At 37.9% G+C, this 57,671-nt stretch carries 43 protein-coding genes and 2 pseudogenes (1 of these 45 running past the window's edge); 26 read left to right on the top strand and 19 right to left on the bottom strand.

Features of this window, described 5'->3' with window-relative positions; translation table 11 throughout:
- From mfd to cmoB, 3 genes are all read left to right on the top strand, one after another.
- Positions 1 to 2,747, top strand: partial view of a transcription-repair coupling factor gene (mfd, locus tag QV04_RS09030; RefSeq protein WP_065233400.1) — the 3' portion only. It extends 685 nt beyond the left edge of the window; the window shows 2,747 of its 3,432 coding nt (coding positions 686-3,432); its start codon lies beyond the left edge, outside the window; the stop codon is at positions 2,745 to 2,747.
- Positions 2,748 to 2,844: 97 nt separating this feature from the next.
- Positions 2,845 to 4,131: a serine--tRNA ligase gene (serS, locus tag QV04_RS09025; RefSeq protein ID WP_039136624.1), complete on the top strand. Its 1,287-nt coding sequence runs from the start codon at positions 2,845 to 2,847 to the stop codon at positions 4,129 to 4,131.
- 18 nt (positions 4,132 to 4,149) lie between these two features.
- Positions 4,150 to 5,115, top strand: a complete 966-nt coding sequence (cmoB, locus tag QV04_RS09020; RefSeq protein WP_039170783.1) for a tRNA 5-methoxyuridine(34)/uridine 5-oxyacetic acid(34) synthase CmoB — start codon at positions 4,150 to 4,152, stop codon at positions 5,113 to 5,115.
- A 205-nt stretch (positions 5,116 to 5,320) separates the two neighbouring features.
- On the opposite strand, the gene QV04_RS09015 is transcribed toward cmoB, so the two are convergent.
- The 5 genes from QV04_RS09015 to QV04_RS08995 form a co-directional block, all read right to left on the bottom strand.
- A complete protein-coding gene (locus tag QV04_RS09015; protein WP_231924181.1) occupies positions 5,321 to 5,560 on the bottom strand; it encodes a hypothetical protein in 240 nt (79 codons plus the stop codon).
- A gap of 62 nt (positions 5,561 to 5,622) precedes the next feature.
- On the bottom strand, positions 5,623 to 7,140 hold the full coding sequence (locus QV04_RS09010; protein ID WP_065231470.1) for a DHA2 family efflux MFS transporter permease subunit: 1,518 nt from the start codon (positions 7,138 to 7,140) through the stop codon (positions 5,623 to 5,625).
- Between the two features lie 14 nt (positions 7,141 to 7,154).
- On the bottom strand, positions 7,155 to 8,321 hold the full coding sequence (locus tag QV04_RS09005; RefSeq protein WP_065231469.1) for an EmrA/EmrK family multidrug efflux transporter periplasmic adaptor subunit: 1,167 nt from the start codon (positions 8,319 to 8,321) through the stop codon (positions 7,155 to 7,157).
- 21 nt (positions 8,322 to 8,342) lie between these two features.
- Positions 8,343 to 8,858, bottom strand: a complete 516-nt coding sequence (mprA, locus tag QV04_RS09000; protein ID WP_231924180.1) for a transcriptional repressor MprA — start codon at positions 8,856 to 8,858, stop codon at positions 8,343 to 8,345.
- Positions 8,859 to 9,027: 169 nt separating this feature from the next.
- The gene (locus QV04_RS08995; RefSeq protein ID WP_065231468.1) at positions 9,028 to 9,639 is read right to left on the bottom strand and encodes an NAD(P)H-dependent oxidoreductase; all 612 of its coding nucleotides are present in this window, start codon (positions 9,637 to 9,639) and stop codon (positions 9,028 to 9,030) included.
- A 176-nt stretch (positions 9,640 to 9,815) separates the two neighbouring features.
- Here QV04_RS08995 and hpt point away from each other — a divergent pair, with 176 nt between their 5' ends.
- Positions 9,816 to 10,355, top strand: a complete 540-nt coding sequence (gene hpt, locus QV04_RS08990) for a hypoxanthine phosphoribosyltransferase (protein WP_039145805.1) — start codon at positions 9,816 to 9,818, stop codon at positions 10,353 to 10,355.
- Positions 10,356 to 10,393: 38 nt separating this feature from the next.
- Here hpt and metX read toward each other — a convergent pair whose 3' ends face one another.
- Positions 10,394 to 11,479, bottom strand: a complete 1,086-nt coding sequence (metX, locus tag QV04_RS08985; RefSeq protein ID WP_065231467.1) for a homoserine O-acetyltransferase MetX — start codon at positions 11,477 to 11,479, stop codon at positions 10,394 to 10,396.
- Between the two features lie 318 nt (positions 11,480 to 11,797).
- Between metX and fumC the strand changes: the two genes are divergently transcribed.
- On the top strand, positions 11,798 to 13,192 hold the full coding sequence (fumC, locus tag QV04_RS08980; protein ID WP_065231466.1) for a class II fumarate hydratase: 1,395 nt from the start codon (positions 11,798 to 11,800) through the stop codon (positions 13,190 to 13,192).
- Between the two features lie 74 nt (positions 13,193 to 13,266).
- On the opposite strand, the gene hemH is transcribed toward fumC, so the two are convergent.
- Genes hemH through QV04_RS08965 form a run of 3 tightly spaced genes read right to left on the bottom strand, consistent with a single transcriptional unit; the run spans position 13,267 to position 17,742 of the window.
- Positions 13,267 to 14,241 carry a ferrochelatase gene (hemH, locus tag QV04_RS08975; protein WP_065231465.1) on the bottom strand — a complete coding sequence of 325 codons (975 nt, stop codon included), beginning with the start codon at positions 14,239 to 14,241 and terminating at the stop codon, positions 13,267 to 13,269.
- A gap of 1 nt (position 14,242) precedes the next feature.
- Positions 14,243 to 14,674, bottom strand: coding sequence for a PaaI family thioesterase (locus tag QV04_RS08970; protein WP_039081089.1), 432 nt, complete (start codon positions 14,672 to 14,674; stop codon positions 14,243 to 14,245).
- Complete coding sequence (locus tag QV04_RS08965) at positions 14,674 to 17,742, bottom strand: FAD-binding and (Fe-S)-binding domain-containing protein (RefSeq protein WP_065231464.1); 3,069 nt, start codon at positions 17,740 to 17,742, stop codon at positions 14,674 to 14,676. The genes QV04_RS08970 and QV04_RS08965 overlap by 1 nt, the downstream gene beginning before the upstream one ends.
- Before the next feature lie 379 nt (positions 17,743 to 18,121).
- Here QV04_RS08965 and ompA point away from each other — a divergent pair, with 379 nt between their 5' ends.
- Together ompA and bioD are read left to right on the top strand one after the other, a co-directional pair.
- Positions 18,122 to 19,207: a porin OmpA gene (ompA, locus tag QV04_RS08955; protein ID WP_039136598.1), complete on the top strand. Its 1,086-nt coding sequence runs from the start codon at positions 18,122 to 18,124 to the stop codon at positions 19,205 to 19,207.
- Positions 19,208 to 19,434: 227 nt separating this feature from the next.
- Complete coding sequence (gene bioD, locus QV04_RS08950) at positions 19,435 to 20,169, top strand: dethiobiotin synthase (RefSeq protein WP_039136596.1); 735 nt, start codon at positions 19,435 to 19,437, stop codon at positions 20,167 to 20,169.
- Positions 20,170 to 20,245: 76 nt separating this feature from the next.
- Here the strand turns inward: bioD and ppnN are convergent, their stop codons facing one another.
- The 3 genes from ppnN to QV04_RS08935 are packed head-to-tail and all read right to left on the bottom strand — an operon-like array spanning position 20,246 to position 23,296.
- Positions 20,246 to 21,616 carry a nucleotide 5'-monophosphate nucleosidase PpnN gene (gene ppnN, locus QV04_RS08945; protein WP_039136594.1) on the bottom strand — a complete coding sequence of 457 codons (1,371 nt, stop codon included), beginning with the start codon at positions 21,614 to 21,616 and terminating at the stop codon, positions 20,246 to 20,248.
- A 17-nt stretch (positions 21,617 to 21,633) separates the two neighbouring features.
- Positions 21,634 to 22,479, bottom strand: coding sequence for an NADPH-dependent 7-cyano-7-deazaguanine reductase QueF (gene queF / locus QV04_RS08940; RefSeq protein WP_039136675.1), 846 nt, complete (start codon positions 22,477 to 22,479; stop codon positions 21,634 to 21,636).
- A gap of 25 nt (positions 22,480 to 22,504) precedes the next feature.
- A complete protein-coding gene (locus QV04_RS08935) occupies positions 22,505 to 23,296 on the bottom strand; it encodes a Zn-ribbon-containing protein (protein ID WP_039136592.1) in 792 nt (263 codons plus the stop codon).
- Positions 23,297 to 23,380: 84 nt separating this feature from the next.
- Between QV04_RS08935 and QV04_RS08930 the strand changes: the two genes are divergently transcribed.
- The 5 genes and pseudogenes from QV04_RS08930 (at position 23,381) to QV04_RS08910 (ending at position 28,725) form a co-directional block, all read left to right on the top strand.
- Positions 23,381 to 23,701, top strand: coding sequence for a YqcC family protein (locus QV04_RS08930; RefSeq protein WP_065231463.1), 321 nt, complete (start codon positions 23,381 to 23,383; stop codon positions 23,699 to 23,701).
- A 7-nt stretch (positions 23,702 to 23,708) separates the two neighbouring features.
- Positions 23,709 to 24,441: pseudogene (gene truC / locus QV04_RS08925) on the top strand (tRNA pseudouridine(65) synthase TruC).
- Between the two features lie 156 nt (positions 24,442 to 24,597).
- Complete coding sequence (locus tag QV04_RS08920; RefSeq protein ID WP_065233399.1) at positions 24,598 to 25,557, top strand: TAXI family TRAP transporter solute-binding subunit; 960 nt, start codon at positions 24,598 to 24,600, stop codon at positions 25,555 to 25,557.
- A gap of 87 nt (positions 25,558 to 25,644) precedes the next feature.
- Positions 25,645 to 28,296 carry a TRAP transporter permease gene (locus QV04_RS08915; protein ID WP_065233398.1) on the top strand — a complete coding sequence of 884 codons (2,652 nt, stop codon included), beginning with the start codon at positions 25,645 to 25,647 and terminating at the stop codon, positions 28,294 to 28,296.
- The gene (locus QV04_RS08910; RefSeq protein ID WP_039136586.1) at positions 28,297 to 28,725 is read left to right on the top strand and encodes a universal stress protein; all 429 of its coding nucleotides are present in this window, start codon (positions 28,297 to 28,299) and stop codon (positions 28,723 to 28,725) included.
- 57 nt (positions 28,726 to 28,782) lie between these two features.
- Here QV04_RS08910 and folX read toward each other — a convergent pair whose 3' ends face one another.
- Positions 28,783 to 29,151 (bottom strand): dihydroneopterin triphosphate 2'-epimerase, encoded by a 369-nt coding sequence (gene folX, locus QV04_RS08905; protein WP_065231461.1) that lies wholly within the window; start codon positions 29,149 to 29,151, stop codon positions 28,783 to 28,785.
- 71 nt (positions 29,152 to 29,222) lie between these two features.
- On the opposite strand from folX, the gene QV04_RS08900 reads away from it, so the two are divergent.
- Entirely contained in the window at positions 29,223 to 30,266 is a 1,044-nt protein-coding gene (locus QV04_RS08900) for an AI-2E family transporter (RefSeq protein WP_039170735.1), read from the top strand.
- 75 nt (positions 30,267 to 30,341) lie between these two features.
- Here QV04_RS08900 and QV04_RS08895 read toward each other — a convergent pair whose 3' ends face one another.
- Positions 30,342 to 31,250 carry a lysine exporter LysO family protein gene (locus tag QV04_RS08895; protein ID WP_065231460.1) on the bottom strand — a complete coding sequence of 303 codons (909 nt, stop codon included), beginning with the start codon at positions 31,248 to 31,250 and terminating at the stop codon, positions 30,342 to 30,344.
- 129 nt (positions 31,251 to 31,379) lie between these two features.
- Here QV04_RS08895 and QV04_RS08890 point away from each other — a divergent pair, with 129 nt between their 5' ends.
- The 6 genes from QV04_RS08890 to gloB all read left to right on the top strand — a co-directional run bounded on the left by QV04_RS08890 (position 31,380) and on the right by gloB (position 41,056).
- Entirely contained in the window at positions 31,380 to 32,954 is a 1,575-nt protein-coding gene (locus QV04_RS08890) for a DUF2813 domain-containing protein (protein WP_065231459.1), read from the top strand.
- 110 nt (positions 32,955 to 33,064) lie between these two features.
- Positions 33,065 to 34,372, top strand: a complete 1,308-nt coding sequence (locus tag QV04_RS08885; RefSeq protein ID WP_065231458.1) for an NCS2 family permease — start codon at positions 33,065 to 33,067, stop codon at positions 34,370 to 34,372.
- A gap of 9 nt (positions 34,373 to 34,381) precedes the next feature.
- Complete coding sequence (locus tag QV04_RS08880; RefSeq protein ID WP_039085819.1) at positions 34,382 to 34,738, top strand: DsrE/DsrF/TusD sulfur relay family protein; 357 nt, start codon at positions 34,382 to 34,384, stop codon at positions 34,736 to 34,738.
- Between the two features lie 90 nt (positions 34,739 to 34,828).
- Entirely contained in the window at positions 34,829 to 38,428 is a 3,600-nt protein-coding gene (gene recB / locus QV04_RS08875; protein WP_065231457.1) for an exodeoxyribonuclease V subunit beta, read from the top strand.
- On the top strand, positions 38,428 to 40,353 hold the full coding sequence (recD, locus tag QV04_RS08870; protein WP_065231456.1) for an exodeoxyribonuclease V subunit alpha: 1,926 nt from the start codon (positions 38,428 to 38,430) through the stop codon (positions 40,351 to 40,353). Before recB ends, recD begins: the two co-directional genes overlap by 1 nt.
- A 4-nt stretch (positions 40,354 to 40,357) precedes the next feature.
- Complete coding sequence (gloB, locus tag QV04_RS08865) at positions 40,358 to 41,056, top strand: hydroxyacylglutathione hydrolase (RefSeq protein WP_065231455.1); 699 nt, start codon at positions 40,358 to 40,360, stop codon at positions 41,054 to 41,056.
- Between the two features lie 38 nt (positions 41,057 to 41,094).
- Here the strand turns inward: gloB and QV04_RS08860 are convergent, their stop codons facing one another.
- Positions 41,095 to 42,186 (bottom strand): ElyC/SanA/YdcF family protein, encoded by a 1,092-nt coding sequence (locus QV04_RS08860; protein WP_039091368.1) that lies wholly within the window; start codon positions 42,184 to 42,186, stop codon positions 41,095 to 41,097.
- A 252-nt stretch (positions 42,187 to 42,438) separates the two neighbouring features.
- The gene (gene prmB, locus QV04_RS08855; RefSeq protein ID WP_065231474.1) at positions 42,439 to 43,401 is read right to left on the bottom strand and encodes a 50S ribosomal protein L3 N(5)-glutamine methyltransferase; all 963 of its coding nucleotides are present in this window, start codon (positions 43,399 to 43,401) and stop codon (positions 42,439 to 42,441) included.
- 102 nt (positions 43,402 to 43,503) lie between these two features.
- On the opposite strand from prmB, the gene smrB reads away from it, so the two are divergent.
- Positions 43,504 to 44,028 (top strand): endonuclease SmrB, encoded by a 525-nt coding sequence (smrB, locus tag QV04_RS08850; RefSeq protein ID WP_065231454.1) that lies wholly within the window; start codon positions 43,504 to 43,506, stop codon positions 44,026 to 44,028.
- A 343-nt stretch (positions 44,029 to 44,371) separates the two neighbouring features.
- Here the strand turns inward: smrB and QV04_RS08845 are convergent, their stop codons facing one another.
- Positions 44,372 to 45,508, bottom strand: a complete 1,137-nt coding sequence (locus QV04_RS08845) for an RNA-guided endonuclease InsQ/TnpB family protein (protein WP_065233397.1) — start codon at positions 45,506 to 45,508, stop codon at positions 44,372 to 44,374.
- A gap of 45 nt (positions 45,509 to 45,553) precedes the next feature.
- Between QV04_RS08845 and tnpA the strand changes: the two genes are divergently transcribed.
- Positions 45,554 to 45,970, top strand: a complete 417-nt coding sequence (gene tnpA / locus QV04_RS08840) for an IS200/IS605 family transposase (RefSeq protein ID WP_043885294.1) — start codon at positions 45,554 to 45,556, stop codon at positions 45,968 to 45,970.
- A gap of 32 nt (positions 45,971 to 46,002) precedes the next feature.
- On the opposite strand, the gene QV04_RS08835 is transcribed toward tnpA, so the two are convergent.
- Positions 46,003 to 46,614 (bottom strand): hypothetical protein, encoded by a 612-nt coding sequence (locus tag QV04_RS08835; protein WP_231924867.1) that lies wholly within the window; start codon positions 46,612 to 46,614, stop codon positions 46,003 to 46,005.
- Positions 46,615 to 47,077: 463 nt separating this feature from the next.
- Between QV04_RS08835 and malQ the strand changes: the two are divergent.
- The 5 genes and pseudogenes from malQ to glgA all read left to right on the top strand — a co-directional run.
- Positions 47,078 to 49,162, top strand: a pseudogene (gene malQ / locus QV04_RS11820) (4-alpha-glucanotransferase); the annotation flags it as partial.
- Between the two features lie 132 nt (positions 49,163 to 49,294).
- Complete coding sequence (gene glgB, locus QV04_RS11815; protein ID WP_231924182.1) at positions 49,295 to 51,667, top strand: 1,4-alpha-glucan branching protein GlgB; 2,373 nt, start codon at positions 49,295 to 49,297, stop codon at positions 51,665 to 51,667.
- 29 nt (positions 51,668 to 51,696) lie between these two features.
- Positions 51,697 to 53,730: a glycogen debranching protein GlgX gene (gene glgX, locus QV04_RS08825; RefSeq protein ID WP_065233396.1), complete on the top strand. Its 2,034-nt coding sequence runs from the start codon at positions 51,697 to 51,699 to the stop codon at positions 53,728 to 53,730.
- 15 nt (positions 53,731 to 53,745) lie between these two features.
- Positions 53,746 to 55,086, top strand: coding sequence for a glucose-1-phosphate adenylyltransferase (gene glgC, locus QV04_RS08820; protein ID WP_039093181.1), 1,341 nt, complete (start codon positions 53,746 to 53,748; stop codon positions 55,084 to 55,086).
- Positions 55,087 to 55,178: 92 nt separating this feature from the next.
- Positions 55,179 to 56,609 carry a glycogen synthase GlgA gene (gene glgA, locus QV04_RS08815; protein ID WP_039134923.1) on the top strand — a complete coding sequence of 477 codons (1,431 nt, stop codon included), beginning with the start codon at positions 55,179 to 55,181 and terminating at the stop codon, positions 56,607 to 56,609.
- A gap of 625 nt (positions 56,610 to 57,234) precedes the next feature.
- Here glgA and QV04_RS08810 read toward each other — a convergent pair.
- Complete coding sequence (locus QV04_RS08810; protein ID WP_039132848.1) at positions 57,235 to 57,648, bottom strand: H-NS family nucleoid-associated regulatory protein; 414 nt, start codon at positions 57,646 to 57,648, stop codon at positions 57,235 to 57,237.
- Positions 57,649 to 57,671: the final 23 nt, after the last annotated feature.

Here is a 57,671-nt window from a genome sequence, read left to right as displayed (position 1 = left end):
TTCGTGAAAAATTCGGTGAAATTCGTCGCGATCCGGAACATATTTATCAACAAATCAGTAAAGGAACGTTATTTGCTGGAATTGAATATTGGCAGCCACTCTTTTTTGAGAAGATGGCAACTTTCTTTGATTATATTCCAATCAATACACTGTTTATTACGGATGAAAAAATTCAAAATAACGGTGAACTCTTCTTTAGTGATGCAGAATCACGTTATGAAAGCCAAAAAGTTGATCCGATGCGTCCGTTATTAGCACCGAATGAACTGTGGCTTAGAATGGAATATATCAATCAGTATTTAAAAGATTATCCACGCTTAACTTTATCGGAACAGTGTTTACCGGAAAAAGCGAGCAATCAAAATTTGGCAATTAATGCATTGCCTGAATTAACTGTTCATTCGCAGCAAAAGGAACCGTTGAAACAGCTAAGAAGTTTTATTGAGCAATTTGAACAATCGATCATCTTTTCTGTAGAGAGTGAAGGACGGCGGGAAACGTTGCTCTCTTTGTTAAAACCATTGAAGATCAAGCCGACTTCAATCACATCATTGGAACAACTGCCGCAGCAGCGTTTTAATTTAATGATTGGGGCAATGGATCGCGGTTTTATCGCGGAGCAGAAATTTGCCTTTATTTGTGAAACTGATCTTTTAGGAGAGAAAGTTCAGACTCGTCATCGCCAGCAACAAAAAAATGTTAATCCCGATGCATTGATTCGTAATTTGGCAGAGTTAAAAATAGGACAACCGGTAGTGCATTTGGAGCATGGCGTTGGTCGTTATGATGGTTTGACTACATTAGATGCCGGTGGAATGGTAGCGGAATATTTAGTTTTGCGTTATGCCGATGAAGCAAAATTATATGTGCCGGTTTCTTCGTTGCATTTAATCAGCCGTTATGTTGGTGGTGGAGAAGAAAATGCGCCTTTGCATAAATTGGGTAGTGATACGTGGGCGAGATCTCGTCAAAAAGCAGCAGAAAAAGTGCGTGATGTGGCGGCGGAGTTGTTAGATGTGTATGCGAAACGTGAATCTCGACCGGGATTTGCTTTTAAATATGATCGTGAAGAGTTTCGGCAATTTGCTGATACGTTTCCTTTTGAGGAAACATATGATCAACAGATGGCAATTAATGCAGTGATTAGTGATATGTGCCAAGCAAAACCGATGGATCGTCTGGTTTGTGGGGATGTTGGCTTCGGAAAAACGGAAGTGGCGATGCGTGCTGCTTTTTTAGCGGTGATGAATCATAAGCAGGTAGCGGTGCTGGTGCCGACCACTTTATTAGCGCAACAACATTATGATAATTTCCGTGATCGCTTTGCCAATTTGCCGGTGAATGTGGAAGTGTTGTCACGTTTTAAAACATCAAAAGAGCAGAAAAATGTATTAACCCTTGTTAAAGAAGGGAAAATTGATATTTTAATCGGTACTCATAAATTGTTACAGGGTGATGTCGATTTTCACGATCTTGGGTTGCTGATTATTGATGAAGAGCATCGTTTTGGCGTTAGACAAAAAGAGAAAATTAAACAGCTACGCACTAATATTGATATTTTGACGTTAACGGCAACGCCGATTCCGCGTACGCTAAATATGGCGATGAACGGTATTCGTGATTTATCGATTATTTCAACACCGCCGGCACGTCGTTTGGTGATTAAAACCTTTGTGCGGGAACAGGATAAGCGCGTGGTGCGTGAAGCAATTTTGCGTGAAATTTTACGTGGTGGGCAGGTTTATTATCTGCATAATGATGTTGCTACCATTCAAAATTGTGCGGAAAAACTGGCAGAATTGGTTCCTGAAGCGAGAATAGGTATTGGACACGGGCAAATGAGAGAGCGTGAACTAGAACGAGTAATGACAGATTTTTATCATCAACGCTTTAATGTTTTAGTTTGTACTACCATTATTGAAACGGGTATCGATATTCCAAGTGCCAATACCATTATCATTGAACGTGCCGATCATTTCGGATTGGCGCAACTACATCAGTTACGTGGACGTGTTGGGCGTTCGCATCATCAAGCGTATGCTTATTTATTGGCTCCGCCGGCAAAATTGATGACGAAAGATGCACAAAAACGGTTGGAAGCTTTGAGTGGTTTAGATAATTTAGGTGCTGGTTTTGTTCTGGCAACTCACGATCTGGAGATTCGGGGAGCTGGAGAATTATTGGGAGATGAACAGAGTGGACAGATTGAAACTATCGGTTTTTCACTGTATATGGAGATGCTGGAAAATGCGATGCAAGCTCTAAAACAGGGTAAAGAGCCGTCATTAGATGAATTAACACAGTCTCAGGTTGAGATTGATCTACGCATTCCGGCATTATTACCCGAAGATTATCTCGGTGATGTGAATTTGCGTTTATCCTTCTACAAAAGAATTGCCGGTGCGAAAACAGAAGAAGAACTTTCCGAGCTTAAAGTGGAATTGATAGACCGTTTTGGCTTATTACCGAATGCGACTAAAAATTTATTTGAAATTGCATCATTGCGCTTACAGGCAAAACCGTTGGGTATTCAAAAAATAGAAACGATGGCAACAGGCGGTTTTATTGAGTTCAGTGCTAATACTCAGCTTGACCCAATGGTTTTCTTAAAACTAATTCAACAAGCACCGAAAGTTTATCGTTTTGATGGTCCTCACAAATTTAAATTTGTGAAAAATTTTGATGACAGTCAACAACGTTTGGATTTTGTAGCGGAACTCATTGCAAAAATTGCAGCACAAAATTAGGAAAATTATTTAAAAATTTCAAACGGGAACAGTGAGTTTCCGTGTTAAAATAAGCATATTCTTAGTCATTAGATTTAAAAGCAAAAAGGAAAAGAGAATGATTGATCCGAATTTATTGCGTAATGATTTGGCAGCAACTGCTGAAAAATTATTAACAAAACGAAATTTTGTTTTAGATGTTCAAAAAATTGAGCAGTTAGAAGAACAGCGCAAACAATTACAAGTGAAAACTGAAACTTTACAAGCTGAACGTAACTCTCGCTCTAAAGCAGTCGGTGCGGCTAAAGCTAGAGGTGAAGATATTCAACCGCTATTAGCCGAAATGGATAATATGGGAACTGAATTAGATCAGGCTAAAATCGCATTGGATCACGTGTTGGAAGAGTTGCGCCAAATTGCATTGTCGATTCCGAATATTCCGGCAGAAGAAGTGCCGTTAGGCAAAGATGATAGTGAAAATCTAGAGGTTTCTCGTTGGGGAGAGCCTAAGCAGTATGATTTCCCAATTCGTGATCACGTAGATTTAGGTGAATTAAGTGGCGGTATCGATTTTCCGACAGCTGTAAAATTGACAGGTGCAAGATTTGTTGTGTTAAAAGGTAAAATAGCACGTTTGCATCGTGCATTGACACAATTTATGTTGGATTTGCATACTGAACAGCACGGTTATTTGGAAATGTATGTGCCTTATTTAGTTAATCACGAAACACTTTACGGTACAGGTCAATTGCCTAAATTCGGTGAAGACCTATTCCATACCAAACCATTGGAAGGCGAACAGCCTTATGCATTAATTCCGACAGCAGAAGTGCCAGTTACCAATACTGTTCGTGGAGAAATTATTGATGTGGAAGATTTACCACTTAAAATGACAGCCCATACACCTTGTTTCCGTTCCGAAGCTGGTTCTTATGGACGTGATACTCGTGGTTTAATTCGTATGCATCAATTTGATAAAGTAGAATTAGTTCAGATTGTAGAGCCTGAAAAATCAATGGATGCATTGGAAGAATTGACCGGACACGCTGAAAAAGTGTTGCAGTTACTGGGATTACCTTATCGTAAAGTATTGCTTTGTACTGGTGATATGGGCTTCGGTTCTTGCAAAACTTATGATTTGGAAGTATGGGTGCCAGCACAAAATACTTATCGTGAAATTTCATCTTGTTCAAATATGTGGGATTTCCAAGCTCGTCGTATGTCAGCACGTTATCGTGTTAAGGGTGAGAAGAAACCTCGTTTAGTTCATACATTGAATGGTTCAGGTTTGGCTGTTGGACGTACATTAGTTGCTGTTTTGGAAAATTATCAACAAGCTGACGGTTCTATTATAGTGCCGGAAGTGCTACGACCTTATATGAATGGCTTAGAAGTGATTCGTTAAGGAATATTTTATTTGTTTATGATTGATTTCCGTCCTTTTTACCAGCAGATAGCGACAAGCGAGTTGTCTGCTTGGTTGGAGACCTTGCCGGCACAATTAAAACAATGGCAATCAAATACTCACGGCGAGTATGAGAAATGGGTCAAAGTAATTGAATTTTTGCCGGAACGACAATCTGCTCGGATTGAGTTACAACATAGTGTGTCTGCGGAATTGGACATACCATTATCCGAAGGTGAACGGCAACGAATGATTTATCATTTAAAACAGTTAATGCCGTGGCGCAAAGGTCCTTTTCATCTCTATGGAGTATATATTGATTGTGAATGGCGTTCCGATTTTAAATGGAATCGTCTTTTACCGCATATTTCACCATTAAAAGATCGTTTGGTTTTGGATGTAGGGTGTGGTAGTGGTTATCATATGTGGAGAATGGTGGGTGAAGGTGCTAATCTTGTTGTTGGTATAGATCCAACGGAGCTATTTCTGTGCCAGTTTGAAGCAGTAAGAAAGTTGCTGAATAATGATCGCCGCGCACATTTGATTCCGTTAGGAATCGAGCAGATGCAACCGTTAAATGTATTTGATACCGTATTTTCAATGGGGGTACTTTATCACCGTAAATCACCATTGGATCATCTTTCTCAATTGAAAGCACAATTGCGGAAAGGAGGTGAGTTAGTGCTGGAAACGCTAGTTGTTGATGGTGATAAGAATAGTGTGCTTGTTCCGGGGGATCGTTATGCAAAAATGAAAAATGTCTATTTTATTCCATCGGTGGAGGCACTGTTAAATTGGTTGAATAAAACTGGTTTTAAAAATGCACGTTGTGTTGATGTAGCGGTAACTTCGTTGCAGGAGCAACGGAAAACGGAATGGCTGGAAAATGAAAGTTTAATTGATTTTCTTGATGCGTCTGATCATAGCAAAACAATTGAAGGTTATCCGGCACCGAAACGTGCGGTGATTATTGCCGAAAAATAATAACAAGGTGTTGAAAAAGATGGGAAAATCCCATCTTTTTTAGTCATTCAAAGAGGTTTTCTGTTTTCTATTATCATCAAAATTTTATTCAGCCAGCCAGCGCCCAGACTTCGGCTTCATTTGTAACTACTTCTGTGGCAGCATTGAAAATCAAGCCGTATTGCGATTTCTTCCTTTATCAATGATTGCTAAATAATAGAGATCGTCAGATTGCTGATTTTGCTGTAAAAATTATCGAATATTCTTTACCTGGCAAGGCATTCATTGGCAAGTAGATCCATTGTAATGCTAAACTTTCAGGACAAATATTATCCAAATAATGCTCAGTGCAAAGACGCTCTAAGCGGCAATAATGGACTTCTAAGCTATTAATATTCGTTTTTTCTCCGGCGGTAAAATTTTCAATAACTTCGCCAATAGCTTGATTAATGATGTTGATAGGCATAAGTTGCTCCTTATCATCAAAAAACGGTGTGGCGGAATTAGGTGACACACCGTTTATTATGGTTAATGTTTTGTACCGAAAGGTGGTTTTGCTAACCAAATAATGACAAAAAGCAACATAAATGCAATAGCTGAAACATAGAATATTTCGTTTGCACCAATAATTAGCCCTTGTTGTGTGATTTGATTGGCAAGAGAAGCGGCAGTTTGCGTTTCATTCAGTCCTTTTTCTGCCATCGCTTGGAAATATTGCTGTGATGCCGGATTATAGGGAGTAATATTTTCTACCATTTCACCGTGATGTAGCGCTTCACGGTTATACCACATAAACGTGGTTAAGGATGTTCCGACAGAACCAGCTAAGGTACGTAAAAAGTTAAATAAACTTGAAGCAGAAGCTGTTTCTTCCGGTTTTAATCCTGAAAGGGTAATGGTAGTTAAAGGCATAAAGAAACAGGCAACAGCTATCCCTTGTATAAATTGAGGAAGAGCTACTGCAGCAAAATCCATATCAGGTTCAAAAGTGACTGCACGCCAGTGGAATGTCAATGCATAAACGAAGAAACTGACAGTAACCAATAAACGCATATCCATTTTATGTCCGAAACGTCCGATAATGGGGGAGAGTAACAGCGGAAATAAGCCAATTGGTGCAGTCGCAAGACCTGCCCACGTTGCTGTATAACCATATACCTGCTGTAATAACAGCGGAATTAAAACAACAGAACCTAAATAAATTAGGAATGCTAGAGAGGTACAAAGGCAACCGACAGTGAAATTGCGTTTCTGAAACAGCGCAATATCAACAATAGGATGTTTTTCACCCAATTCCCAAATGATTAAGGTGATTAAACCAATGGCAGCAATAATTGCTAATACAACAATTTCAGTTGAATTGAACCAATCTTCTTCACGTCCACGATCCAACATTAATTGTAAGGCTCCTACACCGAAAATAAGCAGAATTAAACCGATACTGTCAATCGGTTGCTTGTAGGTTTTAGTTTCACGATCTCTTAATGTAATTTGTGTGAATAAAATAACTAAAATTCCAACTGGAATATTGATAAAAAAGATCCAACCCCAATGGAAGTCATCGCTTAGCCAGCCGCCTAAAATCGGACCGCAAATCGGTGCAACCACCACAGTCATAGACCAGAAAGCTAATGCCATTGCACGACGCTGTGGAGGATAGTTATTGAGTAATAAACTTTGTGATAATGGTACAATTGGACCAGCAGCTAAACCTTGAATAATACGGCAAGCAATCAACATATTCAGTGAATGTGAAATACCGCATAACCAAGAGGCAATAACAAAGATCAGCACTGAAACCAAAAATAGTTTTACTTCACCGAAACGCCGAGCTAGCCAACCGGTAATAGGAATTGCAATTGCATTTGCAACACCAAAAGAGGTGATTACCCAAGTTCCCTGTGTACTTGAAGCTCCAAGATCGCCAGCGATAGTAGGAATAGCAACATTAGCGATAGTTGAATCAAGGACTTGCATAAAAGTAGCCAACGCAAGCCCTAATGTCATCATAACTAATGCACCGCCTTTAATTGGTGTTTGATTCATTCTGACACTCCCAATTAATGACTATTCTGTTGGATAATTTCCATAATTTCTTGATCAATCGGCGCTAAATCATAATGTACAGTATCAGTTTGATAAAGAGGTTGATTACGAACCTTACTCGGTAGCACCTCTCCATCTTGATTTGAAGTATTGACTTCTGCTGTTGCTGAGAGTCCTATGCGTAATGGATATTTCTGGATCTGTTCCGGATTAAGGGTGATTCTGACTGGTAGACGTTGAACCACTTTAATCCAGTTTCCGGTTGCATTTTGTGCCGGCAAAAGTGAAAAAGCACTACCTGTTCCAGCATCAATACCAGTTACTGTACCGTCAAATTCAATGTCATCACCATATAAATCAAAAACGATATTAACCGGCTGACCTATTCGGATATTTTTTAATTGGGTTTCTTTAAAGTTGGCATCTAACCAGATCTGATTAAGTGGCACTACGGCAAGCAATGGCGAACCTGCTTTAATACTTTCACCCACCTGTACACTGCGTTTAGCAATATAACCAGTAGCCGGACTGATTACTTTAGTGCGCTGTAAATTTAACCACGCTTGACGAACATTGTCAGCTGCTTGAATCACGGCAGGTTGTTCGGCAATAGGTGTATTTAGCAATAAGGCTTTAGTGGCATTTAACTGTTCATATGTCGCATTCAAATCGCTTTTCGCTATTGTTACCGCATCAACTGCGTGTTGATAATCTTCTTTGGATACTGCACCGGTTTTATTCAAACCTTGACGACGAGAAAGATCTTGCTCGGCTTGTTTTAATGCAATCTGTTTGGCGGCAAGTAGAGAGGTCAATTGTTTCTCAGTAAAAGTGAGTTGGGTTGTTTTACGGACGGTATCAGCTAAAGTATGTTTAGCTTGAGAAAGTGCTAATTTAGCATCACTATTATCAAGCTCAACTAAAACATCACCTTTATTGACTAAATCAGTGCTTTCAAAATTTACTTTGGCAACACTGCCGGAAACTTGAGATGAAACTTGAATGATATTGCCCGCCACATAGGCATCATCAGTTTCAGTAAAATCTTTAACAAAAAATAACCAGTAGAGAAAACAGGCTGCGGAAATTATAAGTAATAAAATAAAGAAGGAAACTAGACGTTTCCTTCTAATGTTATTACGAACAGTATTCTTTTTTTCTTGTTCGGACATCTCTGACATATAAAAACCTTAAAGTAAAAACTACGTTCTATGAGGATGATACTCATCTAAACGTTTTGATAGTTTAAGCAATAATTTACGCAGAGTTTGATTCTCTTTGTCAGTGAGTACACTGAAGATAGAACCCATTAATTCCCATTGATGAGGTAAAATATCTTGCAAGAATTTCAAGCCTTTCTCATTAATACGTAAACTGAAACAACGTCTATCTTCCGGCACGCTAATACGATCAATTAACCCTTTATCGACAAGCTCATCGGAAATGCGAGTTGCATTAGTGCGTGATGAACCTAAGATTTCACTAAGATGTGAAGGTTGAATTTCGTGGTTAGGTTGCAAATAAGTTACGATCAACGCTTCAAAAAGCGTATGATTCAGTCCCACCTCTTTAAGGAAATGGTTGCGATGTTCAAGATAATTACTATTCACATTGAATAATAAACGTACAAGAACGACTTGATCTAATGGCATATTAGGGAAATCTTCTGCATAAATTTTTAATACGCTATCAGTATCAGATAACAATTTATTCATCATAAGTTACCTCGGGCAATAATATAGAGTAAAACAATAAACCTTGCAATAATAACTTGTCAAATTATATTTTGATCAAGTTTACTTAAAGTTGCCAAATAATTTACAATTAATGATACATAAATTATGTAAAGCAATATAAATACCTAGCAATAAGTATTTGTAACAAAAGTTATAAAGATGTTGTATTAAAATATATGTCTATTTTTTGTTTTAGAAACACTTTTTTTACATTTTCTAAAATTTGTTTGCGTAATTTATCATCAATAATATGAATGTCGCCGAAAAAATAAGAATAAATATCCGTAATACCACAATAATTGAAAAGACCGTTCACCAGTGTGTGATCAAATGCCTGCATAAATCCCTTTTGCTGATATTCGTATATGTTATTCCCAAATGTTACAAATTGTAACATTTTTTTATCATTTAATAACCCTTCACTGCCGTTGTCATCTGTTTTATATGCAAATCCGTGACTAAAAACACGATCGAGATATCCTTTTAATATAGCAGGGAATCCCATCCACCAAAGTGGATAAATAAGAGTAATGAGCTCTGCCTCTTTAATAAATTGTTGTTCCGATTTTATATCAACAGGAATGTTACCTTTATTAATCTGTTCAAACTCATTCCATGTTAGAATAGGATTAAATTTAAGTTGATAAAGATCTCGGATGACTACATCCATTCCCATTTCTTTAGAAGTTTGAACCACTTCTTCTAGAATGGCGTGATTGAAGCTGTTTTCGTTAGGATGTGTATAGATGATTAAGTGTTTCATCACTTTTATTTCAATAGAGTAAGGTTATCAATAAGCGCAAGTAATATTATTGTAATAATTGTATTTATGCAATATGTATGCTACATAAATTGAAAGATTTTTTTGGAATATTTTTTAATTTTTGTAAATTGAGTGTATTATCACCAAAAAGGTATCTACTAGGGAGTTATAGTCGAATGAAAAAACACCACTTGGAAACATTAATCACCAAACAAAATGTGACATCAAGAATTGAAGAGTTAGGTAAAGAAATAAGCCGTTACTACCAGCATAATAGAAGTGAAGGTATTTATGTGGTGGGGTTGTTACGGGGTTCATTTATGTTTATGGCGGATCTCGTTCGTACAATTGATATACCGTTAGAAGTAGACTTTATGGTAGCGTCTAGTTATGGAAGCGGTATGATCACTAATCACGATGTCAAAATCGTAAAAGATTTGGAAGGCGAAATTAGAGGCAAAGACGTTTTGATTGTGGAAGATATTATTGATACCGGTTATACCTTGGATAAAGTAAGACAAATTTTATCTTTGAGAGAACCAAAATCACTACACATTTGCACATTGTTAGATAAACCGTCACGCCGTGAAGTGGAAGTACCTGTTGATTGGATTGGCTTTAGTATTCCCGATGAATTTGTTGTCGGTTATGGTATTGATTATGCTCAACAATATCGTCAGTTAGGATACATTGCTAAAGTTATATTGGAAGAGTAATGAACAGGTAGTTTTAGCTAAAGGTAGGGGAGATCTCACTACTCTACGATTTCCCCTAATCCATAACGAATTCTAGGCGCGAAAAACTCATAATCCACCAAAAAAGCATCGTGTCCAAAATCAGAACCAATCTCATCGTAATGCAGATTAACACCAGCACTTTGTAATAATTGCCGGCTTTTCTGTAAATCGAATAGTTTGAAGAGTTGGTCGGTTGTTACTGCAATTAATGTATATTGTGCTTTAATCCGCGATAATGCAACGGAGATATTCTCATAGCCAATAGATGGATCATAAAGATCCAAAGCACGTGTTAATTGGATATAGCTATTGGCATCGAAACGGTCGAGAAATTTTTTACCCTGATAACTTAGATAGGATTCCACTTGGAAATAATCTCCTAGCAAATTATTTTTCTGTTTTATTGCTCTTCCGAACGCTTTAGTTAACTGTGTATGAGTGCGATAGGTGAGCATCCCTAACATTCTTGCGGTGGATAAACCTTGATCAGGGTGTTTACCCTGATAATAGTGACCTTGATTGTAATTTGGATCTTGAATAATTGCTTGGCGCATTACGTGATTAAAACCAATTGCTTCGGCACTCATATAAAGGGAAGAACAAAGATTAATCACATAATCCATAAAGTCGGGATAATTGATTGCCCATTGTGTGGCTTGCATACCACCGAATGACCCACCAATGACAGCGTGCAGATGAGAAATTTCTAGTTGATCGAGCAATGCTTTTTGTAGTTGAACAATATCTTGTACCGTAATTTGCGGGAAATCACCACCGTAGGGCAAATTAGTCGCCGGATTGATGCTCATTGGGCCGGTAGTTCCTTTGCAACCACCTAAAACATTGGAACAAATAAAGAAATATTTATCAGTATCTAAAGCACGACCGGAACCAATAAATTCTTGCCACCAGCCTTTCTGTTTTTCATCTTCAAAATAGGGTTCCGCATCACCCGTCAAAGCGTGGCAGATCAAAACCGCATTATTTTTTTGAGCGTTTAACTTACCGTAAGTTTGATAACAAACTGTAATATTCTGTAGTGATCCGCCTAAAGTAAGCACAAGGGGAGCATCAGTGAATAAAGTAAGTTGTTGTGCCGACATATCAATTCCTAAAACAGCTAATTATTATTATGAGAGGGTTAATAAATTAGCGGTCGATAGAATGATTGTCAAGAAATTTTAGCCATCTATACATCTAGAAAGTAAAAAGTCTAAACGTCTATTGTTGATATTGTTTTGTTTTAGCATACATAACAAATGTAGAAAAAACATTCATTTGCAGTAGAAGACATTTTAAATTTTATGATCTGTGTCATAAAACGAAAATTTTGATTAATAGATAAATTCAATTTATACCTCTTGGGTGTTAAAATTAGACCAATTTTTTAACATTTAATTATTTATTTAGAGGTAAACATTATGGAATTTAGAATTGAACACGATACGATGGGCGAAGTGAAAGTGCCGGCAGATAAATATTGGGCAGCACAAACTGAACGTTCACGCAATAACTTTAAAATCGGGCCGGCTGCTTCAATGCCTCACGAAATTATAGAAGCTTTTGGTTATTTGAAAAAAGCAGCAGCATATGCCAACTATGATTTAGGGGTATTACCGCTAGAAAAAAGAGACTTAATTGCTCAGGCGTGCGATGAGATTCTTGCTAATAAATTAGATGATCAATTCCCACTTGTCATTTGGCAAACCGGTTCTGGTACGCAATCTAATATGAATGTGAATGAAGTGGTTGCAAATCGTGCACACGTTTTAAACGGCGGTAAATTAGGTGAAAAGAGTATTATTCACCCGAACGATGATGTTAATAAATCACAATCTTCTAATGATACTTATCCAACAGCAATGCACATTGCTGCTTACAAGAAAGTTGTTGAAACAACTATTCCGGCAGTTGAATGCTTACAAAAAACTTTTGCTGAAAAATCAGCTAAATTTGCAAATGTTGTTAAAATTGGTCGTACTCACTTGATGGATGCTACTCCATTAACATTAGGTCAAGAGTTCTCTGCTTATGCAGCTCAACTTAGTTTTGGCTTAAAAGCATTAAAAAACACTTTACCTCACCTTAGCCAATTAGCGTTAGGCGGTACTGCTGTAGGTACGGGTTTAAATACACCGAAAGGTTATGATGTTAAGGTAGCAGAATATATTGCGAAATTTACTGGCTTACCATTTGTGACCGCAGAAAATAAATTTGAAGCATTGGCAACTCACGATGCGATTGTTGAAACTCACGGTGCGTTGAAACAGTTAGCAATGTCACTTTTCAAAATTGCTAATGATATTCGTCTATTAGCTTCTGGCCCACGCTCAGGCATTGGAGAAATTTTGATTCCGGAAAATGAGCCTGGTTCTTCTATTATGCCGGGTAAAGTTAATCCAACACAATGTGAAGCAATGACAATGGTTTGTACACAAGTATTGGGTAACGACACTACTATTTCATTTGCAGGTTCTCAAGGACATTTCCAATTAAACGTATTTAAACCGGTAATGGCATATAACTTCTTACAATCTGCACAATTATTAGCGGATGCTTGTATTTCATTTGATGAGCACTGTGCAGTAGGTATTGAGCCTAACTATCCGCGTATTAAAATGCAGTTAGAAAATTCATTAATGCTGGTGACTGCGTTAAATACTCATATTGGTTATGAAAAAGCAGCGAAAATTGCTAAAACTGCTCACAAAAATGGCACAACTCTGCGTGAAGAAGCAATTAATCTTGGCTTTGTAACTCCTGAACAATTTGATGAGTGGGTACGTCCAGAAGATATGGTTGGCAGTTTAAAATAATTGTCTAAATTAAATAAAAGATAAAAAGAGTTGGTTTTCTGCCAACTCTTTTTTATTGAGATAGTTTCAAGATACTACCGCAATTTTTCTTTAATTAATTGATAAAGCAACTCAATGTGTTGTTCACTATCATTTAATGCTGGAATATATTGGTATTGCTTACCGCCAGCAGCTAGAAAAATATCACGATTTTCCACTGCAATTTCTTCTAATGTTTCCAAGCAATCGACAGCAAAACCGGGACAAATAACCACAATTTCTTCAACACCTTGCTGAGCCAATTTAGTCAGTGTTTCATCGGTATAGGGTTGTAACCAAGGTTCTTTACCGAAACGTGATTGGTAACTCATTGTCCACTGATTTGCGTTTAAATCTAAATTGGTTACTACTTCATTGACGGTTTGTCTGCAGTGTTCGTCATAATAATCACCTAACTGTTGATAACGTTGCGGAATGCCGTGAAATGAGAACAATAAGTGAATATCATTCTGCAAATAAGGTTGAATCGATTGACTTAAAGCAGCAATGTAATTTGGATGATCGTGATAAGAAAAAATTATCTCAAATGGAAGAATATGCCGTTGTTTTCGCAATGCTTGATGAAACGCATCTAAAACCGAAGCCGTTGTGGTGCTGCTGTATTGCGGATAGAGCGGCAACAAAATAATATGTTCCACCTGTTGTTGGTAGAGCTGTTGCAATGCGACGTTGATAGAAGGATTACCGTAAGTCATTGCCAATTCCACTACAACATTTTCATTTTCGTTCTGAAAGCGCTGTTGTAATACCAATTGTTGTCGGCGGCTGATTGCCAACAGCGGTGAGCCTTCTGTTTGCCAGATTTGTTGATAGAGTTTGGCAACACGAGGTGAACGTTTGGGCAAAATAATTAAATTTAATAGTGGTAACCACTGCCAACGAGGCAGATCAATAATACGAGGATCAGTTAAAAACTGGCGTAAGTAGCGTTTTACTGCCGGTATAGTCGGTGCATCAGGCGTACCTAAATTGACCAACAGTACACCTGTTTTTCTCTTATCTGCTTGCATATTACCTCTTGTCACGATTTATCACAGAAAGTGTTAAACGACTTTGACAACAAAGTGTTTGTTGTGAATTGGTAATATCAATTTGCCAAACTTGTAATGTTCGCCCAATACGCAATGGTACAGCTCGCGCAGTGATACGCTCGCCCATCCGCATTGCTTTTAAATGGCTGGCATTAATTTCAACGCCAACCACGGCTTTATCTTCATCACAAGCACAAAATCCGGCTAAAGAACCGACAGTTTCTGCTAACACGGCAGAAATACCGCCGTGCAGTAAACCCATAGGTTGACAATGGCGTTGATCCACTGTTAAGGAGGCTTCCAACCAATTATCGCCTTGAGCCGTAAACTCAATACCAAGCTGACTGACAGCAGTATTCTGATTAATCCGATTTAAATCGTGCAATGAAAAGGATTTTTTCCAAATAGCCATTAATTTAAAACCTCCAATAAGCCTTGTAATGGGTGTTTTGTTATTTGATGTTCAATACGTTTCACTTGACTACGGCAAGAATAGCCCGGAACCAAACAATGTTGCCACGCTTTATCCTGAATCTTTTTTGCCCACGATAGTTGATAAATTTCTTTGGAAGTCTGTTCGTGAACGGTTTCGTGCCCGTAAGTTCCTGCCATACCGCAACAGCCCACTTGTACAATTTCCAGTTTTTCACCAAATTTAGCAAAAATTGTCTGCCACTGTTTGCTACTGTTCGGCGATAAACTGCTTTCGGTGCAATGTGGGAAAAGGTACCACGTTGGTTTTTCGGCGCGATCATCTGAATGAATTTCTAATTGATCAATAATTTGTGAAAGCCATTCTTGAGAAGTCAACACCGCAAAATTGCCGCGTTTTTCCCCTAAGATTTGCTTATATTCATCACGATAAGAAAGTACAACAGCAGCATCAACCCCGACCAACGGCACACCTAATTTTGCCACGCGATTAAGCATTTCCGACTGTTTACGTGCAGTTTTACTGAATCGTGTTAAAAAGCCTTTAATGTGCTGTGCTTTTCCATTAGGACGGAACGGCAATACTATCGCTTCAAACCCTAATTTTTTTGTTAAACGTACAAAATCAGCAACTACTTTGGCATCATAAAAAGAGGTAAACGGGTCTTGAACAATAAACACCATTTTTTCACGTTGTTTTTGTGATAGCTGTTCTAATTGCTCCAATGAGCGATCGGTATAATGAATTTCGACTAACTGTTGTTGCAATGACGGTACGGAAAGTTGCGGTAAATCGACCATTCCAATCAGTTTTCGAGTTATATGCTGACTGAATGGATGCGCTGTAACAGCATTAAAAAAGGTTGGTGCTTTCGCCATTAGCGGAGCGATAGTTTCAACATTTGCCACCACATAATCTTTAAGCGGACGCATATAACGTTGATGATAGAGATGTAGAAATTTCGCTTTAAATTCTGGCACATCAATTTTAATCGGGCATTGGCTGGCACAAGCTTTGCAAGATAAGCAGGTATCCATCGCTGCTTTTACTTCGTGAGAAAAATCATCCTGATGATCTTTACTGAAACGATGACGAATTTTCGCAATAAAATCAGTTAATTTAATTTCACTCTTCTCAAAATTGAGCTGATCGGCGGAAACACCGGCTTGAGCTAGCAATCGCAACCACTCTCGCACTAATGCGGCACGACCTTTTGGTGAGAAAACACGATTTTGGCTAATCTTCATTGATGGACACATTACGCTGTCAACATCAAAATTAAAGCAAAGTCCATTACCGTTACAATTCACTGCGCCTCGGAATTGATCTTTAACTTCAACCGGAATCTGGCGATCATAATCGGCACGCATTGGAGAGAGAATCTCAAACATTTTAGTATCTGAATTTAACGGTTTACAAATTTTTCCTGGGTTCAAACGGTTGTCTGGATCAAATAATGTTTTTACCTGTTGTAACACCTGCCAAAGTTGTTCACCAAAGAATTTTCGACTGTATTCACCACGTACACCTTTACCGTGTTCACCCCAAATTAAACCACCATATTTTTGTGTAAGGTTGGCAACTTGGTCTGAAATGGACTTAAATAATTTGACTTGTTCGCTGTCACAGAGATCGAGCGCAGGGCGAACGTGTAAAACGCCGGCATCGACGTGACCGAACATACCGTATTCAAGATGATGCTTATCTAGAATGGCTCTGAATTCAGTAATGTAATCGGCAAGATTTTCTGGTGGCACACAAGTATCTTCAACAAATGGGATTGGTTTGGCACGCCCTTTAGCATTGCCTAATAATCCAACTGCTTTTTTACGCATCGCATAAATTTTTTCAATCGAAGTTAAATCACTGCAAACTTGATAGCCGATAACATCATTTTGTTGCGTAGCGATAGCTTGATCCAAGCGTTGACACAATTGCTGCACCTGCTGTTGCTGGTAATGTTCACTATTGCCGGCATATTCGACAATATTTAAGCCTAGAATCGGCGCATTTTCTTCTTCTTTTAATAATTCAGAAACGGAATGCCAAATAATATCTTGTTTTGCCAAATTCAGTACTTTTGAGTCAACTGTTTCAACAGAAAGTGCTTTTGCGGCGACCATTACCGGAGCGTGTCTTAATGCTGCATCAAAAGAGCGATACTTAATATTGATCAAAGTACGATGTTGTGGAATGGGTAATAAATTGAGTTTTGCCTCACAAACAAAAGCAAGCGAACCCTCTGAACCAGTCAAAATGCGACTTAAATTAAATTTGGATAAATCTTCATTGAAAACGTGTTTTAAATCATAACCTGTTATAAAACGATTAAGTTGTGGCAGATCGGATAGAATTTGTGGACGATATTGGCGACACAATTGTTCAATTTGTTGGTGGATTTGCTTTCCGGTGGCAGAAAGATTTGCAGCCGCAATGTTATCTTCAAATTGGTCGCAATCAATGCTTTCCGTATCTAAAATATCCCCATTAATTAGCACTGAACGCAAACTTAAAACGTGATCTGATGTTTTGCCGTATTGTAATGAACCCTGCCCTGAAGCATCGGTATTAATCATTCCACCAAGAGTGGCTCGATTACTGGTTGAAAGTTCTGGTGAAAAGAAAAGTCCGTGTGGTTTTAAAAAACGATTCAGTTGATCCTTAACTACGCCTGCTTGTACACGCACCCAACGTTCTTTCACATTGAGTTCCAAAATTTGATTCATATGACGAGAGAGATCAACGATGATAGTGCTGTTTAATGATTGTCCGTTAGTGCCGGTGCCACCGCCGCGCGGTGTGAATTTTAAGGTTTTAAATTGATCGCGTTGTGCAAGTTTGGCCAGGCGGACAATGTCTGCAATTTCTTTCGGAAAGAGCAGTGCTTGAGGGAGTTGTTGATAAACGCTATTATCTGTCGCCAGAGAGAGCCGATCAGCATAGTGATAAGCGATATCGCCACTAAAACCTTGATATTGAAGTTGTTCTAAGTACTGCTTAACTAGAGGATCAATTTGCTGATGACTTGCTAAATAAGGGATAACCATAATTAAAACCTTGTACTATAATTGTTGTGAGTGCATTTGAAAGACAACTATACTAGCACAAAATCTTATAAAGAAGAGGTTTATCCGCAATTAGACATCGGATCGTCTCAAAAATTTTTAAAAAATCAAAAAACAATGTTTAATTGTCGATTAATTAGTCTTAATTTGTTTATTTTTTATGCAAAAATTAAAGAAAAGTTTGCTTTTATGTTTTGCAATAGCGATAATAAACAGCACCAAATAAATGAGAAAATTTCATTTATTTAGGGGCTGGATTGAATTTACTGTTATTGGAAGTAAATGACGATCCAAATAATCCAAATAATCCAAATAATCCAAATAATCCAAATATAGATGATAAATTCAAGAGGATTTTATAATGAAAAAGACTGCAATCGCATTAGCAATTTCAGGATTAGCATTCGTATCAGTAGCACAAGCAGCTCCTCAAGCAAACACTTTCTACGCTGGTGCGAAAGCTGGTTGGGCATCATTCCACAATGATGTTAAACAATTTGATAATATCTATGGTCAAGATGCTTATAGTACTTTTGACCAAGATGATAAATTTGGAGTTCATCGTAACTCTGTAACTTACGGTGTATTCGGTGGTTACCAAATCACTGATAACTTCGCTGTTGAAGCAGGTTATGACTTCTATGGTCAATTAAAAGGTCACCAAGGTGACAGTGTTCGTGCACGTCACACTGCCCACGGTTTAAATCTTAGCTTAAAAGCAAGCTATCCGGTAGCTTATGTTGACGGTTTAGACGTTTACGGTCGTTTAGGTGCAGCATTAATCCGTTCTGATTACACTGCTCACGAAGACGGTGAAAAAGTATTGTCTGAACACAAATTAAAAGTATCTCCAGTGTTCGCAGCTGGTGTTGAATATGCAATTCTTCCTGAATTGGCAGCACGTTTAGAATACCAATGGGTTGCTAAAGTAGGTAAAGTTGATCAGTTCGATGATATATCTTACAGCCCAAGTATTGGTTCTGTATCTTTAGGTCTTTCTTACCGTTTCGGTCAGTCAGCAGCTCCTGCACCAGTTGTTGAAGTAATCAACAAAAAATTCGCATTAAGCTCTGATGTATTGTTCGCATTCGGTAAAGCAAACTTAAAACCTGAAGCAGCACAATCATTAGATAATTTACAACAAGAAATCTCTAAAGTTGGTACTTTATCTTCTGTTGAAGTTGCAGGTTACACAGACCGTATCGGTTCTGACAAATATAACCAAAAACTTTCACAAGAACGTGCTAACACAGTTGCTAACTACTTAGTTTCTAAATCAATCTCTCCAGATGTGATTAAAGCAGTTGGTTACGGTGAAGCTAACCCAGTAACTGGTAACACTTGTGATGCAGTTAAAGGTCGTAAAGCATTAATCGCTTGCTTAGCACCAGACCGTCGTGTTGAAGTTTCTGTAAGTGGTCAACACCAACAAACTATTGAACAATAATTTATTTATTGTTTATTAACTTAGCTGAAAATCCCGGATTACCGGGATTTTCTTTTTTATCTCTTTGTCAGAGAATTACTCTCTCATTTTTCTACTCCATTTGATAGTAAGAGTTCAAAAATTTTTTAGCTCTTAAAATAAATCTACAAAATATTGTGTTAGCTCAATTTTTCGAAAAAATAACTTTATTATAATTTTCTGCGGTTTTTTGATAAAAGGAATAAATAATGAGTTGTTTTTTTGTAACGGGTACGGATACAAATGTTGGTAAAACGGTAGTGAGTCGCGCTATTATTCAAGCGTTGCAATCACAGGGAATTCATATTGTCGGTTTTAAGCCTATTGCCTGTGGGGAAGAAGATAGCATTTATACTGAAAATCGTATTGATGATCTTAAACAACAAACAGAAGATAATAAAGATGTTAAGACATTATTGGATAGTACAAATGAAGCGGTAACATATAAAGATATAAATAGCTATACTTTTACAGAAAGTAGTTTACCGGTATTAGCTGCACTGAATGAAATTGATAACATCGACGTGAAAAAAATAGATCAGGATCTTGCCAAGTTAACTTCACGTTATCAATCAGTATTGGTTGAAGGGACTTATGGATGGCTTACTCCGATTAATAAAGAGATGACCTTTGATCGTTGGGTTAAAGAGCATAAAATGCCGGTGGTATTAGTTGTTGGTATTAAAGAGGGCTGCGTCAATCACGCATTATTAACAGCACAATCTATAATTACTTCTGGTGTGCCGCTATTAGGCTGGGTGGCAAATCGTATTAACCCTTGTTTGCGCCATTATGCTGAAATCATCAAATTATTACACGAAGTGATTGATGCACCATTGTTGGGAGAAATTCCTTATATTCATCGCCCAGAACAGCAGCAATTAGGGCATTTTATTACTAATCTTGATCGCCTAACTTGTTTACAAACTGAACTTTGCAAATAAAAAAGCGGCTACATTATGATCTGCACCCCAAAAGTTGGACTTATTACCCAACATACAGAGGTGCAGATTTTTTATCCTATTTTACAATTTCATAGCAAGGCACATAGGCTTCCGTACTTGGCAATTTCATTCTATGTTGCGCAATAAAATCTTTTAATAGATTTTCCATATTTTCCAATACCATCGCATCACCGTGTAGCTTAAAAGCACCATATTTTGCAATTGCGTCTTTAGTATTAGGTTTAATATTGCCGGCAACAATCCCTGAGAATGCGCGTCTTAAATTAGAAACCAAATCCATTAATGGTTGATCTAAATGGAGATTTAATGCTGCCATTGATTGATGATTTGGTTCAAATGGCGCTTGTAGTATCGGATCAATTTTTAGCATCCAATTAAAACTGTAAGCATCGCCTTTTTCAAAACGTTGTTGTTTAATGTTATCCATTGCCTGTTTTGCATAACGTGCGACTGCAACTGGATCATCAATGATAATTTCATATTGTTTACGTGCTTCTTCACCTAATACTTTGCTGACAAAACGGTCGATAGTTGCAAAATAATCTGCACAGGAAGATGGGCCAGTTAAAATCAACGGGATTGTTTGATTGCGATTGTCAGGATGTAATTTAATACCGAGCAAGAATAAAAATTCTTCAAATGTTCCTGGGCCACCAGGGAAAATAAGGAAAGTATGTCCCAATCGAGTAAATGCTTCCAAACGTTTTTCAATATCCGGCATAATGATTAACTCATTTACAATTGGATTTGGTGGCTCAGAGGCAATAATTGAAGGTTCGGTAATACCAATAAAGCGACTGTCTTTATAGCGTTGATTGAAATGCCCAATAGCAGCACCTTTCATTGGTGCTTCCATTACACCAGGCCCACAACCGGTTACAATATTTAATTCACGATATCCTAATTCTAAACCAACAGCACGACAGTATTGATATTCTGTTTCATTAATAGAATGCCCACCCCAACAAACGACTAAATTAGGATCTTCTCCAGTGCGTAATGCTTTTGCATTCCTTAAAATAGAAAAGACTTGATTGGTAATTTTAGCACTTATATCTGCTTGGCTTAAATGATTGCCAAGAAAACGATCTTGGTTAATTTGAACAAAAATAATGTCACGTAGCACAGCAAATAGATGATATTGAATATTACGAATAATTTTATCATCGACAAATGCACTTTCTGGTGGATTGAGTAATTCTAAAGCGATTCCTCGTTCACGCGTCAATAGGTTGATCGCAAAATCGGGATATTTACCAAGTAAAGCTCGGCTGTCGTCTGTTATTGCACCGGAATTCAATACTGCCAAAGAACAGTTTCGATAAAGCGGATAAAGATCTCCTTCAGCACCTTGTTTTAACCGAGCAACTTCCAAATGAGAGAGTTGATCCATACTGCCACGCGGATTAATGTAATAAATACTCATATTTCTCCTTATTGTTGTTATTGGCGAGCCAAACGAAGATTGGCAGGAATTTGTTCAAAATTAGAACGAAATGGATTGATATCCAAACCGCCACGGCGGGTATAACGAGCGTATACCGTTAATTTTTCTGGTTTTGCATAATACATTAAATCGCAAAAAATACGCTCCACACACTGTTCGTGAAACTCGTTATGTTGGCGGAAAGAGATCAAATAGCGTAAAAGTTTTTCTTGATTAATCTCACGCCCGACATAGTGAATTTGAATGCTACCCCAATCGGGCTGTTGTGTGATTAAACAGTTGGATTTCAGTAAATGGCTGACTAAAGTTTGTTCTACTTTTTCACTGTTATTATCAACGCAGTTTTGCAATAAATCGGCATTAAATTGGTAATTATCGATCACAATATCCAGCTGATCGATGCAAATTCCTTCAAGATATGCAATCTTTTGTTGTTGGTAATATTGCAAATCGTGCAGTGTCACTTTAACTTTACCGTTGGCACATTGCTGTAAATCTTGCTGAATTGTGGTTTCGACCTGCTGTTTGTCGGCAAAATGTGTCTGATTGAAACTGTTGAGATAGAGTTTAAAACTTTTTGACTCAATCAAATTTTCACTGTTGCAATCCAACACCACATCAGCAATCGCTACTTGTGGCACGCCATTTTTATTAAGCCACGAAATTTCATAAAGTGTCCAAATATCAGCACCTTGTGTAAAAGGTTGTTGTGATAAGATACCGAGCTGTTCACGGTTGAGTTTGCGAGGCACAGCTTGCAGTAATGAGGGGCGGTAATCTGTAGCGTATGTTGTTTTTTTTCCTAAAGTGAGTTTTATAAGGCTTTCGTCCTGATAATCTATCATATGTAATCCTTTGATTTTGTTATTATTGTATGTCCCAAGATAAATTAGAGACTAAACGGCAATGATCGCATTTGAATTGGAAAAGGTTTATTGCCTCAGCTAGCAGCCATTCTTTGCCACAACAAGGGCAACACCTTGCTAATTCTCGTTGCTTATCCTTTTCACCTACACGATAAAGATAGTAATAAACCGGGCGTTGTAAGTGGCTCTCCAACTGCTGCCGTAAAGCATAGCCTTGGCGTGAGAGCAGACTGGTAAAATCACTGATTTGATAAGTTGCCTCATTGACCAGAACATTGCCATTCATTTGCAATTGGTCGCAAGCCTGCCAATCCTCTTGCCAACGAATACAATTCATACCGAGTTGCGCATTATTGTAACAAAAATGATAAAGCGGAACAGGCAATAATTGTTGCAGCGTACAAATCGGTGAACTGCTTTTCAGATAATTGGTGTAAAGCACCAGTTGATCATCGTCTGTTAACTGCGTACAGGTTTCATCTGAATTGAGATCAATCGCCTGTAATTCTTCATTTGCCGGGAAAATGCCGGCTTGTGCTAATTTATCTAACGCCATTGTAACAAACTCACTGTTATGACGAGCGTGCAGCGCATCTTGCTCCGGACAATTGGCATCAATTTCAAAGGTGAGCAAGTTTTCGTCAGAGAAGTAATAGGTAAGCGGAATTTCGCGGCCAATAATTTGTCCGTTATAACGCCAAGCATCAATCAGTTGATTGCAGAGCATCACGCTTTCGTTGATGTGGTAGGCGGTATGATTTTTCGCGACAAGGTTAATTTTGGTTAAAAACATAAATTCACTCTTATACAAAATAACAAAATGGATATACTATGGCGTTTTAAAAAACGCTATTGTAATCAAAAAAAGAGAGCAGTGATGAAAAAAGAAAATTTATTAGCGGAATACTTATCTGAATTACAACAAATTATGCAGCAACATCAATTGTGGCAACTACAACCACCACCGGCTTCAGCGTTTGAAAGTCAACAGCCGTTTGCGCTGGATACGATGGAGGCGACAGAATGGTTACAATGGATTTTTATCCCACGTATGTCAGCGTTAATTGAAGCAGAAGCACCTTTGCCGACAGCTATTGCCATTTCCCCTTATTTGGAAGAGGCATTAAAAGAGCATCCACATTTACCGCAATTATTAGAACCGATTCAAAAAATTGAGGTGTTGTTGACTAATGTCTGATCAGCAAATGTTGGAAATTTTATATCAAGATCAAGCATTAATCGCGGTTAATAAACCAGCAGGAATGTTGGTGCATCGCAGCTGGTTAGATAAACACGAAACGGAGTTTGTGATGCAGAAGTTGCGTGATCAAATCGGGCAATATGTATTCCCGATTCATCGTTTAGATCGCCCGACTTCCGGGGTGCTGCTGTTTGCGTTAAATAGTGAAATCGCCAATGCGGTTTGTCGCCAGTTTGAACAAAAACAGGTGAAAAAAACAGTATCTTGCAGTTGTACGAGGCTATCTTACAGGACAGGAAAGAATAGATTACCCATTAAAGTTGAAATGGGACAAAATTGCTGATAAATTTTCGCAGCAAGATAAAACGCCACAAGAAGCAGTTACTGATTATCAAGGTTTGGCAACGCTTGAAATTCCTGTTGCGGTTGGACGTTATGCCACATCACGTTATAGTTTGGTACGTTTAACGCCACAAACTGGACGCAAACACCAGTTGCGTCGACATTTAAAGCATATTTTTCATCCAATTATCGGCGATACACAATATGGCGATTTGCATCAAAATCGAGCATTTAGTGCTTATTTTTCAGTAAATCGATTGATGCTACACGCAGAAAGCTTGGAATTATTGCACCCTAAAACACAGCAGGTATTGCGTATTTATGCGCCGCTAGATCAATCTTTTGCAAAAATCAGACAACTTTTTGATACGAAATACCACTTTATAAGCAAATAAATCGTGAAAATTTTGTGATATTTCTTCAATTTTTCACAAAAAATTAATATTGATTATTGCAAATCTTTGAGATGTCTTGTATATCTTATGGGTCTTCAGTCAAAGACCTGAATGAGCAAACATAATATCTCACCCTTTTACTAAAGAGGAACAACAATGAAAAAATTATTTAAATTAGGGATGGTTGCCTGTTTAATGATGACTTCCGCATCCGTAATAGCGGATGATAAGTTCGTTACTATCGGTACCGGCGGACAAACTGGTGTTTATTACGTTGTCGGTCAATCTATTTGTCAATTAGTGAATCGTGATACCGCAAAAACTGGTTTAAAATGTAATGCACCATCAACCGGTGCTTCTGTTGCAAACCTCAATGGTATTGCCAATAAACAATTGGATATGGGAATTGCGCAGTCTGACTGGCAATATCACGCTTATAACGGCACAAGTTCATTTGAAGGCAAGAAGAATGAAAAACTAAGAGCCGTATTCTCAATTCATCCAGAACCGTTTACTGTAATGGCTCGTGATGATTCAGGTATTAAAAGTTTTGATGATTTGAAAGGTAAACGTGTAAATGTTGGTGATCCAGGATCAGGTACTCGTGCTACAATGAATGTTATTCTTAAAGCAAAAGGTTGGGATGATTCTGTATTTAAAGTTGCATCTGAGTTAAAACCGGCAGAAATGGCTTCTGTAATGTGTGACAATAATTTAGATGCTATCAGTTATAACGTCGGTCATCCGAACGGTGCATTAAAAGAAGCTGCTGCGTCTTGTAATGCACATTTGGTGCCAGTAACAGGTCCTGCGATTGATAAATTAGTTGCTGATAATCCATATTATGCGAAAGCGGTTATTCCGGGTGGGCTTTATAAAGGTTCTGATCAGCCGGTAGATACTTTCGGGGTTTATGCAACTTTGGTTTCATCAACCGATGTTTCACCTGAAGTGGTTTATGATGTCGTGAAAGCGGTGTTTGATAATTTTGATCGTTTCAAACGTTTACATCCTGCATTTGCTAGCTTGAAAGAACAGGATATGATCAAAAATGCATTATCAGCACCGTTGCACGAAGGTGCAGTGAAATATTATAAAGAGCGTGGCTGGATGTAAGCGCCTCTCATCATTTATTGGATTATTGAAGGCAGGAAGTTTTCCTGCCTTTTTTCGGTTTTGAGTTTTGATTTTAGGAGAGCTTGAATGACCTCAACAATAAAAAAACAAGCTGTAGATATTGAAGATCTACAGGATATGGTCGCCTCAAATGATAGCGGTGGTCGCAATCCATATGGTATCTCTAAATATGTGATTATTTGGACGGCAATTGCTTGGTCATTATTTCAAATTTATTATGCTTCGCCGTTGCCGTTTTTGTTACAAGAGGGAATTAAAAGTTTAGGTTGGAATTTGAATGTAGTGGTAGATGACACCAAAGCACGTTCAATCCATTTGGCATTTGCTATTTTCTTGGCTTATTTATCTTATCCGGCATTTAAACGCTCTCCAAAGCAGCATATTCCCGTGATTGACTGGATCTTTGCTGTTGTAGGAGCTGTTTTATGCCTTTACCCGATAATTTTTTACAATGAATTGGTTACTCGTTTTGGTGCGCCTAACCTACAAGATATTGTTGTAGGTATTGTCGGTATTTTGTTATTGCTGGAAGGCACACGGCGTAGTTTAGGATTACCACTAGTGGTGATTGCTGTTGTATTTCTGCTTTATAACTATTTCGGTCAATTCTTTCCGAGCAGTTGGCTAATAAGCCATAGAACTGGAACGCTATCTCACATTATTAATCAACAATGGGTAACTACTGAGGGTGTGTTTGGGGTGGCACTTGGCGTATCAACTAAATATGTGTTCCTATTTGTTCTGTTCGGCGCATTATTAGATAAAGCCGGAGCAGGTAACTATTTTATTAAAACTGCCTTTGCTTATTTAGGGCATTTACGTGGTGGCCCGGCTAAAGCAGCGGTTGTGGCTTCCGGTTTAACTGGGTTGATTTCTGGTTCATCAATTGCCAATGTGGTTACGACCGGCACTTTTACAATTCCGATGATGAAACGTGTTGGTTTTTCAGCAGAGAAAGCTGGTGCGGTTGAAGTGGCTTCTTCAGTAAATGGACAGATTATGCCGCCGGTAATGGGTGCAGCAGCATTTTTGATGATCGAATATATCAATATGCCATATAACGAGTTAATTACCCACGCTTTCTTGCCGGCTGTAATCTCTTACATTGCATTAGTTTATATCGTACATTTGGAAGCGTGTAAATTGAATTTGCAGGGTTTACCACGTCAAGATGTAGCAAAACCGTGGGTAGTTACCGTTTTAAGAGCATTATCTACTTTCATTATTATCTGCCTGCTCTATTTTGCTGTAGAGTTCGGTTTGGGTTGGTTAAAAGTGGTAATGCCTGATTTTGCTTTTGTCATTGTTTGCTTATTGTTGGCAATTATCTATATGTTATTGCTATACCGTGTTTCTACTTTTCCAGATCTAGAAATTGATGAGCCGAATCAGGAAGTTGTGGTGTTACCAAGAGTTAAACCTACCGTTAATTCTGGGCTACATTTCTTACTACCTGTAGTCATTTTAATTTGGTGTTTGATGGTGGAACGTTTGTCACCGGGCTTATCCGCTTTCTGGGGTACAATGGCGTTAACTGTGATTTTATTAACACAACGTCCATTATTGGCTTATTTCCGTAAACAGGATGATTTAGCAAAAAGTTTCAAACAGGGCTGGCAAGAATTAATTAACGGTTTAGAAACCGGCGCAAGAAATATGATTGGTATCGGTATTGCAACAGCAACAGCCGGTATTATCGTAGGCGTAGTGGCACTGACCGGTTTCGGCGTACAGTTATCTGGCATTATTGAGGTATTATCAATGGGTAATATCTTATTGATGTTGATTTTAGTTGCTGGGTTTAGTTTGATTCTTGGTATGGGATTACCGACCACAGCAAACTATATTGTGGTTTCTTCCTTAATGGCAGGTGTTATTTTGGAAGTAGGTCGCCAAAATGGATTAATTGTGCCATTGATTGCTATCCATTTATTCGTATTTTACTTTGGTATTATGGCGGATGTGACACCACCAGTTGGGTTGGCATCATTTGCCGCTGCTGCTGTTTCCGGTGGAAATCCAATCAAAACTGGTATGGTGGCATTCTTCTATAGTATGCGTACTGCGTTATTGCCGTTTCTATTCATTTTCAATACTGATTTGTTATTATTGAATGTCGACCTTTTCCACGGCGTACTGATTTTCTTTGTGGCAACGATTGCAATGATGGTGTTTACTGCGGCAACAATGGGCTGGTTTATGACCAAAAATAAATGGTGGGAAACCATTGCACTGCTGTTGATTGCCTTTATGTTGTTCAGACCGGGCTTCTTTATGGAATATGTATCGCCAAGCCAGCGTCATATTCAACCGGAACATTTAATTGAAGAAGTGGCACACGCACCGGTTGGTGAGCCATTGACACTGAAAGTTTCTGGCGTGAATCCTTATGGCAAACAGATAGAATTCTTTGCTGAATTAAAAGTACCGGCAGGGGATAGCGGTGAAGAACGTATACAAAATATGGGCTTGACTTTATTGCCAACAGATGAACGGGTTGAAGTGAATGGTGAGCAGATTAAGAAAATCTTAATTGATAACGTTGAAATTGACTCGCCGGCAGCAAAAGCTAACCTTAATTGGGATCAGGTGATTTTAGATGTATCTTTGCCGTTGAAAGGTGCGTTTAATAAGGAATGGATGTTTATTCCGGCATTATCGATTTTGGCTGTTTTAGCGTGGAATCAACGTCGTCGTAAATTTACAAGGGGAAAATAGATGCAGTTATTTAATAAAATTTTAATCGCAGTGGATTTGGGGCATTTAGAAGGAGCAAAAAAGGCGGTGAGAACCGCCTTAGCAATGACGGAAGGCAATCCTGATGCCGTGTTGCGGATTGTCAGCATTGTGCCACCGTTGGGAAACAGCTTTGTTTCTTCATTGTTACCTCGAAACTTTGATAAGGATGTGTTGGCGGAAGCCAATAAACGTTTGCACGACTTTACTCAGGAAAACTTTCCGGCAGATCGTAAAGTGCAACATATCGTGGCACACGGTACGGTTTATGAAGAAATAAATACTATTGCACAAGAAAAGGATGTTGATTTAATCATTATGATGGCAACAAAACCGGGAAAGCCGGGATTAAGTTCCAATACCGTGAAAGTCGCACGTTTCAGTGAAAAACCAATTTTAATTTTGCGGTAGTTGTGATGAGAAGTCCTCCAATCTGCAATATTGGAGGATTTTTATCTGTGTTAATGATTAATTTCGTTCATAACGTAAACGTAATGACACTGAATCGGCATAGCGTAATGCAAACGGTTTGGCAATTTCTACTTCCGCCCATTCTACCGCTTCTGGTTCAGCAATAATTTCTAACACTTCTCGCACCATTCGTTCTAACAATGCGAATTTATGTGTTTCAACATAATGAATCACTTTTTTGGTAATAGTTCGATAATTCAATGCATCTTCTACATTGTCACTTAAACTGGCTTTTTCGCAGTTATAACTGAGTTGAATTTGCAGAACAACATCCTGTTTATTGTTAATTTCTTCCTCTTTAATTCCAATAAAAGTGCGTAAACGTAGATCGCTGATTGTAATTACGGCTGAATTAATAATTGGCATTATACCTCCTTATAGCATCGCTTTTTTGCTATTATAGCTTAGTTTAAAATTAAGATTGAACAGGAAATCCTATGGAAACAAATGTTGCTAAGAGCAATATTAAAAATGTCATTATTATATTGGCTTGTCTTGTGATTATTTTAGCGGGAATTAAATCTGCTGTTGAAATTATTGTGCCGTTTTTGCTAGCACTTTTCTTGGCCATTGTTTGTACGCCACTTATTAATTTCTTAGTTAAATTAAAAGTGCCGTTATGGTTGGCGGTTATCGCATTATTGGGCTTAATTGTGATTGCATTGACTTTTTTCGCCGGCTTGGTCGGTACTGCTGTGAATGAGTTTTCCGCATCCATTCCAACTTACAAACAGTTATTAGCACAACGTATTTCCGGTTTGGCAGCAATTATGGATCGTTTTGATTTATATCGTTTTTTACCAAAAACTATTGTTGAAGAACATCTTGATCCGAATATTATTATGGGACTGATCCGCCGTCTTTTGACTGGAATATCTGGTGTGATTACCAATGGTTTTGTGTTGTTGTTAATTGTGGTGTTTATGCTGTTTGAAGCACCGAGTATGAAACAAAAATTGGCAATTTTTTTCCAAAATAAACAGGAGAAAAAAGAGCTGGAGAATATTCAACGAGTGTTAAATAGTGTCATTAGTTATTTGGCAATTAAAACTTTTGTGAGTTTGTTAACCGGTGTGTTGGTGTGGGCAGCGTTGGCAATATTAGGGATACAGTATGCGGTGCTTTGGGGAACGGTTGCTTTTTTGCTTAACTATATTCCTAATATCGGTTCAGTTTTAGCTGCTATTCCGGTTGTTGTACAAGCATTAATTCTAAATGGTTATAGTGACAGTTTGCTAGTGGCGATAGCTTTTTTGGTTATTAATATGATTATAGGTAATATTATTGAACCACGTTTGATGGGAAGAACATTAGGCTTGTCCACTTTGGTTGTTTTTATCTCATTGATTTTTTGGGGTTGGTTGTTGGGATCGGTAGGAATGCTACTTTCTGTCCCGTTGACAATGGCGGTAAAAATTGCATTAGAATCAAGTGAAAATACAAAAAAATATGCCTATTTATTAGGTGATGGGCGAGAGTAAACGTGCTTTAAATTTAGAAAAAATCTGCCGTTAGTGGCAGATTTTTTGTTGGTGTAAAAAGTATGATGAACAGCATTAAAGCGGAATATTAATAAAAAAGACCAATAGCACCGGAACGACAAGATTAATAATAAAGCCGAAACTGATTGCCAATGGTACGGCTTCAATACCACCACTGCGTTGAATAATCGGCAGCGTGCAGTCCAGTGCGGTTGCACCTGCAATTCCGATAGCGGTCGCTCTAAAATGATGCATAAATAACGGAATTAAAAACAGACTTGCAATTTCTCGTGATAAGTCGTTGAAGAAAGCGATGCTTCCCCAAATCGGTCCCCAAGCATCATTTAATAAAACGCTTGATAATGAATACCATCCCATACCGGAAGCAATCGCTAATCCTTGAACAATAGATAGTTGTAATGTCAATGCCGCTAAAATACCACCGCATAGAGAACTAATAGTCAACAAAATTGAAACAGCAATGCCGTGTTTATTAAAGAAAACCTGGCGTAGATTGATGCCACTGTTCCTAAGTTGAATGCCAACCAAAAAAATTAAAACAATTAACACATAGGTGCTTGAACCGTGTGGAATACTAAAATAGTTTTTTCCTAAGAAACCAATAATAAATCCTAAAACGACCATACTGCACATTTTTGCTGAGTCTAAAATCATCTTCAAACGGGAAGGCATTTGCTTTTGTGAGTTTAAAGTTGATACAGGATAGCGTTTATCGTACAGCATTAAACAGAGAATATTTAAACCGTGGATAACAAGGCTGAATACGGCGGCTTTGAACGCTATATTAGGCAAGGTTCTCGCTAAATCATCTAATTGACCTAACGAGCACCCCATCACAAACAGAATTAAAAACAGCAACCACATTATTGATTTATTCACCCAATGAATAAATGTGACGTTGTGACTTTTAATTAAATAACCTAAGAAAAGAGGCACTAATACAATGGATAAGCTTTCTAACATAAAAATGATAATTCAGACTTGATATTAAGTAAAAGTCGATAATTATCGGAGATTAATGGGGAATGTCAAATAAAAGGCGATGGAATGTGCTAAGATACATTGCATATTTATCAGGATGTAGGATCCGTTATGTATCTTAAACAGATTGAAATTGTCGGCTTTCGCGGTATTCATCGCCTCTCTTTCCAATTACGTTCTAATATGGTGTTAATTGGTGAGAATGCGTGGGGAAAATCGAGTTTATTGGATCTATTAAGTCTAGTTTTTAATAAAGAGGCTCAACTTTATCAATTTCAGCCGCAAGATTTTTTTCAATCAAATCAAGCTGAAATTAAATCCGCTACTTCCATTAATTTGTTATTTACTTTTAGCGAATCGCAACAGCAAGAATTAAACCAACAAATGCACCATTTTTTGCATCCGGTAGCAGTGTCTCACGAAGATGGCTATTACAGAATTTACTTGCGTGTTTTTGCGGAACCACAAGAAAGTGGTGAAATTGCTACTAGTTATACCTTTATTGATGGTCAGGGAAATATCTTACCGTTAGAAATGGCACAGCAGCAAAAATTAGTGAGTCGATTAATTCAGCGTCATACGATTTATCGTTTTAGAGATGCTAGGTTAAAACAACGCCCATTACAATTACAAGCAGTGAAGGCAAGCAAAAAATTAGATCCGGACATTCTGGATCAATTCGCAGCAGTGATGCTATTACTACGTTATTATTTTATACCAGAGAGTGAACGTTCAGAAACTGTAGGTGATACCAGTATTTTATGGAAAAAGGTAAAAAAATTAACAGAGCAATTGCGGATTGGTGATGAAAAATTGAAACGTTATTTCTTTATCTATTTAGTGAAACATTTCCTTCCAGATGACAACACACTGTTTTCTCAGGTTAGTAATCCAATTATTCTGTTTGAAGATCCGGAGTCACGATTGCACCCACGATTAATGTCGATTATGTGGGAGCTTGTTAATTATATTCCATTGCAACGTTTGATTACGACAAATTCAGTTGCGTTGTTAGCGCATATACCATTACATTCTATTTGCCGTTTGGAGAGAGGGGAAGATCGTATTCAGGCTTATCAGCTGGATAGATACGACTTGGGAAAAGTAGATGTACGTCGCTTAACCTTTCATATTCGTTATAACCGTTGTTTAGCGCTATTTTCACGGGTTTGGATGTTTGTTGAGGGGGAAACAGAAGTCTGGATTTTAAATGAATTAGCACGAATTTTAGATCTAAATTTAGAAAATGAAGGAGTACGTATAGTTGAATTTGCACAGTGCGGAATTAGACCACTAATAAAATACGCTAATTTGATGGGGATTAAATGGCATATGTTGGCAGATGGTGATGATGCTGGACAAAGATATGCCGCTATTGCTGCTGATTTATTACAAGAAAATGAGCATTATTTAGATAAAATAACCTTGTTACCAAGAAAAGATATTGAACACTATTTTTTTGATAATGGATTTGATAATGTCTTTAAGAGGTTAGCGAGATTACCGACACAACATAAACTCAGTAAGTCGCAGATTATTCAACGTGCTATTCAGAATACTTCAAAGCCGGATTTGGCTTTGGCAATAGTAGGTGAGGTAGAAAAATATGGAATACAATTTATTCCATTACTATTTCGTCGTTTATTTTCTAAAATATTATTACTTGCAAAAGAACAGGGAGTATAAAAAATTTAGCTTTTTTTCAAAAAATGTAAGTATTTTTTGTTAGAATTAAAAGGAAAAGCCTGTTACTCGCTTTTCCTTTCTTTTTTTGTTTATCATACAGGTATTTTTTTATGCAAAATCAATGCTTTTTAGCAAAATTCTTCCATTTAGAACAGCATAATACAGATGTCAAAACTGAAATTATCGCTGGGATTACCACCTTTTTAACAATGGTTTATATCGTGTTCGTTAATCCCTCTATTCTCGGCGTGGCAGGAATGGATACGCAAGTTGTGTTTGTCACGACTTGTCTGATTGCAGCGTTTGGTAGTATTTTTATGGGATTATTTGCCAATTTACCAGTTGCTTTGGCACCAGCAATGGGGTTAAACGCTTTTTTTGCTTATGTTGTGGTGAGCAAAATCGGTTTATCTTGGCAGGTCGGAATGGGGACGATTTTTTGGGGTGCAGTCGGGTTATTGACTTTAACTTTGTTTCAAATCCGTTATTGGCTCATCGCTTCGATTCCACTCAGCTTACGTGTCGGTATTACTGCTGGAATCGGATTGTTTATTGCATTAATGGGCTTTCATAATGCCGGTATTATCGTACCGAATGAAGTCACTTTAATGGCTTTAGGTGATCTTCATTCACCTACAGTCCTGCTTGGCATTTTGGGTTTTTTCATTATTGTTATTCTCTCGTCTAAGAATATTCACGCTTCTGTGTTGGTTTCAATTATTGTTACTACCGTGCTTTCATTGCTTTGGGGTAAAACTGAATTTAACGGTATTTTCTCTATGCCACCAAGTATTACTTCGGTTGTTGGGCAAGTAGATGTTATGGGTGCATTACAAGGAGATTTATTAGGAATTATCTTCTCTTTTATGTTGGTGAATCTGTTTGATTCTTCAGGCACGTTGTTAGGTGTAACTGATAAAGCTGGTATCAGCAATGCGCAAGGGACTTTCCCGAAAATGAAACAGGCACTTTATGTCGATAGTATCAGTTCTGTAACAGGCGCTTATCTGGGGACTTCTTCTGTTACTGCTTATATTGAAAGCAGTGCCGGCGTGTCGGTCGGAGGACGTACCGGTTTAACTGCAGTAGTTGTCGGTATTTTGTTCTTAATAGTGATGTTTATTTCGCCATTGGCGTCTATTGTGCCGCCATATGCAACTGCTGGAGCATTGATCTATGTTGGTATTTTGATGTCTTCCAGTTTAATCAAAGTGCGTTGGGATGATTTAACCGAGGCAACACCAGCGTTTATTACTGCGGCGATGATGCCATTTACCTACTCAATTACCGAAGGGATTGCACTTGGTTTTATCAGTTACTGTGTGATGAAATTCTTTACCGGAAAAGCCAAAGAGGTTTCTATTCCGGTCTGGTTAATTGCCGTATTATTTTTACTTAAAATTATTTTTGTAAATTAAGGGATTACTATGCAAAAGCTACTTTATATTTTAAATGAGTCACCTTATGGTGGTGAAAAAACTTTCAATGCGTTGCGTTTTGCATTGGCATTAAAAGAAGAACACAACCAAGATGTAGAAATGAAAATTTTCTGTTTTTCTGATGCCGTATTGTCCGGTTTAAAAGGACAAAATCCGAAAGAGGGTGCAAATGTTCAGGAAGTATTAGCCATTTTGACCGGTTTAGGGGTAGAGGTAAAATTATGTACCACTTGCACAAATGCACGAGCGATCTCTAAACAGCCGCTGATTGAAGGGGTGTCATTAGGCACATTAGCAGATGTTGCCGAATGGACTTTATGGGCGGATAAAGTATTAACTTTCTAATATTATTAAGGTTGTCGTAGCAGTTGCTCGGCAACCTTCTCATTTAAACAAGCCAATCTTTTAATTTCTATTAAAGTAAATTTGAACAGAATGAATACGCCACTAAATGTGATTACATTACCTTTAGCACAGAATAATATTATTGAGGCTTCTGCCGGTACGGGCAAAACTTATACGATGGTTACGCTCTATTTGCGTTTATTGTTACAGGCGGGAGAGAATAATTTCCCTACGCCGCTGGATATTGAGCAGATTTTAGTGGTAACGTTCACTCGGGATGCGACACGGGAATTGCGTCAACGCATTCGTGAAAGAACCCAATTGTGGTTAAAATTATTGGAGAGTTATCAACAAAATCGTGATAAAAGTGAAATTAAGGATAATGAGCTACTAGCATTGTTACCTTATATCGAAGCACAATTACCACTTGCAATCCAACGTTTATCTTTTGCTTGTGAATATATTGATAAAGCAGCAATTTTTACGATTCACGGTTTTTGCCAACGTATTTTGCGTCAATATGCTTTTGATTCAGGTTTAGGTTTTAAATTTGAGTTGTTAGAACAGAATCAAGAGCAATTACGGCAAGTTAATTACCAGCTGTGGCGAGACAAATTTTATTCCATTTCGGCAGAACAGGCTCAAATTGTGCGTCAGGTTTTTGTTACTCCGGATAAATTGTTTCAACAGAATGAACGTCTGTTAACGGGGGAACTGCCTAAAATCAATCAAACGTTGCCGTTTACCGATATCAGTGCCGGATTGGATTATTACCAGCAGCAACTGCAACAGTTTCAACGGCTTGAACAACAATATTTAGCAGAGTTTATCGATTGGTTCAAACAGTATGAAGAAAACTTGAATCAGCAACGTTCAAAATCCAAAAAATTTACTGATTATTTCGATGCAGTACTTTCGGCAACAGCAACGATTGAGCAAAGAATTGCCTTAGCGGAAAAATTGTTGCCGATCTATTTTAAGAAAAATAAAGAAGTTGAACTGCCAGCTTTTGTGATTGAGTTTAAAAATTTTTTGCAGCAGTTTTCGCAAAATGATTTTTGTCAAAAAATGCACTACCTTTATGTGGCGGAATTACGACAACGCATTTTTGAATATCAAGATAACCATAATGAAAAGCAATTTGATGATCTGTTGCGGATGTTGCGCGATGTTCTTCAAAAACCGTCAGCCCACAAATTAATCGCTTTGATTCGCCAACAATATCCGTTTGCTATGATTGATGAGTTTCAGGATACTGATCCTGTACAGTTAGCCATTTTTTCAAAAATTTATCTACAAGCTGTAACAAATGAAACCACCACCGGATTTACCGTAATCGGCGATCCTAAACAGGCGATTTATCGCTTTCGTGGTGCGGATATTTTCACCTATTTATCGATAAAAGATAGCTGTGAACAGCACCAAGCGATAGAACATATTTATACGTTACAACGTAATTATCGCTCAAGTGCTAAATTGATTGAAAGCATTAACAATTTGTTTTTAAAAGCAAAAAATCCGTTTTATTTGGATGAAATTGAATTTATTCCTGTTGAAGCGGCACAACAAACGAGTGCTTTTTATGTTCAGGGGCAGGTGCAAAAAGCGTGGCAACTATTGCAATTAACACAGGATGAAAACAACGGTCTCACAATGGAGATAATGGCACAGGCTTTTGCTTCCCATTTGCAACAGTTATTGACGATTTCACAACAAGGAAACGCCTATTTTGGTGCTGATGGACAAGAGAAACAGGCAATTACTGCAAAGGATATTGCGATTTTGGTGCGTAATGGTAAAGAGAGCGACATTATCAGACGCGCTTTGACACAAAAAGGTATTGCTTCGGTTTATTTATCGGAGCGTTCCAATGTGTTTACCAGTATGGCGGCAAAAGATCTTTATCGTATTTTACGTGCTTGTTTAACGCCGTTTAACGAAGGGGCGGTGTTGGCAGCTGTAGGCTGTACCTTATGGGGGCTGACAGCAGATCAAATTTATCAGTTGAAACAAAATGAAACAGAGTGGGCAGCGTTGATTGAACGTTTACTGCATTATCAAACGGTGTGGCAAGCACAAGGTGTGTTACCAATGCTGTATCAACTTTTCCAATCGGAACAAATTCCGCTACGATTGCAACAATTTGATTTCAGTGAGCGTTATTTGGTTGACTTATTGCACTTAAGCGAATTATTACAACAAGCGATGAACCAACAACAGAATGAAGAGGCATTGCTTAATTGGTTTGAATTACAATTGAGCGGAAATAGTGATAGCGAAGAAAATCGCTTGCGTTTGGAACGGGAGCAAAATGTTGTTAGCATCATTACTATTCATAAATCGAAAGGCTTGGAATATCCACTCGTTTGTTTGCCATTTATTTTAAATCCGGCTTCAAACCGCAAAGAGGCGTTTGGTTTTTATCACGATGAGCAGAAACAATTAATTTGGGATCTACACAATCAGCAACCGGAAAAAGCGGAAAGAGAAGTTAAAGCGGAAGAGATGCGTTTGCTTTATGTGGCGTTGACACGGGCGAAATATCAATTAATTGTGGGCGTACCAGCAACCTTTAATGCAATCAATAATAAATTTAGCAAATGGGATAGCAAAAAGTTAACTGCGTTGGATTATCTGTTGTTGGGCGGACAACAGAACGTTGAGCAAAAAGAGGTGAGTTATGCCACATTATTGACACAAGCATTGGCAGATAATTATGAAATGCAAGAGATAACAGAAACGGATGAGATCAACAGCCCAATGCAGTCGTCAGCACCAAGAGAGTTATCGGCACGGCAATTTCATCAAAACATTGAAAAAAATTGGCGAGTAACCAGTTTTTCTGCTTTGCAGGCGAAATTGCAAGCATTGTATGGTGAACATTTAAGCGATAATGCGCAAGATTATACCGATAATGCAATTGAAGTAGATGATGAAGAAACAGTGCCTTCAGCAAAGCCGCTTTCCATTTATCCTCAACATTTTACCCCGTTTGATCTCCCGAAAGGAGCAGGTGTTGGTTCAGTGCTGCACACCTTTTTAGAAAAATTGGATTTTATTCAGCCGCTAAAAACGCAATCATTGCAAATCTTATGCCAGTATCTTGGTTTGGATGAACAGTGGCTTGAGCCATTACACCTTTGGTTTAGCAATATTTTGCAACAGCCATTGCCGGAAATGGGCTGTTTGGCAAATGTTGCTTCGACAGATAAATTAATGGAAATGCAGTTCTATCTCAAATTGGGTAATTTATTTAATCAACAACAGTTCAACCAAATATTAAGACAATACCATCCTTTGTATGATCAACAACATCCGGTGCAGATTGAAGAGATTCAAGGTGTTATTCGAGGGGTTGTTGATCTGGTTGTTAGACAGAATGGAAAATATTATCTAATTGATTATAAAAGTAATTTTTTAGGAGATGGTATCGAATATTATCAGCCGGATAAATTGGCAAAAGCGATCTCATCGCAACGTTACGATTTGCAATATTTGATTTACAGTTTGGCATTACATCGTTATCTGAAATGGCGTGATCCGAATTATCGCTATGAAACACATTTCGGTGGCGTGTTTTATCTGTTTTTACGTGGAATGGCGGTGCAGAATAATGCGCAAACAGGGGTTTATTTTACGAAGCCGTCTGTTGAATTGATTGAAAAATTGGATCAATTGTGGGGTGAATGATGTTGGCATTATTACAACAATTACGTGATCAAAAATTGATTGAAAATATTGATTACTATTTTGCCGACTACATCGCACGGCAAGGGCGGTTGCAAACAAAAGAGATTAATGATTTGGCTGCATTATTTGCTGCATTATTAAGTTTTGCTAATCAACAAGGGCATAGTTGTCTGTTTTTGACAAAAAGTGTATTAGAAAATCCGTTCGAGTTGAAATATCAGCCAGAACAGCAGGCATTATTGCAACAAATTGAGAATGTGCTTGCGCCTTATGATGTGAAAGCATTGTTAGCAAATTTAGTACAACATCCGGCTTTTTCGGTGAATGATCAGCAAAATACACCGATTGTATGCAAAAAAATTGGTGAAATTGATGCACTCTATTTTCATCGAATTTGGCAAGATGAACACTATGTCGCAGCACGTTTAAGCGATAGTCGATTAATTCACTATCAACAGAATGAATTGATGGATTTGAAACGAATTTTGAAAATATTATTTCCTCATTCTCAGCAATCGCCAGACTGGCAGAAAATTGCGGTAGCGACGGCATTTTCATCAACAATCAGTTTTATTTCTGGTGGCCCAGGTACAGGAAAAACGACAACGGTTGCCAAATTGTTGCTTGGTTTGCAATGGTTGCAGAAAATACGCAACCAGTCTTGGCTAAATATTCGATTAGCCGCACCGACCGGAAAAGCAGCAACACGATTAACGGAATCATTACATCAGGCGATTCAAAACATTCATTTACCGCTTGATTTATCACAAACGTTGCCACAAGAAGCTGCGACCATTCACCGTTTATTGGGGATGCGTCCCAACAGCCAACCACGTTATCATCAGCAACAGCCGCTCAATATTGATGTGTTAGTGATTGATGAAGCCTCAATGATTAATTTAGCATTGATGGCAACACTGTTGCGTGGCATAAAACCGAGTACGAAATTGATCTTTTTAGGTGATAAAGATCAATTGGCTTCGGTGGAAAGCGGTGCAATTATGGCGGAATTGGGGCAATTTTTATCATTTGATTACAGCCAGCGACAAGCGACTTTTTTAGCAACAGTTTGTGAACAGCAGCTTGCATTTAGTAATGAACTGAACTTTATTCGTGACACGCTTTGTCATTTGCAACATAGCTATCGTTTTAATCAAAATACCGGAATTGGGCAGTTGGCAAAGGCGGTTAATCAACGTCAAGCTGAAGAAAGCTGGCAACTTTTTGCTGAATATAACGATATTCGTGTGCTGCCGTTATTTCGACAAGGTGAAGCAAGCAATCAACAGGTGGTGGATTTTGCAGTTCAACTTTATTCCGATTATTTTCAATTTGTACAAAGTGAAAATAATTGGCAGCCGGCAGAGATTGCAAAGGCGTTTATGTTATTTAAACAAGCACGTTTGTTAAGTGCATTGCGTAACGGGCAATTCGGTGTGGAGCAGTTAAATCAACGCATTGCAGAACAGTTACGGCGTAAGAAATATATCCGTTTTCAACACACACACGAATGGTATCTCGGTAAGCCGGTGATTGTTTTGCAAAATGATAACAATAGTCGCTTGTTTAATGGCGATATAGGTTTAGTATTACCTGATAAAAACGGAGATTTAAAAGTTTGGTTTGAAGCAGAGCAAGGATTCCGTGAAGTGTTATCAAGCCGAGTGCCTAGTGTTGAGCCGGCTTATGTGATGACCGTACATAAATCGCAGGGTTCTGAATTTACGCGTACCGTGCTGGTATTGCCGGCAGAATATAATCCGCTGTTGAGTAAAGAACTTATCTATACCGCAATTACCCGAGCGAAACAGGAGTTTACGGTATTTAGTCGGGAAACGATTTGGAAAACGGCAGTGCGAACACAAACCCAGCGTTACAGCGGTTTGGCACAGCAAATTAAACAGATTTTTAAGGAAAAGGAGTAAGAGGATGCTATTAAAGGCAATTCCGGCATTGAGTGATAACTATATTTGGTGTTACAGCAGAGATAATCAGCACGCATTAATTGTTGATCCATCAGAAGCTGAGGTGGTTGAAGATTTTTTACAGCAACACCAACTTAAAATTGAAGCAATTTTAATTACTCATAATCATAGTGATCATACTGGTGGTGTAGCTGAATTGCGTAAATATTATCCGTTTGCCCCAATTTATGCGCCGGCAGAAGTCGACCATTTAGCCACACATATTGTCAGTGCCGGTATGCAACATACGCCTTATTATTCCATTCGTATTTTGGAAACCGGAGGACATACAGCAGGTCATTTAAGTTATCTGGTGGATAATCATCTCTTTTGTGGTGATACCTTATTTTCTTTGGGTTGTGGCAGGGTTTTTACAGGGGATTATCAGCAAATGTTTGATTCCTTACAGAAAATTAAACAGCTGCCGGATGATACGATAATTTGTGCCGCTCACGAATACACGTTGAGTAATTTACGTTTCGCACAAACGGTAGAAAATAGTGATGCTCTTCAGGATTATGCGCAACAGATAGAGAAATTACGCAGAGAGCAAAAACCGACACTACCGACAACATTAGCTGTAGAAAAAGCATTAAATCCTTTTTTACGCTGTAAGAATGTCGAAGAATTTATTGCATTACGTAAAGCGAAAGATAGGTTTTAGAGGTATGGCGGTATTAACATTCCGCCATTATTTTTGAATTAATCGTGAAGTACGCCGCTATTAAACATTGGTAATCCCAAAATGATTAAACTATCGCGGTAAATACCTAAAAGTTCCTTGTCTGAAACTTTTTGTAAATCAGCAATAGGCTTATCCAGTGCTGCAACAGTTTCAATAGTTATACCTTGCGGGCCCGATTCTTTAACAGCGAGTTCAAGCAAGGTTTGACCTCGTCTGACGTGGCTACCTGAACTAATTAAAACGGTATGTTTAATATTATGGTGTGCTAAAGCATAACGGGAGAATAAGGTATTTTCGACTGTAGAACGGGCATAATTTTCTGCAAAAATTCTTTTACCTTCAATACCTTGCTTAATTAACCAATCTTTCATTAAGTTACCTTCAGTTTGATTATTTTTTGGAACGCCACCGGTCACGATAATGAGAGATTCAGGGTTTTGTTTAGCAAGTTCTAATGTTTTTTGTAATCGCTGAATGAGAATATCATTCATACTTCCATCAGGATTTAGCGCATAACCTAAAGTTATAATGGCATCATTTTGCGTTAATTTTCGATCTAATTTATCTGTAATCGGTAATTTAGTTACTTTATCAATAGTTGCAAACATTTGTTTCAATAAAGAGGCTTTTTCTGGCGCAATTTGTTCTAAATGTTTTAAATATTTTTCACTATTTTGAGGATCATTTTGATAACGATACCAACTGGACAAATACATATTTGTTTTGACATCATCCGGCGCAATATTTAATGCTTCTTTATATAATTCAATAGCTTTATCTACATTCCCGTTATAGATATTCGCATTTGCAGCACCAAGAACAAAGTCTATTCTATATGGTTCTAATTTATGGGCTGTTAATAAAATATTGGAAATTTGTTCCATATTACTTGGTAGCTTAGCGGTAAAGCCTGAGTTTGAAACTCTTGCAGGAGATTTTTGTATTTCAAGTGCTTGTTCCAATAAATTATCAACTGTTTGGCGTTGTGAGATAAGGTTTTGGTATTGTATTTGTGGCTGTAAAACTTCAACTGTTGGTGCTGATGAATAAACATTACAGGCTATAAATACAGAAAGAGTAGTTACAGTGAGTTTAAATATTTTCTTCATATTCAAGTTCCTTCTAAATATTAGCTTGATAAAGTTTTTATTATAATAAAATCATAAAGAAAAGATGTGATGATAATCACGAAATGTAAAGCTAAAAGTAAAAAGAGAATTATATTCAGATTGATATAATGAATACTGCAACTAGCATCAGATAGGTGATTCATTGCGTTATTTGAATCGGTATCAGTTAACTATTTCTCTTGAATTATTAACCAAAAAAGTGGGGCAAATGCCCCACTGAAATTGAAGGAATTAAAGATACTGTTTGAATTGATCTTGAATGCTGAGTAACTGTTGTTTAGTTAACATAAATACGCCGTCACCACCGTGTTTGAATTTAATCCACTCAAATGGTACGGTTGGAAATTGCTCAATTAAATGCACCATACTATTGCCTACTTCGCAAACTAATACACCGTTATCATTTAAATATTCCGGCGCGGCAGCAATAATTCTTTTCGCTAAAATTAAACCATCATTGCCAGCTTCAAGTGCTAATACCGGTTCGTGTGAAAATTCTTCGGGCATATTTGCAAGGTCTTCAGCATCAACATAAGGCGGATTGCTGACAATCAGATCATACCCCTCTTTTGGCAAATTATTGAATAAATCAGATTGCAATGGGAACACTTGATGTTCAAGGTGGTGGTTGGCGATGTTGATTTCGGCAACATTCAATGCATCTAATGAAATATCGACAGCGTCAATTTCAGCATTTGGAAATTTGTTTGCACAGGCAATAGCAATACAACCACTACCAGTACACATATCCAAAATGCGTTTAGGTTCGCTACGCAATACACCAGTGAAACCGTCTTGAATTAATTCGCCTATTGGCGAACGTGGAATAATTACCCGTTCATCAACGTAAAACTGCAAACCGCAGAACCAAGCTCTACGTGTAAGATAAGCTACCGGTTTTCTCGTTTCAATTCTATCCGTGATAAGCGATAGTAATTTCTGTTTTTCTATATCGGTCAAACGTGATTGATATAGTTCAGTGGGTATATCTAATGGTAGATGAAGGGTAGAAAGTACAAGTTGCACAGCTTCATCCCACGCATTATCAAAACCGTGACCGTAAAAAATATCGGAAGCATTAAAATAGCTATACGTCCAACGCAAAAAGTCTTGAATAGTATGCAAGCTGGATAAAGGCGAATGAAGTTGAATTTCTTCAATAATATCTTGATTAAAAAGAGGTTGTTCAGTCATAAAAATCATTGTATTGCTTGAAAAAAGATATTGCAGTTATACCACATTTTCGCATTAAAGTGTATGTGTTAGAATAACTGACAACTATCAAGGAGACAGTTAATGGATAATGAAGATAAAGCTTTGTTTCGTGAGTTTGTCAAAGGAATAAAGCCCTTTAAACAGGATAAAATAACCTTTACCGCTAAACGTAAGCAAGTTATAAAACAAAAACAACAGATTAAAGAAATCCGTGAAAAAGAAGATGCGCTATTTTATTTTTCTGATGAATATGAACCATTGCTTGATACGCAAACAATGCGCTATTTACGAGAAGATGAAGATAGTTATGTTTTAAAACGCTTACGTCGGGGTGATTTTATTCCGGATCTTTTTCTAGATTTACACGGATTAACCAAAGAACAAGCGAAACAAGAGCTGGCTTCATTAATATTAGCTTGTGAAAGAGAACATTTACCCTGCGCTTGTATTATGACAGGGTATGGCAATCATACTTTAAAAAATCAAATACCTCGCTGGTTGGTACAGCATCCAAAAGTCATCGCATTGCATTATGCTACTAAAGAATGGGGCGGAGATGCTGCTATTTTTGTACTGATTGATGTGGGTGTAGATCTAATAATGTAAATAGCCAATTTTCATTGGCTATTTATTACAAAGGGTGACACCTGTTTTTTCAGTATCAATCATATTTAATGAACAAAGTCGGTTAGGGCTTAGTTGGCAAGGAAAGACAAAAAATTGCTTATTATCTCTTTCAAGAGATTTTGATAATATTAAAATATTATTATTGGTAGATAGAACATAATAAGGTTGCCCTTCAATTGACATCCTCCCCGCCCTAAAGGACGGGGATTCCTACCAGCTCCCACGCTTTTTGCGTGGGCTACTCTCGGTGGGTTCTTGTTGCTGACCTCTCAATGAAGTTCACTTCACAAGCTCTACGGGCATGTCCTGCCCTGACATTTTATTACGCGTGGACGATAGCTCGCCCACGCCCCAATACATTTAACGCTCCAACCACATCGGCATTTTCTGTATAGCCACATTCTACACACTCAAAATTAGCCTGTGTTTGGCGATTTTCTTTTGCTACATGACCACAACAAGGGCAAGTTCGACTGGTATTGTGCGCTGGCACTGCCACTAAAAATCCACCTTGCCATTGCGTTTTGTAGTCCAACTGACGGCGAAACTCAAACCAAGATTGATCTAATATCGCTTGGTTCAACCCTGATTTTGCAGCAACATTTTTGCCTGGTGCTTCCAACGTGCCTTTGGCTGATTTTGACATATTTGACACCTGCAAATCTTCAATATAGATCATGGCGTGGTTTTTGCTGATTTTGCTTGAAGTCTGATGCAAGAAGTCTTTGCGACAATTGGCAATTTTATGGTGCAGTTTGGCAATTTTCGCCTTTAATTTCTGCCAGTTTTGACTAAATTTAACCTTATTTTTGAGTTGGTGTTGGAGTTTTGCCAATTTGCCTTTGTAGGTTTTAAAGGCGTTTAATGGCTCAAAAAATTCCCCATTTGACAGCGTGGCAAAACGAGCAATACCCATATCAATACCGATTTCACCGCCTTTATGTGTTGGGATTTTGTACTCAAATTCAGTTTGAATACTGACAAAATAGTGACCGCACTTTTGGCTGACGGTAACATTTTTGATTTCACCAACGATATCTCGGCTGTTGCGATAGCGAACCCAGCCAATCTTTGGCAGATACAAGCGGTTATTTTGTTGCTCTAATTTGCAACCTTGCGGAAAGCGAAAACGCTCTTTTAAACCTTTTTTCTTAAATTTTGGGAAGTCTGCTCGCTGTTGAAAGAAATTTTTAAACGCACTTTCTAGGTCTTTTAAAGACTGTTGAAGCACTTGAGAATGGCATTCTTTTAGCCAAACTAATTCTTTTTTCCATTGTGGAAGCAAGTTGGCGATTTTGGTGTAACTGAACTTAAAGCTGTTATCTTGCTCGTATTGTTCATTTTGCCAAGCCAACGCCCGATTGAACACAAAACGAGAGCAACCACAGAACTGTTTAATTCTGCGGATTTGGTTGCCGTTTGGCATTATCTCGAACTTAAAGGCTTTGCGTAGTTGCATTGACAAGGTTTAGAATGTAAGTTTTCAACATTTTACACTTGGTCTATGCAAAAAGAAACAGAAATTAGACATGGTAGGCATTGTGTTTTTAAGATGCATGTTCACTTAGTCTTTGTAACAAAATATCGCCGTGATGTTTTTACGAAAGCCATTTTAGACGAACTCAAATTGATTTTTGAAAGCGTCTGCAATGATTTTAAAGCAAAATTAGTTGAATTTGACGGTGAAGACGATCATGTTCATTTACTTGTGGAATATCCACCGAAAGTGGCTGTATCTACACTTGTAAATAGTTTAAAAGGTGTATCAAGCCGAATGATTAGGAAGAAAAACTACCCGAACATCCGCAAAAAACTTTGGGGCAATCAGCTTTGGTCTCCGTCTTATTTTGCGGGGAGTTGCGGTGGTGCACCGATTTCCATTATTCGCCAATACATTGAGCAACAACAAACACCTGATTAGTTAGGTTTGAAACGGCTTACGCCGTTTGTGCCTTATATCTCCGCCCTGAAGGACGGAGTTTTACGGCACGAGTCTGATAAAATAGTTGCATATTCTGAAATTAAAATTGGGCTGACGTATCCAACCAAAAAGGCAGAAAGAATAAAATAAATATAGACAGCTGACATTACAAGCATAGCATTTATTTTTTGCCTATTGATTATCTGTATAAGGTCTTGCAGTCGAAAAGTAGAAACAGTTTTATTAAAAACGATAGAAGTTGGGATAGACAATAATAGATAAATAATAATTGGGGTGTAGTCTATCTCTTTCATAAAGAGAAACAACACAACTGCAATTGGAGATAATACGGTTGTTAGAACAATAAATAACCTTATTGATCGTACAATATCCTGTGGACAATATTTTTTAACTAAATGCAAAACATACATACCACAAGAGTAGAAAATAGTGATGATAATTGAAAAAAAGACAACATAGCCCAAACTTCGAGCAATATTTGAAGTGCCAACTTCTACCAACTCCCAAGAATAACCATAATAATATGCTCTAGCCCAACCACAGACATAAGCAATAGACCAACCTAAACAAATTAAATATGCCATTAAAATGGAAGAATTAATAAGATGATTTAAACTTTTCAAGAATAATCCTTTTTTCTCAAATAGTAAAAGACAGTTATTTTAACTAAAAAGAGGTATCAATCTGGTCAGACTTGTTGGAAGAAATAGTTTAAAAAGATGATTAAATACGATGACGATACTCGGATAATATGTGTAATAACATAATAACTGATTCAAGCATTTTACAATTTGTATGTTTTTAGCTACAGTTCTCTTCAATTGATGAAGCTTATCAGTTTTACAATAATACATAATTTGAGAGAAATGATGGGGTGGTGTTTCCATATCATTTTCATTTTTTAGTGACTTTTTTTAATTCTTTTCATAAAAATTAAGCAAAAAATCAAAAATATTGTGGGCGAGATCATAACTTTGACATATTGCAGTAGGTTTTATACTAAAAAGAGAGTATAAAATACTTATTCGTTTATCATACTGACTACAGAGCAAACGATTGCTTAACAGGATTGATGTTTGTAGCGGTATGATGAAATATGTCGTGGAGATACTGTTGTATTTTGTGGAGAATCTCGTGGAATTATCGACTTCTGGTTCCTCTAATGGACTCATTTCAAGAAGATCTCAACTGGAACAGCAAGCTCGTGCTGTTGGTGTTTCGCCTTTCTATTATACGTTGGAAGGACAGAAAATTGATGTTGATGATGCTGTCTTAACGCAATTAATTTCGTGGTTGAAACCTGAGCAAAATAGTGTAGGACAGTTTAAAAATGTCTTTGTGTTAAATGCAGAAACAGTAGAATATTTGGACTGGCAAAAGCTTAATTTTGCAGATGATGAAATACTATACCAGCTTTTAAATGAAAATAATGAAAAAATTGAAAATAGTTGGGACTTTCAGAGCAGAGAATATATTAAGTTTATGCCGTTATCGATGGGTTATTACTATTTGATAACGAATTATGCTCGTTACTGTTTATTGGTCGCACCAGCGAAAATTTATCAGCCAACCTTATTAAGTAATGGTAATAAAGTCAGTGGCTTAAATGTTCAGCTTTATAGTTTACGTTCACCGCGAAATTGGGGAATTGGTGATTTAGCCGATTTAGAGGCAATTGCGGTAGAGTATGCAAAGGATGGTATTGATTTTATTGGGATTAACCCGTTGCATGCACTGTTTCCGGCACATCCTGAATGGGCGAGTCCTTATAGCCCGTCATCTCGCCGATGGTTAAATCCGATTTATTTAGCAGTAGATCTTTTGCCTGAAGCAACTTCAAGCACGTTTATTACGTGGTTTAATGATGATTCTGTTCAACAACAATTAGCTCAATTACAGGATTGTGCGTGGGTGGATTATTCCGGTGTTTGGCAGTTGAAATTGGCAGCTTTGCGTGTTGCCTATCAAGCATTTAAACGTGAAGGGCAGTTTGCGGCACGTCGTCAAGCATTTTCGCAGTTTGTTGCGCAACAGGGCGAACCGCTATATTTGCACGGTCTTTTTGAAACGTTGGATCGCGCGTTTTCTCAACAGCAAAAAGAGGAAGATGATGATCAACTTTTAGGTTGGTTTGCTTGGGATAAAGCTTATCAAAATCCGAACAGTGAAACAGTGAAGCAGTTCGCCGCAGAGCATAAAACACAGATTGAATTTTATATGTGGCTACAGTGGCTAATGCACGATCAGCTTTCAGCCGTGCGGAAATCAGTAGCGCAATCCGGAGTCAAATTGGGGCTTTATGGTGATCTGGCTGTTGGTGTAGCTCGTGGCGGTTCGGACACTTGGTGTGATCGTCAGCTATTTTGTTTACAGGCCTCTGTTGGTGCACCACCGGATGAACTTGGTCCAGCAGGACAGAACTGGCAATTGCCCCCGTTACAACCGCAACAATTACGTGCGTTGGGCTATCAACCGTTGATTAAATTATGGCGAACCAATATGTTAAATTATGGTATTTTGCGTATTGATCATGTAATGGCGCTGTATCGTTTATGGTGGATTACTTCGGGCAATAATGCAGCAAATGGTGCTTATGTTCATTATCCAATTGATGAAATGATGGCAGTGTTGGCAATTGAAAGCCATCGTTGTCATTGTTTGATTGTTGGCGAAGATTTGGGAATTGTGCCACCAGAAGTACGTCAATGGTTGGATCGTTATGGTGTTTATTCTTATGCAGTGATGTATTTTAATCGTAGTTATGATGGCTATTTGTTGCCGGAGCAATATAAGAAAAATGCGTTAGCGGTGGTCAGTACTCACGATTTAGCACCATTGAGCGGTTTTTGGCAAGCAACCGACATTGAAACGATGTATCAGCTCGGCGTGTTGCAACAGGATAAATATGAAAAAGCACTGCAACAACGATCTGATGATAAATTACGCTTTATCCAAACATTAAAACAGGCAAAATTATTGCCAACATTCCCACGGGACTTTTCTTTGACGAATGAACTGAACTTGGCGATACATCAGTTAGGTGCAGTAAGTGAAAGTCAATTATTTGCCTTGCAGCCAGAAAATTTATTAGGAGTTACTTCATCATTCAATATTCCGGGAGTAGCAAAAGCGTATCCGAATTGGCGTTATCGTTTGCCGAATTCATTACTTGATCCGAAAATTATTCAAGAATTGCATCGTGATTTACGTCAAATTATTGCTACAAGACAAACCTTGCCGACAGAGGTGGCGGCGGAATGTTATCAAGATAGTCTCAAATTTATTTTATTAGGAAAAAATAGTATGGTTACCCTTGATTATAACCAAATCGAACAGTTATTTAATGCGGTACACGCTGATCCGTTCTCTTTCTTAGGCCCACATATGACAGATCAGGGGCTAATGATTCGAGCCTTATTGCCGAATGCAAAACAGGTAGAAATTTATAATCGTGATAGAAATCATTGTTTAGCCACAATGAAAGCTGTCGATGAACGTGGATTTTTTGTAGCATTATTGCCACATTCTGAGGTCAATCTGCATTATGTATTTAAAATTCAATATGAAAACAGTGCAGAAGCGATCTACCAGGAAGATCCTTATCGATTTCCATCCTGTTTGTTTGAGTTGGATAACTGGCTATTAAGAGAAGGGACACACCATCGTCCGTATGAAGCGATGGGGGCGCATTTAACTGAAAATAGTTATGTCTCTGGGGTCAACTTTAGTGTTTGGGCGCCAAATGCTCGTCGTGTTTCTGTTGTTGGTGATTTTAATCAATGGGATGGTCGTCGTCACGTTATGCGCTTTCATCAGGAAAGTGGCATCTGGGAAATCTTTATTCCTAATATTAATGAAGGCCGTCTATATAAATTTGAAATTTTGGATGCAAATGGTAATTTGCGTTTGAAATCGGATCCTTATGCCTTTGCTGCACAATTGCGTCCGGAGACAGCTTCGGTTGTTACAAAATTGCCACCAAAACAACCATATAATGAAACAAGAGTAAAAGCAAATGCGATTGATGCACCGATCAGTATTTATGAAGTGCATTTGGGATCTTGGCGACGCAATTTAGAAAATAATTACTGGCTAAGCTATGAGCAAATCGCAGATGAATTGATTCCTTATGTAAAAGAAATGGGTTTCACTCATATTGAATTATTGCCATTATCAGAATTTCCATTTGATGGTTCGTGGGGTTACCAACCGTTAGGATTATATGCTCCAACCAGTCGTTTTGGTGATGCAACAGGATTATGCCATTTCCTTGAAAAAGCACACGAAGCAGGAATTTATGTGTTGTTAGATTGGGTTGTTGGTCATTTCCCAACAGATGATTACGGTTTGCGTAAATTTGATGGCACAGCATTATATGAACACGCTGATCCACGAGAAGGTTATCACCAAGATTGGAATACATTGATTTACAACTTTGGACGTAATGAAGTGCGTAACTATCTAAGTGGTAATGCATTGTATTGGATAGAACGTTACGGTTTTGACGGTTTGCGGGTTGATGCGGTTGCCTCAATGATTTATCGAGATTACAGCCGTGCAAATGGCGAGTGGATCCCGAATCAATATGGTGGGCGTGAAAATTTGGAAGCGATCAATTTTTTACAGCGTACCAATGCGTTATTACAGGATGAACAGCGTGGGGTATTGGCGATTGCGGAAGAGAGTACCGCATTTCCAGGCGTTAGCCACGATACAAAAAGCGGCGGTTTAGGTTTCCAATTTAAGTGGAATATGGGCTGGATGAATGATACGTTGCGTTATATGAAATTAGATCCGATTTATCGTAAGTATCACCATAATTTATTAACATTCGGGATGATGTATCAATATAGCGAACATTTTGTGTTGCCATTATCGCATGATGAGGTGGTCCACGGCAAAGGCTCTTTGTTAAGCAAAATGCCGGGTGATTGCTGGAAACAATTCGCTAATTTACGTGTTTATTACGGTTATATGTGGGGCTTTCCGGGTAAAAAACTGCTCTTTATGGGGAATGAGTTTGCTCAAGGCAGAGAATGGAATTATCAAGAAAGTTTGGATTGGTTCTTGCTCAATGACGAATACGATGGTTGGCATAATGGTGTTCAAAAATGGGTGCGAGATTTAAATCATCTTTATCAACGTTATCCAGCATTGTGGCAGCAGGATCAGCATCCTAATGGTTTTGAATGGTTAGTTGTGGATGATGCGGAACAATCGGTTTTAGTATTTGCTCGTTATGCGAAAAACGGTGATACCGTAGTTGTCGTGTGTAATTTTACTCCTGAAGTTCGTCATAATTACCGTTTTGGTGTGCGTAAAGCAGGATTTTATCGTGAGGTGCTGAATTCCGATGATGCGTCCTATAAAGGTAGCGGTGTGAATAACGGTGAAGGCGTTTGGAGTGAAAAAATCGAAAGCCACGGTAAAGCTAACTCAATCAGCATTGATGTGCCGCCACTAGGTGCAAGTTATTTTGTATTGGAAAATGCAGAGGATGATGAAAATGATGATGCGAAACTGGCAGAAGCTACAACAGCACAGCAAGCGGTTACTGTAGCAACCAAGGGAAAAGAAATCCTTTCAGATACTAATAATAGTAAAGTAAGTAAAACGGCTTCCAAAAGAAAACCGGCTAAAAAAGCGAAATCAGTGAAACGAAAAACTAATAAATAATGATTATGTAGCATAGGGATTAAGTAGTTATGGCTCATCATCTTAAACGGTTGAAATCAGGTTCAATTAGAGAATTTGAGATAGAGAAAAAGCAGGTCTTTATTGGTTATGATTATCCGATTGGTTGTCATCGTGCTGAATTTGCTGGCAAAAAAGGCTTTAATTTTGTTTTAGTTGCACCTCACGCTACCAAAGCTTGGCTTTGCCTGTTTGATGAGCATAGCCACGAAACTCGTTATTCAATGTTCAGACAGCAAGATTGCTTTACTCTTTTTGTAGTTGATGTTGATGTAGGGCAGAAATATGGTTTTCGTTTAGAGGGCGATACGGGGCTTCCTTATTGTTACAATGTCACTAAATTGTTGATTGATCCCTATAGTCGAGCAGTAGAGGATTTGCCTTCATTGTTCACTTTTGATCAATTAAAGCTATTCCACTGGAATAATCAAGAAAACAATGCTTGGCTTGCACCGAAAAGTGTTATTACTGAAGATGATTTTGATTGGCAAGATGATCAAGCTCCACGAACACCTTGGTCTCAAACTATTATTTATGAATTACACGTTAAAGGATTTTCTAAATTAAATAATGCTATATCTGTAGCATCAAGAGGAACATTTTCGGGGTTAGCTGATGAATCTAGTTTAGCATATTTGCGAAACTTAGGGGTAACTGCAGTAGAATTATTGCCAATAATGTTGCATTTAGATGAACCTCATCTACAGCAAAAACATAAAAGAAACTATTGGGGCTATAATGTGTTAGCACATTTTGCCCCAGATCAAAGGTTATCATCAATAAAAGCTGTATCATTAGAATTGAAATCTGTAGTAAGAGCCTTGCACCGAATGGGGATTGAAGTGATTTTGGATGTAGTATTTAATCATACAGCGGAAAACGATATTTCCGGACCAACGCTTTGTCAGCGAGGCATTGATAATTACCTTTACTATTGGCATCACCAACAGCAATATGAAAATTGGACTGGTTGTGGAAATAGTTTAAATCTATCAGAACCTCGTGTATTACAGTGGGTAATGGATTGTCTGCGTTATTGGGTCAAAGAATTTCATATTGATGGTTTTCGCTTTGATTTGGCAGCCGTATTGGGTAGAACGCCACAATTCAATGCAAAAGCTGCTTTTTTTACTGCACTACAACAAGATCCTGTTTTAGCAAATTGTAAGCTGATCGCTGAACCTTGGGATATTGGTTCAGGTGGTTATCAATTAGGATCTTTCCCTGATTTTTTTGCTGAATGGAATGATCGTTTCCGTGGTGATATTCGCCGTTTCTGGTTAAGAGATAGTCAACAGCTTGGTGTATTAGCACAACGCTTTGCCGGTAGTGCGGACACTTTTCAACATCAATATCGTTCTCCTCATTGTTCAATAAATTTTGTTACCGCACATGATGGCTTTAATTTACAGGATTTGGTCAGTTATAACGAAAAGCATAATTGGGATAACGGCGAAGATAATCGTGATGGAGATAATCATAATTTTTCTTTTAATCACGGTGTAGAGGGAGAAACTGACGATATTGATATTAAACAACAACGTATATTCAGTAAAAAAGCATTGTTGGCAACAGAGTTATTGGCATTAGGAACGCCTATGTTATTGGCAGGAGATGAAATTGGTCATAGCCAGCAGGGCAATAATAATTGTTATTGTCAAGATAATGAATTGACGTGGTTAAATTGGCAAGAGACAGATACAGAATTGCAACAATATGTGGTAGATCTCATCGCTTTACGTAAAGAGATGGCGATAACCGGTATTTATGATGATTGGTGGAATACCGAAAATGCACAATGGTTTACCCCTAGGGGCGAACCGATGCAAACACAAGATTGGCAACAGGGACGAGCCTTAGCGTTGTTATTACAAGGAAAGTATCTATTACTTTTTAATGCTAATCGTGGTGAGCAAATTTTTCAGCTTCCAGCCGGAATTTGGCAGAAACGGTTTGGCGAGGGTCTCAGGATCGAACAATCTCAAGCGATTGTGGCACATCTGGGAGTTGTTATTTTAATGCAATCACTTATTGAAAAACGATAACCACAGGAGAATATTATGAGCGCAGCAACAGCCACTACAACGAAAAACGCTATCCCAACGCGTGAAAGCATTGCCAATGATACGTTAGTTCTTATTTTAGCTGGGGGACGAGGTTCTCGTTTGCACGAAATGACCGATCGTCGAGCGAAACCTGCTGTTTACTTTGGAGGGGCACATCGTATTATTGACTTTGCCTTATCTAATTGTCTTAATTCAGGTTTATTAAAAATTGGGGTAATTACGCAATACGAAGCACATTCGTTATTACGTCATTTACAACACGGTTGGTCATTTTTACCGCGAGAACGAGGACATTTTGTGGATATGTTGCCGGCTCGTCAGCAATTAAATGATTCTACTTGGTATCGAGGTACGGCGGATGCGGTATGGCAAAATGTTCCAATTATGAAAGATCATTATCGTCCTAAATATGTGCTTATTCTTGCCGGCGACCATATTTATAAGATGGATTATATGCGTATGATTGAAGATCATATTGAATTCGGTGGTAAGGCAACTGTAGGTTGTATTGAAGTGCCGAAAGAGGATGCAAAGGCATTTGGTGTGATGGCGGTAAATGAAAAATTAAAAGTGGAACAGTTTGTAGAAAAACCGTCAAATCCACCAACATTACCACATAAACCTGATTCATCTTTGGCATCAATGGGAATTTATGTTTTTGATGCTGATTATCTGTATGATATTTTGGCACGTGAAGCTAGTTACGAAAATACCTCTCACGATTTCGGTAAAGATATTATTCCGGCGATGGTGAAAGAAGGATTGCTTTATGCCCATCCGTTTGAACGTTCAAGCAAAGGTAGAAATACACAAGGTTTGATCTATTGGCGTGATGTAGGTACTTTGGAAAGTTACTGGTCGGCAAATATTGATTTAGTCAGTGAAAAACCTCAACTGGATATGTTTGACAGTAGCTGGCCGATTCGTACTGTACCTAAACAAACGCTACCAACAAAGTTCTTCTATAAACATCCACATAAACAAACTATTGATAATTCACTTATCGGGGGTAGTAGTGTAATTACTGATGCGGAAATCAGTAATTCGGTGCTGTTTGACCACGTTAGGGTAGACGAGGGATCAAAAATTGAATATGCAGTTATTTTGCCTCAAGTAAAAATTGGCAAAAACTGCGTATTACGTCGTTGTATTATTGATCGTAATTGCCACATTCCGGATGGTATGAAAATTGGTGTAGATCTTGAATTGGATCGTCAACGTTTTAGGATAAGTAGTAAAGGGGATATTGTATTGGTAACAGAGCCAATGCTGGAAAAACTTTTTGATCAAGAAGAATCAGCGATTGATGCAACAAAAACAGATAAAGAAGAGTAATCTGTTATTCCTGTCTTAATAAATATCCGCTTTTTATTGATAGCAGAATCTAAAAAGCGGATATTTTACTTAAAAAAATTAAGGTTAAATCAATGAAAGTACTTCATATTTGTTCTGAATTATACCCATTAATTAAAACTGGCGGTTTAGCTGATGTAATGGGTGCATTACCATTTGCACAACAAGCGGAAGGTATGAATGTTAGGGTCGTTTTACCAATGTATCCGGCGGTAGCAGAAAAACTTCCGCAACATCAACATTCATTACATTTATTCAGTTTTGCCGGACATATTGAAATTCGTTTTGCAGAATATAAAGGCATTGGCATTTATTTAATTAATGCACCACATCTATTTGATCGCGGTGGTAATCCATATCATAACGAATATTATCAGGATTATTCTGATAACTATTTACGCTTTGCAACGCTTGGTTGGGTAGGAGCTTCCTTAGCCGCTGGAGCAGATCAGTGGTGGGGCGAGGCGGATGTTATGCATATGCACGATTGGCAAGCTGGTTTGGCAGCAGCTTATGCTACTGCTTGGCAATTACCATTGAAGAAAATTTTTACCATCCATAATTTAGCTTATGCAGGTATGTTTAATGCCCGTCATATGGCGGAATTACAGCTGCCATATCACTTTTTCCACGTTGATGGTTTGGAGTTTTACGGACAAATTTCTTATCTTAAATCTGGTTTGTATTATGCCGATGAAATTACAGCAGTAAGTCCAACTTATGCTAAAGAGATTACCGATCCTAGTATGGCATACGGTTTTGATGGTTTATTGCAAACTCGAGCAGCCCAAAATCGCTTACACGGTATCTTAAATGGTGTTGACGATCAAGTTTGGAATCCAGCAACAGATAACTACATTGCTAAAACCTATAAACACGGCAAAATGCAAGGTAAGAAAAAAGACAAACAGGTATTGCAGGCAGAATTCGGTTTAACAGAAACAGAAACTGTACCCTTGTTAGTAATGGTTACTCGTTTAGTGGAACAAAAAGGTGCAGATTTGGTGATTAATGCTGCAGAAGCATTAATAAATCGTGGTGTGCAATTGGCTGTGTTAGGAACAGGTGCACCACATTTTGAAGAAACTTTACGTCAATTAGCAGCGAAATACCCACAACAAATTGGTGTAAAGATTGCGTATAACGAAGCCCTTTCTCACCAAATGGTGGCTGGTGGTGATGTTATTTTAGTACCGAGCCGTTTTGAACCTTGCGGGTTAACACAATTATACGGCTTAAAATATGGTACTTTGCCACTAGTGCGTGCGACCGGTGGATTAGCTGATACGGTAGTAGACACCACACCGGAAACACAAAAACAAAAAATCGCAACTGGTTTTGTGTTCCAATTTGCAGATGTGGAGGGTTTTCTTTATGCTATTGATCAAATGTTGTCTATTTGGCAAAAACCACGACAATGGAGTTTAATACGTTCTACTGCGATGAGCCAAGATTTCAGTTGGCAAAAAGCAGCAAAAAGTTATTTTGAATTGTATAATAAATAATTGATCGAAACTAAAAAAGCATTTCCAATGAGTGATCTGCACCCTAAAGTTAGTCTTATTATCCAACACATAGGGTGCAGATTTTTATGACTGAATATAGCCGAATTTGTAAGTAGCAAGTCGTTGATTGCTATTTTCAACACTACGAAAGCCTTTTTATTCACCTATCTTACGTTTGCCGTTTCTAGATTAACATTGATTGTTCAATTCAACATTCCAAAACAGAGAAGTAACATCTGACTAAATCTGTTTATATTTCGATATTGAAGGATTACAACTACAACCTAAAAGACGGACTGCAATGAAAAAATACAGATTCAGTCCTTAAAATTGTAGTTTAACTTTTCGGAATAAATCAGTAGAATGCTTTTTATATCGAAAAATTAACAACTCTAAATTCAATAATAAAGAGCAAACCTGATTATCAAAAAGTGTATTTTTGGAAGGAATTATTCATTTTGGGATATACTGTAAATTAATGTAGCATTAACTTTTATATTAAAAGTGACAGGGTAGAAGAGCTTATTATGATGGATAATTTTGAATAATCTACATATTTCAACCCAAAAAGAAAAAAGAAAGGTCTATTATTCAAAAAATAGACCTTAAAAATGGATAATAAATATTACTTAATTTCAAAGCTTTCTAAAGTTGCACCTTTGTCAATCTGAATTTGCATTGCTTTTGGAGTTCTACCTTGACCAGTCCAAGTTTTTCTAGAACCATCCAAATCTGTATATTGATATTTTGCAGGACGAGGAGCCCGTTTTTTATGTTGAGATGGATTGAATTTTTGTAAGCTCATCACTTCTAACAATTCTTCCGGAGAAATACCTTCTGATTTTAATAATTCTTTATATTTTTCAATTTTTTCTTGATGAGCAGCAATACTCTGTTTTTTAGATTCTTCTTCTGCTTTTCTTTCTTCAACAACTTGTTCAAATTTACTGAAAATTGTCATTAATTGTTCAAAAGATAATTCACGAGCTACAAGGCGCAATGAGCGAATATTATTTAATGTTTTTAATAACTCTTCCATTAATAATTCTCCTATGGATATGT

This window comes from Gallibacterium genomosp. 1 (genome assembly GCF_001678575.1).
Classification (GTDB): Bacteria; Pseudomonadota; Gammaproteobacteria; order Enterobacterales; family Pasteurellaceae; genus Gallibacterium.
Note: the sequence above shows the minus strand (reverse complement) of the source record. Positions and strands in the feature narration are given on the sequence as shown.

Excerpts from the sequence above, each read along its gene's own strand:
- serS (WP_039136624.1), top strand. The coding sequence starts at position 2,845 with ATGATTGATCCGAATTTATTGCGTAATGATTTGGCAGCAACTGCTGAA.
- cmoB (WP_039170783.1), top strand. The coding sequence starts at position 4,150 with ATGATTGATTTCCGTCCTTTTTACCAGCAGATAGCGACAAGCGAGTTG.
- QV04_RS09015 (WP_231924181.1), bottom strand. The coding sequence starts at position 5,560 with ATGCCTATCAACATCATTAATCAAGCTATTGGCGAAGTTATTGAAAAT.
- QV04_RS09010 (WP_065231470.1), bottom strand. The coding sequence starts at position 7,140 with ATGAATCAAACACCAATTAAAGGCGGTGCATTAGTTATGATGACATTA.
- QV04_RS09005 (WP_065231469.1), bottom strand. The coding sequence starts at position 8,321 with ATGTCAGAGATGTCCGAACAAGAAAAAAAGAATACTGTTCGTAATAAC.
- mprA (WP_231924180.1), bottom strand. The coding sequence starts at position 8,858 with ATGATGAATAAATTGTTATCTGATACTGATAGCGTATTAAAAATTTAT.
- QV04_RS08995 (WP_065231468.1), bottom strand. The coding sequence starts at position 9,639 with ATGAAACACTTAATCATCTATACACATCCTAACGAAAACAGCTTCAAT.
- hpt (WP_039145805.1), top strand. The coding sequence starts at position 9,816 with ATGAAAAAACACCACTTGGAAACATTAATCACCAAACAAAATGTGACA.
- metX (WP_065231467.1), bottom strand. The coding sequence starts at position 11,479 with ATGTCGGCACAACAACTTACTTTATTCACTGATGCTCCCCTTGTGCTT.
- fumC (WP_065231466.1), top strand. The coding sequence starts at position 11,798 with ATGGAATTTAGAATTGAACACGATACGATGGGCGAAGTGAAAGTGCCG.
- hemH (WP_065231465.1), bottom strand. The coding sequence starts at position 14,241 with ATGCAAGCAGATAAGAGAAAAACAGGTGTACTGTTGGTCAATTTAGGT.
- QV04_RS08970 (WP_039081089.1), bottom strand. The coding sequence starts at position 14,674 with ATGGCTATTTGGAAAAAATCCTTTTCATTGCACGATTTAAATCGGATT.
- QV04_RS08965 (WP_065231464.1), bottom strand. The coding sequence starts at position 17,742 with ATGGTTATCCCTTATTTAGCAAGTCATCAGCAAATTGATCCTCTAGTT.
- ompA (WP_039136598.1), top strand. The coding sequence starts at position 18,122 with ATGAAAAAGACTGCAATCGCATTAGCAATTTCAGGATTAGCATTCGTA.
- bioD (WP_039136596.1), top strand. The coding sequence starts at position 19,435 with ATGAGTTGTTTTTTTGTAACGGGTACGGATACAAATGTTGGTAAAACG.
- ppnN (WP_039136594.1), bottom strand. The coding sequence starts at position 21,616 with ATGAGTATTTATTACATTAATCCGCGTGGCAGTATGGATCAACTCTCT.
- QV04_RS08935 (WP_039136592.1), bottom strand. The coding sequence starts at position 23,296 with ATGTTTTTAACCAAAATTAACCTTGTCGCGAAAAATCATACCGCCTAC.
- QV04_RS08930 (WP_065231463.1), top strand. The coding sequence starts at position 23,381 with ATGAAAAAAGAAAATTTATTAGCGGAATACTTATCTGAATTACAACAA.
- QV04_RS08920 (WP_065233399.1), top strand. The coding sequence starts at position 24,598 with ATGAAAAAATTATTTAAATTAGGGATGGTTGCCTGTTTAATGATGACT.
- QV04_RS08915 (WP_065233398.1), top strand. The coding sequence starts at position 25,645 with ATGACCTCAACAATAAAAAAACAAGCTGTAGATATTGAAGATCTACAG.
- QV04_RS08910 (WP_039136586.1), top strand. The coding sequence starts at position 28,297 with ATGCAGTTATTTAATAAAATTTTAATCGCAGTGGATTTGGGGCATTTA.
- folX (WP_065231461.1), bottom strand. The coding sequence starts at position 29,151 with ATGCCAATTATTAATTCAGCCGTAATTACAATCAGCGATCTACGTTTA.
- QV04_RS08900 (WP_039170735.1), top strand. The coding sequence starts at position 29,223 with ATGGAAACAAATGTTGCTAAGAGCAATATTAAAAATGTCATTATTATA.
- QV04_RS08895 (WP_065231460.1), bottom strand. The coding sequence starts at position 31,250 with ATGTTAGAAAGCTTATCCATTGTATTAGTGCCTCTTTTCTTAGGTTAT.
- QV04_RS08890 (WP_065231459.1), top strand. The coding sequence starts at position 31,380 with ATGTATCTTAAACAGATTGAAATTGTCGGCTTTCGCGGTATTCATCGC.
- QV04_RS08885 (WP_065231458.1), top strand. The coding sequence starts at position 33,065 with ATGCAAAATCAATGCTTTTTAGCAAAATTCTTCCATTTAGAACAGCAT.
- QV04_RS08880 (WP_039085819.1), top strand. The coding sequence starts at position 34,382 with ATGCAAAAGCTACTTTATATTTTAAATGAGTCACCTTATGGTGGTGAA.
- recB (WP_065231457.1), top strand. The coding sequence starts at position 34,829 with ATGAATACGCCACTAAATGTGATTACATTACCTTTAGCACAGAATAAT.
- recD (WP_065231456.1), top strand. The coding sequence starts at position 38,428 with ATGTTGGCATTATTACAACAATTACGTGATCAAAAATTGATTGAAAAT.
- gloB (WP_065231455.1), top strand. The coding sequence starts at position 40,358 with ATGCTATTAAAGGCAATTCCGGCATTGAGTGATAACTATATTTGGTGT.
- QV04_RS08860 (WP_039091368.1), bottom strand. The coding sequence starts at position 42,186 with ATGAAGAAAATATTTAAACTCACTGTAACTACTCTTTCTGTATTTATA.
- prmB (WP_065231474.1), bottom strand. The coding sequence starts at position 43,401 with ATGACTGAACAACCTCTTTTTAATCAAGATATTATTGAAGAAATTCAA.
- smrB (WP_065231454.1), top strand. The coding sequence starts at position 43,504 with ATGGATAATGAAGATAAAGCTTTGTTTCGTGAGTTTGTCAAAGGAATA.
- QV04_RS08845 (WP_065233397.1), bottom strand. The coding sequence starts at position 45,508 with ATGCAACTACGCAAAGCCTTTAAGTTCGAGATAATGCCAAACGGCAAC.
- tnpA (WP_043885294.1), top strand. The coding sequence starts at position 45,554 with ATGCAAAAAGAAACAGAAATTAGACATGGTAGGCATTGTGTTTTTAAG.
- glgB (WP_231924182.1), top strand. The coding sequence starts at position 49,295 with ATGGTTACCCTTGATTATAACCAAATCGAACAGTTATTTAATGCGGTA.
- glgX (WP_065233396.1), top strand. The coding sequence starts at position 51,697 with ATGGCTCATCATCTTAAACGGTTGAAATCAGGTTCAATTAGAGAATTT.
- glgC (WP_039093181.1), top strand. The coding sequence starts at position 53,746 with ATGAGCGCAGCAACAGCCACTACAACGAAAAACGCTATCCCAACGCGT.
- glgA (WP_039134923.1), top strand. The coding sequence starts at position 55,179 with ATGAAAGTACTTCATATTTGTTCTGAATTATACCCATTAATTAAAACT.
- QV04_RS08810 (WP_039132848.1), bottom strand. The coding sequence starts at position 57,648 with ATGGAAGAGTTATTAAAAACATTAAATAATATTCGCTCATTGCGCCTT.